This is a genomic window from Neorhizobium tomejilense, from assembly GCF_964254135.1.
GTDB classification, from domain to species: Bacteria; Pseudomonadota; Alphaproteobacteria; order Rhizobiales; family Rhizobiaceae; genus Neorhizobium; species Neorhizobium tomejilense.
This window is the reverse complement of sequence record NZ_CAXUSO020000001.1, coordinates 559,640-612,899: the sequence shown is the minus strand read 5'-3', so window position 1 is coordinate 612,899 and position 53,260 is coordinate 559,640. Positions and strand designations below refer to the sequence as shown.

The following is a 53,260-nucleotide window of genomic DNA, read 5'->3' as shown; positions in this document are numbered from 1 at the left end:
TTGCTCGACCTCAAGGATTTCGCCTCGCTGCTGAACTACATGGCCGAGAACGCCAGCGAGCTGTCGAGCCAGTTCGGACTGATCTCGAAAAGCTCCGTCGCCTCGATCCAGCGCGGGCTGCTGGTGCTCGAACAGCAGGGCGCGGAGCATTTCTTCGGAGAGCCGGCGCTGAAGATTTCAGACATCATGCGGACCAACCCGAACACCGGCTACGGGCAGATTTCGGTGCTCGCGGCCGACAAGCTGATGATGAACCCGAGGCTTTACGCGACCTTCCTTCTGTGGCTGCTTTCCGAATTGTTCGAGGAACTGCCGGAAGTGGGCGATCCGGAACAGCCGAAGCTGGTGTTCTTCTTCGACGAAGCGCATCTGCTCTTCAACGACGCGCCAAAGGTGCTGACCGAGCGCGTCGAACAGGTGGTGCGCCTGATCCGCTCCAAGGGCGTCGGCGTCTATTTCGTCACCCAGAACCCGCTCGACGTGCCGGAAACCGTGCTTGCCCAGCTCGGCAACCGGGTGCAGCACGCATTGCGGGCCTATACGCCGCGCGAGCAGAAGGCGGTGAAGACGGCGGCCGACACGTTCCGCCCCAACCCCGATTTCGACTGCGCCACGGCGATCACCAATCTCGGCACCGGCGAGGCGCTGGTCTCGACGCTTGAGGGCAAGGGTGCGCCTTCGATCGTGGAACGCACGCTGGTGCGCCCGCCGTCGGGACGCATCGGGCCGCTTTCCGACCAGGAGCGGCAGATGATCCTCGACAAGAGCCCGGTGCTCGGCCTCTATGACGAGGACATGGACCGCGAATCCGCCTTCGAAATCCTCGCCGCACGCGCCAAGCAGGCTGCCGACGCGGCCGCCGCCAGAAAGGCGCAGGACGAGCTGCAATCTGCCCCGCCCGCCGGTTCCGGCGAGACGACCGGCTGGACCCTGCCGGGCTTCGGCGGCGGCAAGGACGACGACAACGACCAGGGCCGCGCCCAGCCCCGCCGCTCCGGCTACCAGCGCGAAACGATCATCGAAGCGGCGATGAAAAGCGTGACCCGGACGGTTGCGACCCAGGTCGGCCGGGCGATCGTGCGGGGGATCTTGGGGAGCTTGAAGCGGTAGGCAGCGTTTGGGACCTAGTGGCTTGCTGCCTCTTCTCCCCGGCGGGGAGAAGGTGGCCCGAAGGGTCGGATGAGGGGGCCTGCACCGCGGGCTCTGCCTTTCGCTTCTCGCTCAAGGCGTCGCTTTGCTCCTCCCCCTCATCTGCCCTGTCGGGCATCTTCTCCCCGAGGGGAGAAGAGAGAGGGATAGGTTCTCACCGCTTGCGCACGAACTCCGTCCGCAGCACCAGGCCTTTGATCGCCTCATGGCGGCAGTCGATTTCTTCGGGGTTGTCGGTCAGCTTGATCGACTTGATGACCGTGCCCTGCTTCAGGGTCTGGCCGGCGCCCTTGACCTTCAGGTCCTTGATCAGGGTGACGGAATCGCCGTCCTTGAGGACGGTTCCGGAGGTGTCGCGAACCTCGGCGGCACCGGCACCTGCGGCCGCAGCCAGTTCGGAGGCCGGGCGCCAGTCGCCGGTCGCTTCGTCATAGACGTATTCGTCATCATCGCCAGCCATCGGCGTCTCTCCTGAAAATCAACAATTCGCCAGTCGGCGATGGCCGCTTATAACAGCCGAACCGTCCCGGGCAAGCTCTGCTGCAACAAGCCGGCCTGGTATGGTCCGGTTGCATTCGCCGGAGTGCGATGGTATTTCGCCCATGTGCTTTTCAAGAGAAAGGAGGATCACGTGCACAATTTCTATTTCCGGTACTACCGGACACGTGGTCCCGTCGACGCCCTGCAAATGCGTTTGCAGGGCTGACCAGAGGCCGTTTCTCTTAAAATACCCTCTTCCTGGTCTGCCCTTCGTGGCCCGCAGCGCCGAGCGCCCGCTCGTGCATAGCTGCGATTTCCGAACACGTTGCAAACTGTGCATGACATCGATGATGGCCGCGAGTGCCCGCGATGTCCTGTGTCTGCAAGCCAAGACCAGAGAATGACAATGAGCCTCATCAACCTCCGCAATCTCGGAATCACCCTCTCCAGCCCGCTGTTTTCCGGGCTCAACCTCAGCGTCAATGCCGGCGACCGGATCGGCATCGTCGCGGCCAACGGGCGCGGCAAGTCCACGCTCTTGAAATGCATCGCCGGCACGCTCGATGCGAGCGAGGGCGAGATCACCAGAAGCCGGGGACTGACGATCGGCATGGTGGAGCAGAACGTGCCGCCCGCCCTGATGCAGGCGAGTTTTCGCGAAGCCGTGCTCCAGGCGCTCCCGGCCGACCAGATCGACAGCGAAAGCTGGCGCGCCGATGTCGCGCTCGAAGGAATGGACGTGCCGGAGGCGTTGCGTGAGCGGCCGCTTGCCGCGCTGAGCGGCGGCTGGCAAAGACTGGCGCTGATCGCGCGGGCCTGGGTGACGGAACCAGATGCGCTGCTGCTCGACGAGCCGACCAACCATCTCGATCTTGCCAAGATCGCACTTCTGGAAGACTGGCTGAACGCGCTGCCCCGCGACATGCCGGTGATCCTGTCGAGCCACGACCGCGCCTTCCTCGACACCGTGACCAACCGCACGCTTTTCCTGCGGCCGGAGAACTCCCAAGCCTTCTCCCTGCCCTATTCTCGAGCACGGGCAGCGCTCGACGAGGCGGATGCGGCGGATGCGAAGCGCTACGAACGCGACATCAAGACGGCCGACCAGCTGCGTCGGCAGGCGGCGAAGCTGAAGAATATCGGCATCAATTCGGGCAGCGACCTGCTGGTCGTCAAGACCAAGCAGCTGAAGGAACGCGCCGAAAAGCTGGAGGACGCGGCAAGGCCGGCGCATCTGGAACGCTCGGCCGGCGCCATTCGCCTCGCCAATCGCGGTACCCATGCCAAGGTGCTGGTAACGCTGGAGGATGCGGCGGTGACGACGCCGGACGGCACGCTTCTGTTCAAGACCGGCAAGCAGTTCATCTGCCAGGGCGACCGGATCGTGCTGCTCGGCCGCAACGGCACCGGCAAGACGCGGCTGGTGACGATGCTGCGTCACGCGATCGCCGAACCCTTGGCGACGATCGGCGGCATCAAGGCGACGCCGACGCTGATCCTCGGCTACGGCGACCAGTCGCTCGCCGATCTCGACGACCGGCAGACGCCGCACGAAACGATCATCCACCGGTTCGACATCGGCGACCAGAAGGCTCGCTCGCTGCTCGCCGGCATCGGCATCACGGTGGAGATGCAGGCGCGGCCGGTCGGCGAGCTTTCGGGCGGGCAGAAAGCGCGCCTCGGCCTGCTGGCGCTGCGGCTGCGCGAGCCGAATTTCTATCTGCTCGACGAACCGACCAACCATCTCGACATCGACGGACAGGAGGCGCTGGAAAGCGAGCTGATGACGCACCAGGCAAGCTGCCTGCTGGTCTCCCACGACCGCAGTTTCGTGCGCGCCGTGGGGACCCGTTTCTGGCAGGTGGAAGGCCGGCGGCTGGTCGAGGTGGAGGGGCCGGAGAGCTTCTTTACGGCGAGCCGTGGCTGACTCGATGGAATTGCTCCTTACCCTTTTCCCTGCTCGCGGTAGGGCGATAGCATGTGAGGGGACGACGGTGCGTGGAGCCCCTCCCCCTTGTGGGGAGGGGTTGGGGAAAGGCCTTCAACCAGTATAAAAACCCCGCCCGCCTGCCGGCCACCCTCCCCACAAGGGGGAGGGTTAGGGACGCCGCACCGTCTCACGTCCCATATGCGATCGTCCGGCCGTCAAAACGGGGAAGCGGTGGTGGCAGCCGGATAAGGACATACCTTCCCTCCCCTCCATAAGGAGAAAACTCAAGCGCCCGCGCTGCGCTCTTCGAAGGCTTTTCGCGCCGCCTCGATATCGGCGTGGTGGACCGCTGCCCATTCCCAGACCGCGCAGAAGGCGGCGCTGAGGCTTCGGCCGAGTTCCATGAGGTTGTATTCGACTTTCGGCGGGATGACCGGATAGACGGTGCGCGACACGAAACCGTCGCGTTCCATCTGCCGCAGCGTCTGGGTCAGCATCTTCTGGCTGATGCCTCCGGTCAGCTTGCCGATCTGGGTGAAGCGCAGCGTGCCGTGTTCTTCCAGTACCTCGAGGATCAGCATGGTCCACTTGTCGGCCACCTGGCCGATGATGCCGCGCACCAGTTCTTCCAATACCGGGTCGATCTCCTCGGGGATTTCATGGCCCGAGGGTGACCGCATCGGGCGAATTCCTTGATCCACAGTCACTCTCCTTTTGGTATGTATAAATCTTTTGGGTGCCTTCTTACGAGAAGAGATTGATAGCCATATTTTCCGGCCACGCAAATGGAAAGGCGACCAACATGAAAATGAACGGCAATACGATCCTCATCACCGGCGGCAATTCGGGCATCGGCCGGGCTCTCGCTGAGGCGTTCCATGCACTCGGCAACCAGGTGATCATCACCGGCCGGCGCCGGTCGACGCTCGATGCGGTGACCGCCGCCAATCCCGGCATGAAGGGGATGGTGCTCGACCTCGCAGATGCCGAAGGCATCAAAACGTTCTCGGCCGAACTGATGGCGGCCTATCCGTCGCTCAATGCCGTCATCAACAATGCCGGCATCATGGTGCCGGAACAGATCGGCGCGGGCTCGGACTATCTCTCGACCGCCGAGGACACGATCGCCGCCAACCTGCTCGGTCCGATCCGGCTGATCGCCGCGCTGCTGCCGCAGCTTAGCACCCGGAAGGATGCCGCGATCCTCACCGTATCCTCCGGCCTCGCCTTCGTGCCGATGGCGCTGACGCCGACCTATTCGGCGACCAAGGCCGCCATCCACTCCTATTCGATGGCAATCCGCCAGCAGCTCAAGGACAGCGGGCCGCAGGTGATCGAGATCGTGCCGCCCTATGTGCAGACATCGCTGATGGGCGAACGCCAGGCCAGCGATCCCAACGCCATGCCGCTGGCCGATTTCATCTCGGAGGTCATGGATATCCTGACGCGGCAGCCGGACGTCAAGGAAGTGATCGTCGAACGCTGCAAGCCGCTGCGTCATGCGGTCGAGAACGGCAATTTCGACGCGATGTTCAACGGCATCAATTCGATGAGCCACTGATTACCGACGCATCGACGTTCGGTCTGGCGAGGAAGGGATTTAAGCAGGCACGTATGTCAGCCTGATCACGTCCTCGCCAACACGGTCGGTGGAAACAAGGCGGAGCGGCGGCCGCGGGCCGGCGAAGAATGGCTTGCCGCGGCCGAGCACGACGGGGTGGAGGTAGAGCCGGTATTCGTCGATAAGACCAAGGTCGGTCAGGCTTCCGGCGAGGTCCGGCCCGGAGACCGAAATCTCCCCAGCGAGCCGAGCCTTCAGGTCACGGATCGCGGCCTCGACGTCAGCTTCGACGAGCGTGGCGTTAGGGCCGACAGACTTCAGCGAGCGTGACACGACCCACTTCGGCAGGCGCCGCCAGGCCGCGGCGAACTCGTGGCGCTCGGCATCCCACTCGGGGCGGTCTTCGTCCCAATAACGCATGGTCTCGTACATGCGGCGACCGTACACACTGCCCGTCAGATCACGGACGTGCTCTATCCAGTGACGAAAGAGCGCCGGACCTGGCGCAAATTCCTGGTGGTCGACGTAGCCGTCGAGGGACAGGTTCATTCCAAAGATGAGCTTCGCCATGCTTGCAAGATCTCCACTGCAGGGTATTCAGGCCGCCTCGATCAGCATTGCTGTCAGTTCGTCCGGCATGTCGATCGGGATGTCGTGGCCGCAGGCAAGCTCCCGCACAGTCCAGCCGGGGGCGCCGCGATATTTTTCCGACATCTGGCCGAACGGCCCGTCCCAGCCGGTCGCGACGATGAAGGTCTTTTTGGGCACGCGCTCGTAGGCGCCGGTGACTTTCAGTTTCTGCCGTAGCGTGCCGGAAGGCTGGGGCGTCGCCTTGGGTGCGGCCCACAGCTCATCCTCTTCGCGCAGATAACCGCCTGGTCCTTCCGGTACAGGGATCATCGGCGCGGAATAGTCTCCCTCCGGGTCGTAGTCCGTGAAGCTCATGCCGTCCTCGGGAATGAAGGCCTCGACATAAACGATCGAGCGGATGCGCTCGGGTATGCGCTCGACAACGCCGGTGGCAACGATGCCGCCATAGGAATGGCCGACCAGCACGAGATCCGTCAGGTCCTTGTAGACCGCCTCGTTGACGATGTCGTCGATATGGGTATCGAGGTCGACGGACGGGCCTGCCAGGTGCTTGCGTTCGCAAAGCCCGGTCAGCGTCGGCGCATAAGCGCGGTGGCCTCCGGCATGCAGGCGGTTCAGCACCCTCTCCCAGGACCAGCCGCCGGTCCAGGCTCCGTGAACGATCAGGAATGTCAGTTTTCGATCCGCCATGGGTCTTCCTCTCAAACCAGTTGCGATTTGCAATTGGTTGAAGCTTACCAATCCAATTTCATTTTGCAACTGGTTTTTATCGAGACATAAAAAGGGAAGGCCCTCACCCTTTGGCGACATGCGGGCATCTCTTTCAACGCCTCGCATGCCCTTCAGGATGAGGGCCAACACCTGCCAAAACAGACTGTGCCGGTTACTTCTTCGCGGAAGTCAGCGCGAAGAATGCGCCCTGTGGATCGAGCGCCTGGACGATCCAGGAGCCGCCGGGGACTTCCATCGGGCCGTGGACGACCTTGCCGCCGCCTGCCGTCAACCGGGTGATGGCGGCATCGATCGAGTCGACGATGAAATAGTAGCACCAGCAGGCCATCGGCACTTCCGCCGGCTTGGTCATCATGCCGCCGATCTGACGGCCGTTATGGGAGAAGATGTGGTAGACGCCCATCGGCCCCATGTCGAAGTCCTGGTCGAGCGTCCAGCCGAACATCTTGCCGTAGAAGTCCATGGCTTCCTTGCCGTTGCCGGCATAAAGTTCCCGCCAGCCGACATTGCCGACGGCGTCCGCGGCGAGTTCCTGCGGCGGATTTTCCATCGGCAGCGGCGTCATGATGCAGAGGACTGCACCATGCGGATCGGCGACGACGGCAAAACGGCCGATGCCCGGAATATCCTCCGGCTCGCGCTGGACGCGACCGCCATTGGCGACATAGTCCTTGGCCATCTGGTCGACGTCGTCGACCGAGACGTAACCGGTCCAGTTCGGCGGGATCTTGCCTTCGAGTTCCGGCGGGAAGTTCATCATGCCGCCGATACCCGGGCAATTGTCGCCCTCACCCATCTCGAACAGGAAATAGGCGGGCATGTCGGGCATCGACATTTCCTTGACATTCCAGCCGACCACCGACGAATAGAATTTTCCGCCGGCATCGGTATCCGGCGTCATCAGCTCGACCCAGATGAATTTGCCATGGGTCTCCGATCTGGTCCCGGTAACGGTCTGCAACATGGTCGTCTCCTCTCCGAATGACTGCGCCGTTCGACGCGTTGGCCGTTCGGCGCGTTGATTGACCACCCGCAAGGCTCAGCGCTTGCGGGCGTAGTTCGCTTCCATGAACTGCTGCCAGGTGCCGTCCGGCTGTTTGGCGCTGGAATTGAAGGTGCGGTGATCGTCGTCGGTGAAGATGATCTGCTCGCGGTAGTCGCCGGTCTTGCCGGGATTGGCGAAATCCGGGCCGGTCGTGTAGAGATTGAGCGTCGATCCGTCGTCCGACACCTCCCCCTCGTAGACCCAAAGATGGTTCATCATCGTGCCGAGCCAGGTGCCGACATATTTGCCCTTGGCCGGATCGTAGCCGAGGGTGAGCATGGTGGTGGCAGGGCCACCGCCCCCCGGCATTTCGCCGCTGCCTTCGGCAACGAACCAGATGCCGTTCAGCGACCGGCAGACCTCGACCCATTTTTCGTCATGGCCCATGCTGGTGGACGTCACCTCCCAAAGGCCGACCATCCTTTCCAGAAAGCCGTGTTCGGCCTGGGGTTTGGGCATTTCCATCGCGCTCATCTTTTCCTCCTCCTCTTTTCGAAGCTCCAGAATGAACCCGTTCAATGGCAGCAGGATGAAGCCGTCTCTTGTGGTTTCTGTTCGTATTCGTCGTGACGCTTGACGAAGTTCATCGTCGAGTCCTCGTTGCGACCAAGCGGCGCCCGGTCGAGGATCATCAGCGTGCCGATCAGCTCTTCGCCGCCTCGGGCGTAGCTGGAATAGGTATGAAAGACCTCGCCCGCCTCGTTCCTGTAGAAGGCTGAAAGGCCCGGCAGTTCATCATGCGCCTCGGACGGCGGCACTTCACGGTAGTTATAATACACCTTCTCCTTGGCAAGGTCTTCCTTGGAAAAGGAGACGTGATAGTCGAAATTGAAATCGCTGCCGAAGGACGAGACCCAGGGAAACTTCCAGCCCATGCGCTTCTTGTAGGCCTCGATCTTGTCGAGCGGCGCGCGGGCGACTGCGATGAAGGTGACGTCGTGGTTGTTGAGATGCGGCAGCGTGCCGTCGATATGGTCCGACAGGAACGAGCAGCCGAGGCAGCCGGCATCCCAGTCCGGACCGAGCATGAAGTGATAGACGATCAACTGGCTGCGGCCATCGAAAAGATCGGCGAGCGACTTTCTGCCGTTCGGGGTGTCGAACACATAATCCTTGTCGACCTTGACCCAAGGCATGGCCAGGCGCTCGGCGCGCACCTTGTCGCGCAGCTTCGTCTCTTCCTTCTCCAGCGCCAGAAGTCTGCGGCTGGCTTCCAGCCATTCCTCACGGCTGACGACAGGGTTTTTCGGGGACATGGTGACATCCATGACAGGCCTCCTCTTATGCTTGACAGAATAAGTTGATATCAACATACTCTTCCGATGCTGTCAAACACCCCGACCATAGAAGTGATTCCCTTTTCGACGACGCTGCTGGTACGCGACACGTGCCTCTGCCTGCATGTACAGCGGGCGGCGCGGGCGCTGGCCCGGCGTTTCGACAATGCGATGAAGCCGATCGGGCTCACCAACGGGCAGTTTTCGCTGATGATGTCGCTGAACCGGCCGCAGCCGGCGCCGATGGGCCAGGTCGCCAGCCTGCTCGCGATGGACCGCACGACGCTGACGGCGGCACTGAAAATACTGGAACGGCGCGGCCTGGTCGAAACCAGCGTCGACCCGAAGGACCGGCGCGGCCGGCTTCTGCGCCTGACGGACGACGGAATGACCATGCTTTCCGCCGCACTGCCGATCTGGATACGGGTGCATGCGGAGGTCGACGCGGAGCTTGGCGAGGGCGGCCCGGAAGAGCTGCGGGCGACGTTGGGCGTGATCAGGTAAGGCGGCGGCTTGACCGGAGGCGGGTGCCGGAGAGATAACCAGAAACCGCCGACCTCGAATTCCGAGAACCCATGTCCCTTTCGACCTCACGCCAGATGGCTTTAGACATTGCGGATCGGCTGACGTCGGTCGAGCCTGCCACGGTGACCCGCTATTTTGCCGGCGCCGCGATACGCGTCGGCGGTGCACAAATCGGCTTCGTGATGAAGAACTCGCTGTATTTTCGCGTAGACGATGAAAGTCGGCCGCAGTTCGAAGCGCTGGACTCGCGCCCCTTTTCCTACAAGACATCCGCCCGGAATGTCCTTGTCGCGAGCTACTACGAGGTGCCGGCCGATGTGCTCGACGATGACGACCGGCTCAACGATTGGGCAACGGCCGCCTATCGCGCGGCACGGTCGTCGCCGGACAGCAAACAAAAGAAAGCGGCCGGAGCCGCTTCCTGAAAGACCTGCCTCAGGCGACCGTGACCGGCACTTCGGTCGAGGTGCGCATCGCGTGGCTATAGGGGCAGACGATGTGGGCCTTGGCGGCGAGGTCTTCGGCAACCGACCGTTCGACGCCCGGGATGCTGACCAGAAGCGATACTTCGATGCCGAAACCGCCGCCGTCTTCGCGAGGGCCGATGCCGACAGTCGCCGTCACCTTGGCGTCATCCGGGATCTTTACCTTTTCCTTGCCGGCGACAAATTTCAGCGCACCGAGGAAGCAGGCGGAATAACCGGTGGCAAAAAGCTGTTCCGGGTTGGTGCCGCGGGCACCGTCGCCGCCGAGTTCCTTCGGAACCGTCAGCGTGACGTCGAGGACGCCGTCTTCGGAGGCGCCATGGCCGGCGCGGCCGCCGGTGGCGGAAGCCTTGGTGGTGTAGAGAATAGGCATGGGTCTAACTCCCTTGGTTCTAGTCCTGGGTGATAAATATTGTCCGCAATTCAATTGCGCACAATCTAATTACGCGCATTGCATTTTCCCGTCAAGCCTGCGAAAATGCGTTTGCTCGAAAAAGATAGAGCACAGGCACGTGAAGACAGGACCGGCCATGCAGAAAAAAGCGAGCAACGCGGATAATTTCGAGATCGAACTCGATGCGCAGCTGTGCTTTGCGATCTACGGCGCGGCGCATGCCTTCACACGCACCTACAAGCCGCTGCTCGAGCCGCTCGGGCTCACTTATCCGCAATACCTGGTGATGATCACGCTGTGGGAGGAGGACGACCAGCCGGTAAAGGCGATCGGCGACCGGCTGGGGCTGGATTCCGGCACGCTCTCCCCTCTCCTCAAGCGGCTCGAGCAATCCGGCCTCGTCGCCCGCAAGCGCGACCGCGACGACGAGCGGCTGGTGAGGATTTCGCTGACGAAAAAGGGAACGGAGCTGAAAACCCAGGCGGCGGGCGTCGCCGGTGCGATCGGCAAGGCTGTCGGCTGCAGTTTCGAAGAGGCGGTGGCGCTGCGCGACGAACTGATCGCGCTGAAGCAGAGGCTGACCAAGGCGGGAAGCGAAAAAGACCCATTGCCCTCTGCTTGACAGACCTCCATGACCGGCCGAGGCCGGTCGTCACCAGATTGCAATGAAGCCGTCGGGCTCACGGCTTGTGGGCTTCAGGTTCGTCGGTATGGCGGCCCGAATATTGCTCGTCCAGGTCCCGGATCACACCTTCGCCATCGACGGGATCCACCTTGCGGAGGATAACGTCGATCTTCGCCTCCAGCCGGTCGGACCCTTCCTTCGATTGCGGCGAGCCCAGGAACAGGAAGAAGGCCAGGCCCCCGACCTGCCAGAGCAGCTGCAAAAATTCCGACTGCCAGTTTTCAAAAGTGTCGCGCAACATTTCCGTCAGATAGGGGGAAAATTCGACCGGCTGTCCGTGCTCGGCCTGTTCCTGCACGAAGGCAAACCAGCCGAACAGCCAATGCCCGACAAGACTGAAAGCGAAAAATGCCAAGGTTATCCAGGCGTAACTATACGCACGCCATAGTGAATGCTGCTGCATGGCTTCCTCCAGAACGCCCCGCGCAAAGTAACGACAAAGTTCCGAGGTGGTTCCCGCAGAGATCAGGTTCGGCTTAGGCGATCCGCGACGATCCGGTCGATCCAGCGGCGATGCTGTTCTCTGACCAGCGGGTTCGTTCCGGGTTCGCCGGCAACCGTGATCAGCGCCTTCCACAGGCACCAGCCACCCGCCCTTTCCCAGGTCTCGGCGTCGAACCCCACACGATTGCGGAAAGCGCGGGCCGCCGGTTCGTCGAACAGGGTCCAGGCGATGACGAGGTCGCAGGCCGGGTCGCCGGTCCCGGAACTGCCGAAATCGATCACCGCGGCAAGCCGTCCGTCGCGCACCAGGAGATTGCCCTCGGCGACGTCGCCATGCAGCCAGACCGGCCTGTCCTTCCAGGTCGAGGCGAGCGCCCGTTCCCATATTTCGGTGATCAGCGGCACATCGATTTCGCCGGAGAGGATGTCGATCGAGCGGCGCGTCTCCGCGTCATAGACTTCCAACGATCCGCCGCGGAAAAAGTTATGGGTGCCGGCCGGCGGGCCGTCGGATGCGTCGATTTTCCAGAGCGCCAGGAGGAAATCCGCGAGGTCCTCCGCAAAAACGGTGAGGTCGGCAATCGTCCGGAGGCTGGACCGGTCACCCGCGATCCAGGCATAGACCGACCAGGGCCAGGGATAACCCTTGCCCGGCTTTCCGAGCCCGAGGGGCACGGGAATGGGAAGCGGCAATCGGGGGCCAAGCGCCGGCAGGAAGCGGTGCTCCTTCTCCACCTGCGCGACGTAGCGTTCGGCGCTCGGCAGGCGGACCGACATGGTGTCGCCGAGGTGGAAGGTGCGGTTGTCCCAGCCGCCGTTCGCGACCGGCCGCACGTCCAGGCCCGCCCATTCGGGGAATTGTTCGGCGACCAGCCCTCTGACGAGAGGGACATCGATTTCAACCATGTAAACCTCCCGGCACGGCGGATCAGGCCGGGTTGATAGCAGCCCTCTGTGACAGAAAAGCCTACTGCCACACCACGATGCGCGCTTTTTCCGGCACGCGGTCGTAGAGGTCGATGATATCCTGGTTCATCAGCCGCACGCAGCCGGACGACGCGGCGGTGCCGATCGAATTCCATTCCGGCGAGCCATGCAGGCGGTAGAGCGTGTCCTTGCCGTTCTGGAAGATGTAGAGCGCGCGGGCGCCGAGGGGGTTCAGAAGGCCGGGCGGCATGCCGCCGTTCTTTGCCGAATATTTGGTGAGTTCCGGCTGGCGCGCGACCATCTCGTCCGGCGGCGTCCATTTCGGCCATCTCTGCCGCCACTGGATGACGCCCTCGCCCTGCCAGGCAAAGCCCTCGCGGCCGATGCCGACGCCGTAGCGCATGGCAGTGCCGCCCGGCTCGACGAGGTAGAGGAAGCGGGAGGCCGTGTCGACCACCACCGTGCCGGGGCGTTCGCCGGTCGGATCGACGACCTGCTGGCGATAATAGCGCGGGTTGACCTGGCGATAGGGGATTGCCGGGATGACGAAACCGCCGTCGACCACGGTGCCGTACATGACATCCAGTTCCGACGAGGGGCCTTCAATAGGCTCCGGACGAAAGGCAACCGTCGTCGCCAGCGGGCGCGGCACGGACGAGGCACAGCCGGCAAGCGTGGAGGCGGCGCCCGCGCCGAGGAGAGACAAAAAACTCCGGCGGGAAAAGGAAGGGTTCAGGATCATCTGAGGCAGGACCGCTCAATAGTAAAACGCAGGGAACAGCAAAATCGCTCTTTAACGGCAGGGCGGTCGAAAGGTTCCGACTCGCTCCCTGAGCTGGAGGATAGGTCTGCGGTCCTTAATCAACTATTCACGAGATTTACACGGCGGTTCAAACCCTTGAGATGACGAATAAAAAAGAGCGGCAACGCCGCTCTTTCCGCTCATCGAAGAGAATGTTTCCGTGGTCAGATGACCACGATCGCCGTGCCCGAAGGCACGCGGTCGAAGAGGTCGATGACATCCTGGTTGAGCATGCGCACGCAGCCCGACGAGGTCTGCTTGCCGACGGACTGCCAGTCCGGCGTGCCGTGCACGCGGTAGAGCGTGTCCTCGCCATCCTTGAAGATATAGAGCGCGCGGGCGCCAAGCGGATTGTTGAGGCCCGGATTGGCACCGCCCTCGGCGGCCGAAAATTTACGCAGGTCCGGTTGGCGGGCGACCATCTCGTCCGGCGGCGTCCAGCGCGGCCATTCCGCCTTGCGCTGGATCACACCGCGGCCCTGCCACGAGAAACCGGCCTTGCCGAGGCCGACGCCGTAGCGGATCGCCTTGCCGCCCGGCTGCACGAGATAGAGGTAACGTTCCCTGGTATCGACGACGATCGTGCCCGGCGCTTCGCTGGTGCGGTAATCGACGTCCTGGCGCAGATACCGGGCATCGATTCGCGAATAGGGGATGGCCGGAAGCGTGTGGCCGTCGTCGCGGATGACGCCGTACATGGCCCGGTGGACCGGATTGGAAACCGGCAGTCCATAGGTCTGGTGGAAAGTCGACGGATAGAGCTGGCGCTTGTGCGGAATGGCGCCCGGCATCGGAGGCGGCTGGTTTGACGGCGGATCGGCATAGGGCGCGACGTTGAAGACCGGCGCCGTCTGCTGCACGAAGACGTCCGGGTTCATGCGGCTGGTATCGGTGACCAAGGGAATCTGGCAGCCACTGAGCGCCACGGACGCGGTGAGCATGACGGAAAGGCCAAGGGGTCGGCGGAAAGGTCGAAAGGAGAATGGCATGGGAACCCGCTTCCAGCAGATGAAGTCCCGCCGACAATGGCAGATGCGGCTGGCGCGAAGCTGGTGGAACCGCTCATGCGTGCCAGCCGGCACCGGCATGGGCCGCCAATGCCGGATGGCGTGCCATGCGAGCATCGAAGTCGCGGGCGATATCTGCCAGTGTCACCTGGCCGAAGCGGCCGAGAAGCAGCTTTTCGGCCTCCTCGAAAGCTTCGGAAAGGGCTGCATTGACCGCCTGCTCCACCAGGCATGCCGGCTGGTCGCAGGCAGGGCCGACCGCAAAGACTGCAGGCTCGCCGACCGCTTCGTAGATATCGAGCAACGTCATTTCCGACAGGGGGCGACCCAGTCTCCAGCCGCCGCCATGGCCCTTTTCCGAGCTCACATAGCCCTTCTCCCGGAGCCCCGCCATGGTGCGGCGGACCACGACCGGATTGGTGTTGAGCATCGCGGCAATGGTTTCCGACGTGGCCGCGCCTTCGTGGCGATCCATATGGATCAGCACATGCAGCATGCGGGACAGGCGGCTGTCGTGTCTCATCGCGGCGCTCCCTAGGCGTTATCGGCCGTGCATTCCTAACACGCGCACTCATTCGCAACAACATAAGTTACGAACCTATTGACCGCACGCCATCATGTAACTTATGTTGTTTCAAGACTCATGAGGAGGATTTCGCATGGATTACGAAGCGATCGTCATCGGCGGCAGCTATGCCGGCCTCTCCGCCGCCCTGCAGCTCGCCCGCGCCCGGCGGCGCGTCCTCGTCATAGACGACGGCCACCGCAGAAACCGTTTTGCCGAGACTTCTCATGGGTTCCTCACCCGCGACGGGGAACGGCCGGAGATCATAGCCGGCGAGGCCCGCTCCCAGCTGATGGCCTATCCGACCGTCGAATGGCTCGACGCACGGGCCGACAACGCCCGGAAAAGCGACGCCGGTTTCTCGGTGACATCAGGGGGCAGAGAGCTTGCGGCGAAACGGCTCGTGCTCGCCATGGGTGTCAGGGACCACCTGCCCGAGACCCCCGGCCTGCTCGACCGGTGGGGCAAAAGCGTCTTTCATTGCCCCTATTGCCACGGTTACGAATTGAACCGCGGACAGGTCGGCGTGATCGGCGTCTCCGCCATGTCGATGCATCACGCGCTGATGCTGCCCGACTGGGGACCGACCACCCTGTTGCTCAACGATGTGTTCCGGCCCGACGAGGAACAGGCCGGCCAGTTGGCGGCGCGCGGCGTCACCATCGAGGAAACCCCGATCTCGTCGATCGGCGGCCATGCCGAAATCCTGCTGCAGGATGGCCGGGCCTTGAGTTTTGTCGGACTTTTCGTGCTGTCCCGAACGGAATTGGCAAGTCCCATTGCCGAACAGCTCGGCTGCGCCCTGGAGGACGGCCCGGTCGGCAAATTCATCCGCACCGACATGACCCAGCAGACCAGCATTCCCGGCGTTTTCGCCTGCGGCGATGCAGCCCGCGCGGCGGGCTCGGTGGCGATCTCCGTCGGCGACGGCGCCATGGCGGGCGCGGGGACGCACCGGTCGCTGATGTTCGGGTAATTCTTACGACACCCTCTTCACAGGATGCGGCGGGCCTGTTCCGGTGACGGAAGCCAGCAGGCCTCTCGCCGTCCAAAGATGCGATAGCGATTTCTGGCGATCAGGCGGTAAAGCGGATCGCGAATGAACCGCGGCACCAGCCTGACGATCGACAGCGCCTTCCAGGGCCATCCGAGCCCTTCATAGATTGCCAGAACCGCATCGCTGTCGCGCAGGACGCTCTGCCCATCCACCACGATCATGGTTTCGGGGTTTTCGGGGTCGATCCCGCACCGACGGTAAAGCGCCGTGCCGACCTCGCCCTGCATCGACGCCAGGCGGAACCTTGCGGCGCGATCGTGCCGAAGCACGAACTGGGCGTTGGCCGAACACAGGACGCACATCGCATCGAAGACGATGATCGGCCCGCCCAAATCCATTCTGTCACTGCCGCTCATACATGCGCTCCGGCGAAGGCTCGGCCTTAACCCGTGACCTGGTTGAAGAAGCGGATGCTTTCGGCGACCGCGCCCGGCACAACGCCGTTGTGGTTGCCGGGCAGGAGCTTGGCCTCGATCTCAACGCCGGCCGATTTCGCCCGATCCATCAGCAGCCGGTGATCGGCGTCGAAGGGCCGCTCCTCGGTGCCGCGCAGCAGGAGCGTCGGGCATTTGAGACTGTGTCCGAAGCAGACCGAAGAGCGCATGATGAATTCCTTCTGGTCGCTCTCGTCGAAACGCACTTCCCGCTCGAACCGGCCGAAATAACGCCAGGAATTGACGCCCGCCGAGATCGGCGCGGAGGCGCGGAACTTTCGCGTCATCGAGGCGAGCAGCGCCAGCGTGCCGCCATTCGAATGGCCGGCGAGGAAGAAGCGGTTCTTGTCGATCCCCGGCAGTTGCTCCAGATAGGCCGCTGCCGCCAGCGCGTCCGAAGTCTCGTCGTAGAAGCCCGAATAATTGCCGGCCTGGCCATTTTCGCCGCGGAACGAGGGCAGCATGACGACGTAACCCGCTTCCCAATAGGCCTTCATCAGTTCCCAATGGCCGTCGCCGGTGGCGTTGCCGCCATGCAGGAAAAGGACCGCGGGCTTCAGTTTCGCGGAAGGCTCATAGGGCGAAATCCAGGCGATCAGTTCGATCGACCCGTCCGGTCCGCCGCGATACATCACCTTCTTCGAACCGGTGGGCGTGCCGAGCGGGGGCGACTGTTCCGGGGACGGGCCCTTGCGAATGAGGTTGGTGTGGAAATGCCGGCGGGCATCGCCGTAATCCTGCTTTTCGAGCGGCGGAACCTCCGGAACGGGAAACTCAGCGCGGGCCGCGGTCGGCAGCATGGCTGCAACCGAGAGGCCGGCGGCGCCAGCCAGCAGGGCACGGCGGGTCAGACCGCCGTCTTCCATGAGATTTCGGGAAGGAAGAATGCGATGATCTGTCATATGTGATGAGCCTGAAGAGCGTTTCGCCGGGCCGATATCAGCATTTGCAGGAAACGCTGTCCATTCACTCATTCGCGAACTTCATAGGAAAACCCGAGGCTTGGATTGCCTACAGCTTCTTCGCGCGCATCGCATCCTTCTCCTTGCGCCACTGAACGAGCGCCTGAAGAAACGGTCCGGCAGTCACGCCAAGAACAGCGCCGCCGACCACCCATCCGAGAGCGGCGCCGCCCAAAAGTTCCTGGCCGACATAAGCCGCTGCGACGCAGCCGATGAGCGCGACAATGCACTTGATGACAAAGCTCGATTTCGTCATGTGGTTATCCCCCAGGAACCAAGATCTGCAATATCGCGGTTTAGATAGGCGAATTTGGCTACATTCAACCCTCGCGTGCCTCCACCATTGCCGTGAGCGTCGCCAGCCGGTCGGCGTCGCGCGGCAGCTTGTCCTGGCGCAGGCGGGCGATCCGCGGAAAGCGCATGGCGACGCCCGACTTGTGGCGGGTCGAGCGGTTGATGCCCTCGAAGGCGACTTCCAGCACGAAACCGAAATCCGGTTCCGCACGCACCGCCCGGACCGGCCCGAAACGGTCGACCGTGTTGTCGCGCACGAACTTGTCGAGCACTTCGAGCTCCGCATCGGTAAAGCCGAAATAGGCTTTTCCGACCGGCACCAGTTCCTCGCCATCAGGCGTTTCGGCCCAGACGCCGAAGGTGAAGTCGGAATAATAGCTCGACCGCTTGCCGTGGCCGCGCTGGGCATAAAGCATCACCGCGTCGATATTGTAGGGGTCCCGCTTCCACTTGAACCACGGCCCCTTGAGGCGGCCGGCCTGGTATGGGCTGTCCTTTCGCTTGATCATCACCCCTTCGATGACCGGATCGGGCGGGGCGATGCGGATGCGGTCGAGCTCGTCCCAGGTGGTGAAGGGCACGAGATCGGAAAGATCGAAACGGTCATGCGGCGCCCGCTGGATGATGTCGCCGAGGCGTCTGCGGCGTTCGAGAAAACTCTCGGCCCGGATATCCAGGTCGCTTTCGAACAGCAGGTCGTAGGCGCGCACGAAGGCGGGATAGTCGTCGAGCATCTTGGCCGTCACCGTCTTGCGGTTCAGCCGCTGCTGCAGGTCGGAGAAGGTGCGCGTCGGATTGTTGGAGCGGGCGGTGCCGCCGACCAGGAGTTCGCCGTCGATGACGCCCTCGAAATTGATCGACTGAACGACATCCGGGAAGGCGCCGGTTATGTCGTCGCCGGAGCGGGAATAGAGTTTTTTGGTGCCGCCGTAGCTCGACATCTGGACGCGGATGCCGTCCCATTTCCATTCGGCGGCGTAATCGGCGGGATCAAGCTTTTCGAGATCGCCGGGCTCGACCGGATTGGCGAGCATGACCGAATGGAAGATCGCCGGCGTCGCCAGAACCGGCTTTTCCGCCCGACCCTCCAGCCAGGCGAAGAGCGGTTCGTAGGGCGGCGTCAGCCCGTGCCAGAGCGTCTCGATCTCGGTGACGTCCCTTTTGTTTTCCCCGGTGCCGCTCATATCCGACAGCGCCTGTTTGGCGAGGCGGGCGGAGACACCGATGCGGAGCGCGCCGGTGACGAGTTTCAGGAAGGCGAAACGGCTTGATGGATCGAGCTTGTCGAGCAGGTCGCGGACGGCGGAGCGCACCTCGGTGCGGCCGAGAGAGTTCATTCTGGTGACGACTTCGCTCAGGCGCGGCTGGTGGTCGTCATCGATTTCGTCCTTGCGGGTACCGTCCCAGACGAGCGAAATGGTCTCGGCGAGATCGCCGACATAATCGTAGGAATACTGGAAGAGGACGGGGTCCATGCGTTCCAGCACGAGGTCGCGCAGCATGGCCGGCTTGACGCTTTTCAGATCGAGCCCGCCGGCGAGAGCGGCAAGGCCATAACCGCGGTCGGGATCGGGCGTATCGCGAAAATAGTCGGCGAGAAGGGTGAGCTTGCCGTTTCGGGACGGAGTGAGGACGAGGCGGTCCAGGAGAGTGGCGAAGGGTTTCATGGGGTGGCCGCCTTCTCAAGAAAGACCCCTTCTGGCCTGCCGGCCATCTCCCCCACAAGGGGGGAGAAGACTCGTGGCAATGCCTTGCCTCGATCTCGACGGAAACGCGTGGCACCGAAGCCCCTCCCCCTTGTGGGGAGGGGTTGGGGAGGGGTTTTATCTTTGAAGAATGGCGATGGCCATACCACTTGCCGATCTCCCCCCTTGAGGGGGAGATGCCCGGCAGGGCAGAGAGGGGTACTGGTGGCACAACGAATATTGTCCATCTCCCTCAATCCCCCTCATCCTCGTAACCCACCAGATGCAGCGGCCGGGCGGGAATGTTCTTCAGTTCGCACCAGCGCACCAGCGCCTCTTCGCGGCCGTGCGTCACCCAGACTTCGGATGGGCCGATCTCCTCGATGGTCGACAGCAGTTCCGGCCAATCGCAGTGATCGGAGATGACCAGCGGCAGTTCGACGCCCCCTTGCTTGGCGCGCTGGCGCACCATCATCCAGCCGGAGGCAAAGGCGATCAGCGGTTCGTTGAAACGGCGTGCCCAGCGATCCTGGAAGGCCGAGGGCGGGCCGACGATGACGGCGCCCTTGAAGGCGTCGGGGCTGCTTTTCTCGATGGTCGCGGGTCTTATGTCGCCGAGATCGATGCCCTGGCCGACATAATAATCGCAGAGTTTTGCCAAGGCGCCATGGATGAAGATCGGCTCGGAATACCCGCAATCGCGGATCAGCCGGATCACCCGCTGCGCCTTGCCGAGCGCATAGGCGCCGACGAGATGGCTGCGCTCGGGGAACTGCTTCAGCGAGGTCAGCAGCTTGTCGATCTCGTCTTTCGGGTCCGGGTGGTGGAAAACCGGCAGACCGAAGGTCGCTTCGGTGATGAAGACGTCGCAAGCGACCGGCACGAAGGAGGCGCAGGTGGGGTCGACGCCGCGCTTGTAATCGCCCGAAACCACGATCCGCAGACCGTCCTTCTCGATGGCGATCTGGGCCGAGCCGAGCACGTGGCCGGCGGGGTGGAAGCTCACCCGCACACCGTCGACATCGATCTCCTCGCCGAAAGCGGCTGCCTGCTCCTCGCCACAAAAATCCTCGCCGTAGCGCAGCCGCATGATGTCGAGCGTCTGGCGGGTCGCCAGGACCTTCGCATGGCCGGCGCGGGCGTGGTCGGAATGGCCGTGGGTGATCAACGCCCGCTCGACGGGACGGACCGGATCGACATGGAAACGGCCGATGGGACAGAACAGCCCGGCCGGGGTGGGATGAAGCAGCGCCTCTGGTTTCATGCCCTTGAAGATAGGGCAAAAACGCCGCCGCGCCAGATCACTCCGAGGCGGCGGCCGGCTTGTTTTCGGCCATCACCGCCTGCGGCAAACGGACCGGTTTCAGCATCAGGGCGGCGATGAGGCCGATGAAGGCCATGGCGCTGCCGGCCAGGAACACGGGCGTGAAGGCCTCGGTGTAGAGCGTGTGGACCGCGATCCGCGACGGCTCGGGCAATGCGAGCATCATCAGCGGCGTCAGCGAGCCGATATCCTCGACGCCCGGAATGCTGGTGCCGACGCCTCGGATGCCGGCGGCGACGATCGCGCCATAGACCGAGATGGCGATCGAGGCGCCGGCCATGCGCATCAGCGTCACAGCACCGGTTGCCGCGCCGACGTCCTCGCGGGGGGCCGAATTCTGTACGCCGATGATCGGCGCCTGCTGGCCGAAGCCGATCGCCAACCCCTGCATCAGCATGAAGCCGAGGATGACATAGATCGGGGTTCCGACCGGAAGCTGCGAGAAGATGAAGAGGGCAACGATATTCAGCGACAGGCCGATCAGCGTGAACGGCTTGTAGCGGCCGGTGATCGAGATCAGCCGGCCGGTCGAGATCGAGCCGATGACGATGCCGAGGGTCGTGGCGACAAAGCAGAAGCTCGCGGTCGTCGGCGACAGGCCGGTGGTCGTCTGCAGGAAGAGCGCAAAATAGTTCGCCATGCCGATCGCGACCGCACCGGTGCAGAAGGAGACGATCAGGAACAACGAAAAGGTCGAATCGCGGAAGAGTTTCAGCGGCACGATCGGCTCGGGCACCTTCCCCTCGACGATGACCCAGAGGATGGCGCAGAGGGTGCCGACCGCCACGACGACCATCGACTGCCAGGCGACCAGTGAACCGAACAACGTGACGCTGTCAGCCCAGACGACGATGCTCGCAACGGTTCCCGCCAGCAGGACGGCACCGAGATAATCGATCTTCGGCTTGCGGATCGGGCGGCGATAGGGAAGCAGAAGCGAAATGCCGGTGACCGCGACGATGCCGACCGGCAGGTTGATCAGGAAGATGGACCGCCAGCCGAACAGTTCGCTCATCGTGCCGCCGAGCAGCGGGCCGAGGCTGCCGGAGGCCATGATCACCAGGCTCGAATAGCTCTGGTATTTCGCCCGCTCGCGCGGCTCGAACAGGTCGGCATTGATGGAGAAGATCGATACCATGATGCCGCCGCCGCCAAAGCCCTGCAGCACGCGCGAGGCGATCAGCGAATCCATCGACCAGGCAAGCCCGCAGGTCAGCGAACCGACGGTGAAGATGACGATCGCCGCCAGCATCACGTATTTGCGGCCGAACAGATCGCCGAGCTTGCCGTAGATCGGCATCGAGGTGCTGCTGGCGAGAAGATAGGCCGAACCGACCCAGCCGAAACGCTCCAGTTCGCCGAACTCGCCGATAATCGTCGGCAGCGCGGTCGAGACGATCTGGTTGTCCAGCGTCGCCATGAACAGCGCCGTCAGCAAAAAGCAGAAGATCACCAACCGCTGGCGGTGGTTGGCGACAAGCGGCACATGGGCCGGACGGGTCATATCCATAGGTCAATCCAAAGTGTCCCAAATTTATGTGCCTTCAGCATATAATTGTCAACCGCACTCCGATGCGCAGTGCAAAGAACGGTTGGAAAGCCTCATGGGCTTTGATATGTTTCATGCCATGACGACGAAGAGCCTTTTGAAAAAGAAACCCGCTGCCGCCTCGCCTTCCCCCGAGGACGTGGCCCGCGTGAGCGAAACGCTGGGACGGATGCGGATCCTGATCGGCCGGCGGATCATCGGCCGCACGGCGATCGCCAATATCGCTCCGGGGCTGGAAATCTCGCATCTCGATGTGCTGGACGTGATGCGCCGGATCGAGGGCGAGGTGACGGTCGGTGCTATCGCCGAGGCGATGCGCATCGACCCCTCGCGCGGCAGCCGGCTGGTCGCCGATCTCGTCGCCCGCGGCATCCTGCGCCGCGACGCTTCGCAGGCGGACGGCCGCCGCTCGCTGGTGGTGCGCACCGAATTCGGCGACAGCCTGCTGGCCGAGATCCGCGCCGTCAAACGCACGCTGCTGGCACGCGTCCTGGAGGACTGGCCGGAAGACGAACTCAACGCCTTTTCGGTGCTGTTCGAAAAGTTCGTGTCGGGTTTTGAGGAGGCTTTCGTGACGCCGGAAAAACTGCCGGAAGGCGAGCTTCCCGAGGCGCCTCAGGCGACGCCATAAGCTTCCGACAGCGCTCGAAGCGGCAACCGAAGAACTGCACAAACAGGGCTATTGGTTAGTCCGGCAATCTCTCGGTAACGCCATCCTGATACGGAAGCCTAAATGCCGAGACCATCGCCCGGGACTTGCGACACACGCAGGCGGTCTCGGCCCAGATCCTTGGCTTCGTACATGGCGCGGTCGGCGCGGGCGAGCAGTTCTTCCGGCGTATCGCCGTCCTGCGGGAAGAAGGCGACGCCCATGCTGCAGGTGGCGGTGACGCTCTTGCCGTCGATGACGATCGGTTTCGAGATCGCGGTGCGCAATTCCTGAAGCCGGCGTACCAGGCCGAGTTCGTCCTGGCTGACATTGCTGAAGACGATCGCGAACTCGTCGCCGCCAAGGCGAACCAGAAGATCGGTGACGCGGACGCAGTTGACCATGCGCCACGACAGCGTTTTCAACACCTCGTCGCCGGCTGCGTGCCCCAGCGTATCGTTGATCTGCTTGAAATTGTCGAGGTCGAGATAAGCGACCGTTACCTTGCGTTTCTCGCGGCGGGCCTCATGCAGGGCACGGCTGAACTGCGCCCAGAACAGGGTGCGGTTCGGAAGGCTGGTCAGCGGATCGTGATGCGCCATGTGCTGGATGCGCTCCTCCGCGCGGGCGCGTTCGATGGCGATGCCAGCGATGTCGGTCGCCATCGCCGTCAACTCGAGCTCGAGCTCGGTCGGTTCGCGCGGCGCATCCGAATACAGAGCGAACGTGCCCAGCACCAGCCCGTCGGCGCTCATGATCGGCGTCGACCAACAGGAGCGGAAGCCGAACCTCAGAGCCAGTTCGCGATAATTGTCCCAGAGCGGATCGGCCAGCACGTCCTTGACGAAGACCGGTTCGCGCCGCCAGGCGGCCGTGCCGCAGGAGCCGACCTTCGGGCCGATCTCGATGCCATCGATCAGCTTCACATAATCGGGCGGAAGGCGGGTCGCCGCGCCGTGGCGCAGCCGGTCCGTACCCTCTTCGAGAAGCAGGACCGAGGCGATGACGTCGTCCAGTTCCTCTTCGACCGTTTTGACGATCGCATCCAGAACCGCCGACAAAGGCTGGCCCCGGGCGACCATTTCGAGAAGGCGCGCATGGCCGTGCCGGCGGTCGTCCTGGCGTTTGCGCTCGGTAATGTCGCGTGAAATCCCGACCAGGCCGACGATCTGGCCGTGAACGTCGCGCAGCGGCATTTTCGAGGTGGTGAGCCAGAGCATGCGGCCGTCGCCAAGCTTGACGCGTTCCTCGCGGCCGTCGATCGCCACGCCGGTCGACATGATCTCCTGTTCGACGAGAAACAGTTCGCGTGCGGTTTCATGATCGAGAATATCGAAATCGGTCTTGCCGATCAGATCGTTGCCTTTATGCAGCTTGCTGCTGCGCCCGGCTGCGGCATTGGCAAAAACGAAGCGGCCGCGACGATCCTTTACGTAAATGAAGTCCGGGAGCTGATCGAGAAGGGTGCGGGTTTCAAGTTCGCGGGTGGCCAGTGCGATGTCGAGGTCTATCTCGCTGTCGGCGGAAACGCGCAGGAGGCGGCTGCAGAGTTCGTCCAGCGGATCGACAAAAGTCAAGGGCATGCTATGCGACATGGGTCCCGCCATCCGAGTGCCTCCTTTTCATTTTCCAAAGAAAATACGCGGGAACTCGCGCCAAGTGCCGTATAGCATGGCGGAGAATTCCTTATCGTTGCTTAAGATCATTGTGAAATTGCCATGATTGAAGCTTCAAAAGAAGCCTTTTTACTCAATCGATCGGAACCTTTGAACATAGTAACAATATAAAGGACCGGCATGGAAAATGCTTTATTGACGCAGGGGAGACGCGCTGGATGATTTCGAGACGCACGGCATTGACGATGATCGCGGGTGCGGCGGCGGCCGGAGCCGTGCCTCGGCCCGTCCTCGCCGCCGCCCAGGGCTTTTCGACGATCGATCTGCGCGGCTCGATCGATGCCGGCGCACACGGCGTCACCCCGGACGGAGGCGACAAGCAGAACCGCAAACTCGCGGAGATCATCGCCAAGGCGGCGCGCCAGAACATGCCGGTCTTCCTGCCACCCGGAAACTACCCGGTGTCCAATCTCGATCTGCCCGAGGGCACCCGCATGACCGGCGTGGCCGGGGCTTCCCGGCTCGTCTATTCCGGTGGCGGGCGGATGCTGACGGCCGACGGGGCGCGCCGCATCGAGCTTTCCAACATCGTCATCGACGGGGCGAACCGCGGGCTCGACGACCAGAGCCCGGCGCTCGTCACCATGCGCGGCATCAGCGAGATCGTCATCGACAATTGCGAGATCATCGGCGCGCGCAGGACCGCAGTGCAACTCGAACGCTGCGGCGGGCGGATCGAGCGGAGCCGTATTTCCGGAGCTGCCGAATACGGCCTCTATGCGGTCGAGAGCACCGGGCTTTCGGTCACCGGCAATACGGTCTCCGACTGCGGCAATGGCGGCATCCTCATCCATCGCTGGACCAAGGGCGCCGACGGCACGATCGTTTCCGGCAACCGCATCTTTCGGATCGGCGCCACAAACGGCGGCACCGGCCAGTACGGAAACGCCATCAACCTGTTCCGGGCCGGCAACGTGATGGTCATCGGCAACCAGATTTCGCATTCGGCCTTTTCGGCGATCCGCGCCAACAGCGCCTCGAACGCGCAGATCGCCAACAATACGTGCCTGGCCTCCGGCGAAACGGCGATCTATGCGGAATTCGCCTTCGAGGGCGCGTTGGTCTCGGGCAATATCATTGATGGCGCGGCCAACGGTATTTCGGTCGTCAATTTCAACGAAGGCGGCCGGCTTGCGACCGTCGCCGGCAATATCGTCCGCAACCTTATCCCCACCGGTCCCTATGTGCTCGACGGAGCGATCTTCGGCGTCGGCATCAGCGTCGAGGCGGATACCGCGGTGACCGGCAATGTCATCGAGAATGTGCCGCTCTGGGGCATGGCGCTCGGTTTCGGGCCATACCTGCGCAACGTGCTCGCCAGCAACAACATCGTCCGGCAGGCAAAGGTCGGCTGTGCGGTGACGGTGGTCGAAGGCGCCGGCGGAGCGCTGATTTCCGGCAACCTGTTCGAGGCGGTGAAGGACGGCGCGGTGATCGGCCACCGGTGGAAGACGCCTTCCACGACCGAACTGGCTCGCGGAGACGGTCAGGCTCAGGGATTCAAGCATCTGACGATCGCGAACAACCGGATCGTTTGACCGCACCATTCATCGAAAACTTTCATGATCGTCCAACGCGGATTGGTCTTCCGTTTTGGGCGGCCTGCCCGTAGCTTGCGCTCGCATTTCCTGGAGGGACTTTAATGCTGAAAATATATGGTGTTTACCGTTCGCGCGCCACGCGGCCGCTGTGGCTCATCGAGGAACTGGGTATTCCTTTCGAACTTATTCCGATCATCCAGGGCTACCGCCTGCCCGAGCCGATGGCATCGGGCGCCCCGGTCAACACGCTGTCGCCGGAATTCCTGAGCATCAACCCGATGGGCTCGATCCCGTCGATGGACGATGACGGTTTCGTGCTGCACGAGTCGCTGGCGATCACGCTCTATCTCGCCCGCAAATACGGCGGCGACCTCGGCCCGAAGGATATTGCCGAGGAGGGCCAGATGGTCCAGTGGTCGCTGTTCGGCGCGACCAGCGTCGAGACGCCGGCCCTGAAGATCTCCGCCACGATCGCCGGCGGAAGGGCGGAAACGGAAGAAGGCAAGGCCGACATCGAGGTTGCGGCCCGCACCCTAAAGCGGCCCTTCGACGTGCTCGAAAAGCACCTTTCCAGGAACAGCCACATGGTCGGCGGCCGTTTCACCGTGGCGGATATCAATGTCGGAGAAGTCGTGCGTTATGCGCAAGGATATGCGCCGCTGCTCGACAGCCGCCCGGCCTTGAAGGCCTGGATCGAGGCCGCCCAGGCCCGCCCCGGCTTCAAGGCAATGTGGGACAAGCGGACCGCCGAACCGGCGTAACGCTTTACTTCCGGCTTTCCGTGAGCGGCGGCAGTTCCGTCTTCAGCCAATCCCGGAAAGCCCTCACCTTCGCCGGCACCCGAGCGCCGGCGCGGGTGACGAGGTAATGCCCCATGCCGGTGCGTGCCCGGATCGAAAACGGCTCGACCAGCCGCCCCTGTTCCAGCGCGTAGGTCGCCAGCGTATGCCATGCGAGCATCACGCCCTGCCCCGCAATCGTCGCATCGAGGCAGAGCGAGGCATCGTTGAACACATGCCGCGTCGCCATGCCGGCGCCGGACAGTCCCGCTTCGTTCAGCCAGATCTCCCAGGAAAACATCGATGGGCCGTCGATGATCGCCGGCAATTTCAGGATATCCTTCGGCTCCTTCAGCTTTTCGGCAAGCGCCGGCGAGCAGACCGGAAAGACCGTCTGCTCGATCAGCAGCTCCGCATCGACGCCCGGCCAGGTGCCCGGCCCGACGCGGATGCCGAGATCGATATCGTCGACACCAAGATCGGCGAGCCTGGTCGTCGCGTCGATGCGCAGGCGGATTTCCGGGTGCAGGCTCGAGAACCGATCGAGCCGGTGGACGAGGAACCGTGCTGCAAACACGGGTGCGACGGAGATGGTCAGCAGCGCATCGTCCTGCCGCCTGCCGATCGCCACCGCTTCGGACAGCGCATGGAATCCTTCGCTCAATCGGGCCAGCATGGGCCGCGCCGAATCGACCGGCATCATGCCCTTCGGCAGGCGTTGAAAGACCGGCTGGCCGAGTTGGGCTTCGGCCTTGATAACCTGCTGGCTGGCGGCACCCACCGAGACGCCGAGCTCGTCGGCAGCCGCCTGCAGCGAGCCCAGGCGTCCGACCGCCTCAAGAGCCCGCAAGCCGTTGAGATGCACGAGGTTGAGATTGCTCATATAGCTTTTCTATAGTCTAGCGCTCAAGAACTCAATTGAAAAGCCGGGCGGCAAGGCCGATGTTACGTCTGCAAATGGTCACATATTTGCGAGGTAACGGTCATGGCACCGCTGAAGATTTTCTTGAACTTGAAAGCCTGGTTGGAAACGACCGAAACATTGACGGACCTGCAGTCGAACGACCCGTTCCGTCATCCCGATGTCCGCGCGATGGACCTGCGGCAACTCGCCGACCTGCCCTTCCCGCGCCCGTTTCAAGCCGATACGAACTGCAATAAGGCGCCTCTGGCGAAATGCGCCTGACGCTCCGATGATTCGCTTCCCGCCCCAAGGGCGGATCATGTGGCCGGCGTGAACCCGTATTTAGGCGGAAGAACTTGCCGCCGTCTTCCGGCATTAGACCGCGGTCGTGGCAGCCTGTTCGGCCAGGGCGCGCTGAACGGCGGGACGCTGTTTCATCCGCTCGTAGTGCGCATTGACCTTCGGAAAATCCGCACGGTCGAGCTTCATGTTGGCGAGCCAGTCGGTCATCAGGTAGAGATAGGCGTCGGCGACCGAATAGGTTTCGCCGAGCACATAGGGACCTTCGAGCAACGAGTCCTCGATCACCTGAAAACAATCGTGGAAGACCTTTGGTGCCTTGGCGGTCATGTCGTCGAAGGAGGACTGGTTGTCCGCCCAGCGATAACCGCGGCGCCAATGGGCGTAAGCGACATGCACTGTCGAGGCGATATAGGCGTTGAACGCCTGCATCTTGCTGAACAGGAACGGGTCGTCGAGCGGTGCGAGCTTTGCCTCGGGTGCGACCTGGGCGATGAAGGCGAGGATCGCGACGGACTCGGTGATGATCCCCCGGTCCGTTGCGAGTGCCGGGACGCGGCCCTTCGGATTGATCTTCAGGTAGGCTTCCGACTGCTGTTCCTTGTCGGCGAATTTCACCCATTTGATCTCGTAGGGAAGACCGGATTCGGCAAGCGCGATATGGCTGGCCAGTGAACAGGCGTTGGGCGAAAAGAACAGCGTATACATGAAAATCCTCCTTTGGACCGCGTGTGTTCTAGCACGGTTTTTTCAGGCCAGAAGTCTCAAACCGCCGGTCAACTGACACCGGGCACGTCTTCCAGCCGATGCCAGACCGGAATGCCGCGTTCGTTGGCGATCCGGACGTCGTTGTCGGCGCCCTTGGAGGCACCCGGCAGGCGCAGGACGCCTTCGCAGAGCTGCAGCAGACGTCCCGCGACCGGGTGAAAGATTTCCTCGTACAGGTCGTCGCCCACATGTTTTCCGCCGGCTGCATGCCAGACCGGCAGCGCCACCCATTCGCCGATCATCGGTACATGGCCGGTCTTGAACAGCGCATGCGACGGCGCTTCGAGCCGTTTCAGGTTCTCGGCCATCTTCTCAGGGTCGTCTCCGGTGCCGGAGCGATAGGGGCCAGCGATCAAAATCAACATCTTCGTTTCTCCAAACTTGTCCGCATTCATCGCGGAATTGCACGAATATGCAGGAAATGCTTTACATCGTTCACATTTTCAGGCATATTTGCGCTTATTCATGCAATTTCGTGCAGAGTCAAGAGCCATGCTGACAACCCAACGCAAGAGCCTCATCCTCGACATGCTGCGCCGGGAGGGGCAGGTCGTCGCCAAACGGGCCGCGGAAGAGTTTTCGCTTTCGGAGGATACGATCCGGCGGGACCTTCGGGAGATGGCAGCGGAAGGCCTGCTGCGGCGGGTGCATGGCGGGGCTATGCCCATCTCTCCCGACCTGCCGGATTTGTCCGCCCGGCGGGCGGTGTCGTCAGATGTGAAGCAGCGGCTCGGCAGGGCGGCGGCCGATATGGTGAAGCCGGGCCAGACAATCTTTCTGGACGGCGGCACCTCGACTGCGGAGATCGCCCGCGCCCTGCCCCGCGACTTCGCCGTGACGGTCGTCACGCACAGCCCGACGATCGCGGCGGAACTCGAACACCATCCGATGGCGGAGGTGATACTGATCGGCGGGCGGCTCTACAAACATTCAATGGTCGCGACGGGTGCAGCGGCAATGGCGCAGATCGCGCTGATGCGGCCGGACATCTTCTTCCTCGGCGTCACCGCCGTGCATCCGGCCCGCGGACTTTCGACCGGCGATTTCGAGGAGGCGGCGATCAAGCGCCACATCGCCGCCTGTTCCTCAGAGACGATCACGCTCGTGACAGTGGAAAAGCTGGATGCGGCCTCGCCGCATGTGATCATGCCGGTTTCGGCATTGTCGGGCATGATCGTGCAGGAGGGCATCGACAAGGAGCGGCTGGCGTCCTACAGGGCTTTGGGGATGCGTGTGATCGAGGTTTAGTTCGGAGCGCGAAATCGGACGTAGCCGGGCACAAGCAACGTCTTTTCACCGCCGTATGCGCAGGGGGCCACCATCCCCGCCGTTATCCTCTTCCTCACAAGCGACGCTGGGCGATCGAACTGTTCTTCCGCTGGGTCAAGCAGACCCTGAAAATCCGCCATTTCCTCGGCACCTCCGAGAACGCCGTACGCATCCAGATCGCCGTCGTCCTCATCGCCTTCCTGCTCCTGCGCATGGCCAAGGACGACCAACACCGTCCAAGGCCCGCTCGCCTTCGCACGCCTCGTGCGCGCAAACATCATGCACCGCAAAAGAACAGACCAACTCCTCAAGCCGCCTCCCGACACGCCGACAGACCAAAACCAAATGGTCTTTACATGGTCAGCAATTTAAACCGGACAGGAGCGGACTTGACCCGAGGATGATTGAGCGTGGGTAAGCCCCTACGCTTTTCTATTCTCTTTCAACAACGAGTTTCCGCAGGACACCGCGACTGTCAGGAACCTGGACTTCGATAGCTTTGCTCTTATTTCCGGGTCTCGCCTTGTCACAAATTGCGATCGCAGCCCTCATGAGGCCTCTGTCAGTCACGCGTTCTCTGTCAGTGGGTATAATTGGCTTGAAAGTATCTGTGGCTTCTCTCGCCGATTTCCATGTCATCTGGAAATTACATCCCCTCATCACAAGATCCCGAAAGAAGTGTTGAATAAGCGGTCGACCGTCAGCGGTAATGCCAGTTGGAGTGCAGCTTGCAACGGCGAAAGAAAGCGCGGCAGCGCCAATAAAGCGAAATTTCATTGTCCCCATCCAATTGATCAATCCCCGCGAGCACTAGAGGCGGAATATTGGTAAAGTCAATCGGAGGTTGGTGGAAACGCGGTTCCAATCTTTGTCATCCCGGGCCTTGAGCCACTGCTGTCCGGTCCTCGGCACCTCCGAGAACGCCGTACGCATCCAGATTGCCGTCGTCCTCATCGCCTTCCTGCTCCTGCGCATGGCCAAGGACGACCAACACCGTCCAAAGCCCACTCGCCTTCGCACGCCTCGTGCGCGCAAACATCATGCACCGCAAAAGAACAGACCAACTCCTTAAGCCGCCTCCCGACACGCCAACAGACCAAAACCAAATGGTCTTTACATGGGCCGCAATTTAAACCGGACGGCAGTGGGCTTGACCCGAGGATGACGGAGTGCGGGCAAGCTGGCCACTCCAATTGCCTTCCGCCGAAAACAGTCTAGCCGATCTCACGCAAACAGCGCGTCGGTCACCCTCACGTCACCCACATGGATGCCGTTCCAGTTCTTCATCGGCTTGTTGGCCATCGCCATCAGCTTGGCGTGCACCTCGCCGCCCTTTTCGAAATAACGGGCGATGAGGGCGAAGATCATGGCTTCGGCGGCGCGGGTGGTGCCGTCCTCGCATTTCACCGCCATGGCGATGCCCTGGTCCGGCAGCGCGGCGACGAAGACGCCTTCGGCGCCGGTCTTGGCAAAAATCTTACCGGGGGCGACTTCCATCAGCTTGGTGCAGGCGCGGTTGGTGCCGGCGACGTAAAAGGGCTCGGCCATGCAGGCATCCATCAGCCGGCGCGAGGCTTTGGCACGTTCGGCCGACAGGGTGCTGCCCGTCGCCATCTTTGCAAAACCGTGGGCGAGGCCCTTCAACGGCACCGCATAGGTGGGGATCGAGCAGCCGTCGGTGCCGCAATTCTGGTGGCCGATGATGGCGCCGGTCAGGGTTTCCATCGTGCCGCGGATTTCGGCCTGCAGCGGATGGTCGTAATCGACATAGCCTTTCAGATTCATCCCCGTGTGGACGCAGGTGCAGACGAAGCCGGAATGTTTGCCGGAGCAGTTGTTGTGAAGTGCCGTCGGCGCCTCGATAGTGCGGGCCTGATGGATCAGCACCGCCTGTTCCGAGGACCAATGGGCGCCGCATTCGAGCGCGCTGTCGTCGCGGCCGGCCTTGCCCAGCATCGAGGCGGCCATCGCCACATGCGCGTCCTCGCCGGAATGGGAGGCGCAGGCAAAGGCCAGTTCCCGGTTTCCGAAGCCGTAAGCATCCGCCGCACCGCTTTCGATGAGCGGCAGCGCCTGCATCGCCTTGCTGGCGGAACGGGGGAAAACATGCGCGTCCGCCTCGCCGAACGAGAACAGCACCTTGCCGTCGCCGTCCACCACGGCGCCGAGGCCGCAGTGACGGCTTTCGACCAGATTGCCTCTAGTAACTTCGACTGTAACGGGGTTTTGCATGGTCTGTCCTGAAAATGCCGGTTTCAATGTGCCTATCGTCTGGCGATATCACAGGCTCTTAAACGAGTCCGGCGGGATTTTCATGGGGGACGGTATGAAATCGATTAAGCGGTTGTTTCTGGTCATCTTCATCGTTTACCTGGTTCCGACCTTCGCGTCGGCAGGGTTGTGGGCGATGAAGGAGCGACCGTCGGGCTGGCGCGATGCGCGATGGTCCTCGGCGGGCATCCTGCCGAAGCCCGAGACAAGCAACGAAGCGGCAATCTACGTCTTCTCGGCGATGACGGGAGGCATGAAGGGCGCGGTTGCAAGCCACGCCTGGATCGTCTTCAAGGAAAAAGGCGCGAAAACCTATACGCGTTACGACAAGGTGGGCTGGGGCAGTCCGATCCGCCGCAACGGCTATTCGCCTGACGCCTACTGGTATTCCAACACGCCGCAGCTCGTCACCTCGGCAACCGGCTCGAAGGCGGAACTGCTGATCCCCAAGATCGAGGGCGCGATCGCCGCCTACCCCTATGCCGAGCCGGGCGGCTACACGATCTGGCCGGGGCCCAACTCTAACACCTTCGTCGCCCATGTGCTGCGCAGCGTGCCGGAGCTCGATGCCGTGCTGCCGCCGCACGCAGTCGGGCGCGACTATCTGCCGGACGGCGAATTCATTCATGTGGACGACGACTGGCGCGACATACACCTGACCGTGCGCGGCCTCATCGGCCTGTCTGCCGGTTTGCGCAGCGGGTTCGAGATACACTTCCTCGGCCTGGTCGCAGGCCTCGATATCGCCAATCCCGGCATCAAGGTGCCGGCGCTCGGACGGATCGGGATTTAAGATGGCAGCTATGCATGAAATGCAAAACGCCCGCGGATGCGGGCGTTCGACATAAATAGATGTCAGATGGCGATCAGAAGCCGACGGCCTGACGCGCAACCCGGCGGATATCGCCCTGGGCGATGCCGAGATCATTGAGTTCGCGCGGTGTCATACGGCCCAGTTCGGCAACCGTCTGACGATACTTGCGCCAATTGTTGAGAGTGCGTGCGACGTTCATGATGGTTCCCCTTTCCTGGGATTTTCGAAGCCCAGCTGCCAGTCCCTGGCGCTCTCGTTTGCTTCGATGACGCTTATATAAGCTCATCAAACGTGCACTGAAAGCGCCCACTTGGCAGGCCACCTATGCGATGGGCGCATAGGTATTCGCAAATTAGAAATAATGAAAAATGAAGAACCGCCGGCCGTCATTAAAGCGGCTTTGAATGAAGGGCCCTAAAATGGAAAAGGGCCGCTCGAGGCGACCCTTCCATGAGTTTGGTCCGGTTCAACGAACCCGGGGCGCTTCGTGAGCTCCCCGAAGGAAGATGATGTTCAGGCCGAGGGTTGCCCCGTCAAGACCGCCACCTTTCCATTGCCCGTTACACAGACCGAAATCTCACTAGACATTGGACCACCTTCCTTTCACTACGTTGATGATGATTAAAAGGTAGGGGCCAAAGCCTGAGTCTGCAAGCCACGTTATATAAACGATCGCGAATTTAATTGAGTTGCGGAAGCGGCCTTCCGTCCCTAAAATTCGCCAGCTTCGATCGAGGCAGATTCTCCCCTTCAGCTCAACGTCACCACGATCTTGCCGATTTCCGTCAGCTTGCGGGATCGGAAATCAGGCTGCGTCCGCGATATCCAGCCGCACGGAAAGCCCAACTTTCCCAGCCAATTCAACCAGTGCGTCCAGACTGAAATTTGCGATCCTGCCCCGCAGCAAGTCGTTCAGGCGCGGCTGGCTGATGCCGAGGCGAGCCGCGGCATCCTTCTGAGTCACATTCCAGTTCCGGACCTTCTGCTCGATCGCAATCAGCAGGGCCGAACGCATAGACATATTGGACGCTTCCGCCGGGGTGTCTTCCAGCGCGTCCCAGACATTTGAAAAGCTCTGACGTTCCATAGGTCCAATCCAATCAGATCTGCCGAAGACGCGCGGTGGCGATATCCAGATCCCGCTTTGCCGTCTGCTGCGTCTTCTTTTGAAACGCATGCAGGACGTAGACGGCATCTTCTATTCTGGTCACGTAGATGATGCGAAAAGCGCCCGCTTCGTCGCGGATGCGGATTTCCCGCACACCCGCTCCGATCGTCGTCATGGGCTTCCAGTCGCTCGGCTCAAGGCCGAGTTGAATTTTATGCAACTGGACGCCCGCCTCCTTACGGGCGACCTCCGGAAAGTCCCGCAGGCGATCCAACGCATCTCCAAGAAATTCCAGTCGCTTCACATCGGTCCACGATTTATATCAAAACAAGTATATCTCTGCAAGGCGACTATGCAAGCCTCACCACGATCTTGCCGATATGGCTGCTGGTTTCCATCAGCTTGTGGGCCTCGACGACGTCTGCGAACGGCAGGACGGAGTGGATGACCGGAGCGACCGTTCCGTCCTCCAGGAGCGGCCAGACCTGGGCCAAAAGATCGTCGCGGATGGCGCGTTTTTCGTCCGCGGTGCGCGGGCGCATGGTCGAGCCGGTGACCGTCAGGCGCTTGACCATGATCGGTGACAAGTTGACCTTTTCGGCGATGTTGCCGCCGAGGAAGGCGATGATCGACAGGCAGCCGTCCTTGGCGAGAACCGAGAGGTTCTTTTCGAGATAGGCAGCACCGATCATGTCGAGCACGACATCGACGCCCCGGCCGCCGGTTTCCGCCTTGATGACTTCGGCAAAATCCTCGGTCCTGTAGTCGATGCCTCTTATGGCGCCGAGCTTTTCGCAGGCCTCGCATTTTTCCCTGGAGCCGGCCGTCGCATAGACCGTCGCGCCGAACGCCTTGGCGAGCTGGATGGCAGTCGTGCCGATGCCGCTGGTGCCGCCGTGGATCAGCACGCTCTCACCTTCGGTCAAGCCCGCCATCTGGAACAGATTGGCCCAGACGGTGAAGAAGGTTTCCGGCAGCGCCGCGGCTTTCACTGCGTCAAAACCCTTCGGCCATGGCAGAGCCTGCCCCGCCGGCACGGCACAATATTCCGCGTAACCGCCGCCGTTTGCGAGCCCGCAGACCTTGTCGCCGGGCTTGAATTCGCTGACGCCCTCCCCGATTGCCACCACTTCGCCGGCTATTTCCAGGCCAAGGATCGGGCTTGCGTCCTTCGGCGGCGGATAGACGCCCTTGCGTTGCTGCACGTCCGGGCGGTTGATGCCGGCCGCCTCCACCCTGACCAGGATTTCGCCCGGCCGCACCGCCGGCAGCGGCCCCCTGGCAATGGTCATCACCCCCGGCTCTCCGAAGGACGGCAGATCGACGAAACGCATTTCGGTGGGAAGCGGCATGGCGGGACTCCTCTCAGTGCGGCCACCGACGGGATCGGTGATAGGCCTCCTGACTTAGGATAGTCGCCCTGCGATAGGAAGGCGGCGTTCCGCCGCCTAGGTCATTTTGTCTCGCCGAAACTTGCGAAAACCAGACCGCCATCGCTTTCCTTGGCTTCCGCCTTGACGGCGGCGATCTCCGAACCGATGCGGCCGACATCGTCGAGCAGCAGGCCCTGGGGCAGTTCGAGCACGCCGATCGAGCAGCGCAGCAGCGGGAAATCCCGCTCCGTGCCGGAGCGGTCGTGGCCGCGGATCTTGCCGGCGGCGCGTTCTTCCGGGGAATAGAGTTCGACGACATCGTCATGGAAATCGGAGAGCAGGCGCTCAAGGATTTCATTGAGCTCGTCGCGGGTCCAGCCGCGTACGCCGATGAAGAAATCGTCGCCGCCGACATGGCCGAGGAAATCGCCGTCGGAGAAGAAATAACGCTTCACCAGGGCTGCGAACAGCGAGATCGCATGGTCGCCCATCTGGAAGCCGTAATGATCGTTGAACGGCTTGAAGTTGTCGAAGTCGCAATAGCAGAAGAAGCGGGTCTCGTCGTCGTCGCGGCCGGTTTCCTGCATGAAGTCGCGGATGGCGCGGTTGCCCGGCAGGCCGGTCAGCGGGTTCTGGTCCTGGGCGATCTTCAGCTGCTTTTCGTTGATGACCTTGATCAGCGAGGCGGCGGAGACGACGCCCGCATACCGCATGTTTTCGGTGAGGATGACGCAGGCGCTGTTTTCCATGTTGGCAAACAGGGTCATCAGCTCTTCGGCTTCCGCATCCAGCCCGACGATCGGGGCGCGGTCGACGAAATGCGAGATCGAGCGCTCATAGACCTTGTTCTTCAGGAGATCGCGGCCGAAGGGCTGATAGATATATTCCTTGAGATGGTATTCGTTGATGACGCCGCGCGGCTCGCCGTTTGCATTCAGCACCGGGAAGAAAGCCTGGCGCGGATTGCGGCGGAACAGGTCGAAGACGCTGTCGATACTCTGGTTCTCATAGACGGTCGGCAGATGTTCGATCTGCTTGCGGATGAGGATTTCGTCAAGCGACTGGCTGGAGCGACGGGAACGGCCGATATCGGCGAGATAGGGGAAGGACGGCTGCAGCTCGGACACGAATGTCGTCGGCCGGGCAATGAACCAGCCCTGGACGAGATCGACGCCGTATTCGCGGCAGACGAGGAATTCCGCCTCCGTCTCGATGCCCTCGGCGATGACGCGGATGCCGAGCACATGGGCGATGCTGACGATGTTCTTGACGAGGTGGCGCTTGCGCGGGTTCTTGTCGATGCCGGCGACGAAATGGCGGTCGATCTTCAGGTAATCGACCGGATAGTCGCAGAGCAGTTTCATTTCGCCATGGCCGACACCGAAATCGTCGATCGCCAGCTTGAAGCCTTCCTTCCGCATCTGGGTGACCAGATCGGCGAACTCCGGCACGCTGGTATTGTCGAAACGCTCGGAGAATTCGAAGCAGACGGAAGACGGAGCGATATTCGCCTTGCGCAGGTGCTGCACGACCTTTTCGAGGAAATGTTTGCCGTGGCGGATCAGCCGGACGTCGAGATTGAGAAACAGGGTCTGGGACGAAAAATCCGGCAGGCTGGCGAATTTCGCCAATGCCCGCGTTGCCATCATCTGTTCGAGTGCCAGAAGCTGGTTGGTCTCCTGGGCCTCATCGAGCAGTTCGAGCGGTGACGAGAACCCGATCCGTTCCTGGCCGCGCAGCAGCGATTCATAACCGAAGACGGACCCGGTGCCGACCTCGACAATCGGCTGAAAGGCATTTTCCAAAACCAATTTGGCCAGAGTGACGAGCTGATCGCTCGCATACCGACGGAAAACGCCCGGTTCCAAGATGGCCGCAGACGACATTACTCATTACTCCACTGCGCAATGGCCTAAAACATGCCTCAACACGAACGTCAGGTTCCCAGCAATTGGTCAAAAATACCTTTCCCGAACATGAAGGCTGGATGAAAGTTTTGTGACGATGAAAAGCATTTTTATACAAGATTTTAGAGACTTAGCGGCAACCTTTGCGTGCCTCATGGCTTGGCCGCAAGCGCGACCGCGATCAGGGCCCAGCCCTGCATCGTGAGGTCGATCGCGAGGCCAGAACACGACGTGGTCCCAGCCCTTCAGCTGGAAGGCGTGGACGAGATAGGCGATGCCTCCGACCGAACGTCATGACCGATCCCTTTTGCCAGAACCTCACCCTAACCTACGGAATAGGATGTGGAGCAGGCGTGATCCGGGTGAACGGCGCGCTTTTGCGACAGGAAGGTTCGCAATCGCTTCTTGATTGCCAAGACGATCGAAAATAACTCACTCTGGAGACTATGCCGCCCGCGAGGAAAATGCCTGCCATGACCAAACCCAATATCCTCATCGTCATGGTCGACCAGTTGAACGGGACGCTGTTTCCCGATGGGCCGGCTTCGTTCCTGCATGCGCCGAACCTCAAGGCGCTCGCCGCGCGGGGTGCCCGGTTTGTCAACAACTACACGTCGTCGCCGCTCTGCGCGCCGGCGCGTGCCTCGTTCATGGCGGGCCAGCTGCCGAGCCGAACGCAGGTCTATGACAATGCCGCCGAATATGTTTCGTCGATCCCGACCTTCGCCCATCATCTGCGCCGCGCCGGGTATTACACGGCACTTTCGGGAAAGATGCATTTCGTCGGGCCGGACCAGCTGCACGGGTTCGAAGACCGGCTGACGACCGATATCTATCCGGCCGATTTCGGCTGGACGCCGGATTATCGCAAGCCGGGGACAAGGATCGACTGGTGGTATCATAATCTCGGTTCGGTGACCGGCGCGGGTGTCGCCGAAATCACCAACCAGATGGAATATGACGACGAGGTCGCCTTTCTCGCCAACCAGAAGCTCTATCACCTCGCCCGCGAGCGGGACGATGCGGAGCGGCGCCCCTGGGCGCTGACCGTCTCCTTCACCCATCCGCACGACCCCTATGTGGCGCGGAAGAAGTTCTGGGATCTTTACGAGGATTGCGAGCACCTGCTGCCGGAAGTCGGGCCGATCCCGCTCGAAGACCAGGACCCGCATTCGAAGCGGATCATCTTTTCCTGCGACTACAAGAATTTCGACGTAACGGAAGAAAATGTCGGCCGTTCGCGAAGAGCCTATTTCGCCAACATCTCCTATATCGACGAGAAGGTCGGCGAGCTGGTCGACACGCTGACGCGGACGCGGATGCTGGACGACACGCTGATCCTGTTCTGCTCCGACCATGGCGACATGCTCGGCGAGCGCGGGCTGTGGTTCAAGATGAACTTCTTCGAGGGTTCGGCCCGCGTGCCGTTGATGATCGCCGGTCCCGGCGTGCCCACGGCCCTGCATCTGGCGCCGGTCTCCAACCTCGACGTGACGCCGACGCTCTGCGACCTCGCCGGCATTTCAATGGACGAGATCAAGCCCTGGACGGACGGCGAAAGCCTCAAGCCGATGATGGAGGGTGTTCCGCGCACGAGCCCGGTGCTGATGGAATATGCCGCGGAAGGCTCCTATGCGCCGCTCGTCGCCATCCGCGAGGGCAAATGGAAATATGTCCATTGCCTGCTCGATCCGGACCAGCTGTTCGACCTCGAAAGCGACCCCAAGGAGCTCAACAACCTTGCCGACGATCCGGAACTTGCCGAAGTGGTTGCTCAGTTCCGGCGCCAGCGCGAAGAGCGGTGGGACATGGGTGCCTTCGACGCGGCGGTGCGTGAAAGCCAGGCGCGGCGATGGGTGGTCTACGAAGCACTGCGCAACGGCGCCTATTACCCCTGGGACCACCAGCCCTTGCAGAAAGCGTCGGAGCGCTACATGCGCAACCACATGAACCTCGACAATCTCGAAGAGTCCAAACGCTACCCGCGCGGAGAATGAGATGAAAGCCCAGCCGATCGCCAGCCATTTCATCGATGGCGAATATGTCGAGGATACCGACGGCACCGTCATCGAAAGCCTCTATCCGGCGACCGGAGAGGTGATCGCGCGGCTGCATGCGGCGACGCCCGCGATCGTCGAGAGGGCGATTGCGGCCGCCAAGCGCGCCCAGCCGGAATGGGCGGCGATGAGCCCGACCGCCCGCGGCCGCATCCTCAAGCGCGCCGCCGACATCATGCGGGAGCGCAACCGCGAGCTTTCCGAACTGGAGACGCTCGATACGGGCAAGCCGATCCAGGAAACCATCGTCGCCGACCCGACATCGGGCGCCGACAGCTTCGAATTCTTCGGGGGTATCGCAGCGGCAGGACTCAACGGCAGTTATATCCCGCTGGGGCAGGACTTTGCCTATACGAAACGGGTGCCCTTGGGCGTCTGCGTCGGCATCGGCGCCTGGAACTATCCGCAACAGATCGCCTGCTGGAAAGGTGCGCCGGCGCTGATCTGCGGCAATGCCATGGTGTTCAAGCCCTCGGAAAACACGCCGCTGGGGGCACTGAAGATTGCTGAGATCCTGATCGAGGCCGGGTTGCCGAAGGGGCTCTACAACGTCATCCAGGGCGACCGGACGACCGGGCCTCTGCTGGTCAACCATCCGGATGTCGCCAAGGTGTCGCTGACCGGCTCGGTGCCGACCGGTCGCAAGGTGGCGGCGGCAGCAGCCGGGAGCCTCAAGCATGTGACGATGGAGCTCGGCGGCAAGTCGCCGCTGATCGTCTTCGACGACGCGGATATCGACAGTGCGATCGGCGGAGCGATGCTCGGCAACTTCTATTCGACCGGCCAGGTCTGCTCCAACGGCACCCGCGTCTTCGTGCAACGGAGCATCAAGGAGACATTCCTCTCCCGCCTCAAGGCCCGCACGGAAAACATGGTGATCGGCGATCCGATGGACGAGGCGACCCAGATCGGACCGATGGTCTCCTTCGACCAGCGCCAGAAGGTGATGAGCTATATCGAAAAGGGCAAGGTCGAGGGTGCCACGCTCGTCACCGGCGGCGGCATTCCGAACCACGTCACCGGCGAAGGTTATTACGTGCAGCCGACCGTTTTCGCCGACGTCACCGACGAGATGGCGATCGCCCGCGAGGAGATTTTCGGCCCCGTCATGTGCGTGCTCGATTTCGACGACGAGGCCGAGGTGATCGCCCGCGCCAACGGCACGGAATTCGGCCTTTCGGGCGGGGTGTTCACGTCCGATCTCACGCGCGGCCATCGGGTGGCGGATCAGTTGGAGGCCGGGACGCTGTGGATCAATACCTACAATCTCTGCCCGGTGGAAATCCCCTTCGGCGGCTCCAAGCAATCCGGCTTCGGACGCGAAAATTCGCTGGCGGCGCTGGAGCACTATTCCGAGCTGAAGACTGTCTATGTGGGCATGGGCAAGGTCGAGGCGCCGTATTGATGTTCACCACGGCTGTCGTCGCGCAAGTCCGCCCCCCTCTGGCCTGCCGGCCATCTCCCCCACGAGTGGGGAGATTGGCTGGGGGCGCAGGCTTCCCCAAACAACAGGCGCAGCGACTCGGCCCGTGGTCAATTTGGCGGGAAGGTCGGGCCAGTTGTGATCTCCCCACCCGTGGGGGAGATGGCCGGCAGGCCAGAGGGGGGCTGGCACGGCACGACCTCAAAAAGATGTCTGGAGAACGCTGACATGCTTCAGGCAGATTTCGTCATCATCGGTTCCGGGTCCGCAGGCTCCGCCATGGCCTATCGCCTGTCGGAGGACGGCAAAAATTCGGTGATCGTCATCGAGGCCGGGGGCACGGATTTCGGGCCTTTCATCCAGATGCCGGGCGCTCTTGCCTGGCCGATGAGCATGAAACGCTACAACTGGGGTTATCTTTCCGAGCCCGAACCGAACCTCAACAACCGCCGCATCACCGCGCCGCGCGGGAAGGTGATCGGCGGGTCGTCGTCGATCAACGGGCTTGTCTATGTCCGGGGCCACGCCGAGGACTATAACCGCTGGGAGGAACTGGGAGCGACCGGATGGGCCTATGCGGACGTGCTGCCCTATTTCAAGCGCATGGAGCATTCCCATGGCGGCGAAGAAGGCTGGCGCGGCACGGACGGGCCACTGCATGTAAAGCGTGGGCCGATGACCAATCCGCTCTTCCATGCCTTCATCCAGGCGGGCTCCCAGGCCGGTTTCGAGATGACCGAGGACTATAACGGCTCGAAACAGGAAGGTTTCGGGCTGATGGAGCAGACGATCCATAACGGCCGGCGCTGGTCGGCCGCCAACGCCTATCTGCGGCCGGCGCTGAAGCGCAAGAATGTCGAACTGATCTATGGGCTGGCGCAGAAGATCGTCATCGAGAACGGCCGCGCCGTCGGCGTTGAAATTTTTCGCCGCGGCGTCAACGAGACGATCAGGGCCAACCGCGAGGTGATCGTCTCGGCCTCCTCCTTCAACTCCCCGAAACTGCTGATGCTGTCGGGCATCGGGCCGGCGGACCATCTCAAGGAGATGGGCATCGAGGTGAAGGCCGACCGGCCGGGCGTCGGCGCCAACCTGCAGGACCATATGGAATTTTATTTCCAGCAGGTCTCGACCAAGCCGGTCTCGCTCTATTCCTGGTTGCCCTGGTTCTGGCAGGGCGTGGTCGGCGCGCAGTGGCTGCTGTCGAAGGGCGGCCTCGGCGCCTCCAACCAGTTCGAGGCCTGCGCCTTCCTGCGCTCGAGCGCCGGTCTCACGCAGCCCGATATTCAATACCATTTCCTGCCGGTGGCGATTTCCTACGACGGCCGTGCGGCAGCGAAAAGCCACGGGTTCCAGGTGCATGTCGGCTACAACCTGTCGAAATCGCGCGGAAGCGTGACGTTGCGATCGCCCGATCCGAAGGTGGATCCGGTGATCCGCTTCAACTACATGAGCCATCCCGAAGACTGGGAGAAGTTCCGCCACTGCGTGCGGCTGACCCGCGAGATCTTTTCCCAGAAGGCATTCGACCAGTATCGCGGGCCGGAAATCCAGCCGGGCGAACAGGTCGAGACCGATGATCAGATCGACGCATTCCTGCGCGAGCACCTGGAAAGCGCCTATCACCCTTGCGGCACCTGCCGCATGGGACGCGCCGACGATCCGCTTGCGGTGGTCGATCCGGAATGCCGGGTGATCGGCGTCGAGGGCCTGAGGGTCGCGGACTCGTCGATCTTCCCGCATGTGACCTACGGCAACCTCAACGGCCCCTCGATCATGACCGGAGAGAAGGCAGCCGATCATATCCTCGGCAGGACGCCCCTGCCCCGCAGCAATCAGGAACCCTGGGTCAATCCGCGGGCGATGGTGAGCGATCGGTGATCAGTGGCGCAGAACGTAAGGTACGCGAATTCCCGGCAGATTTGCAGGAAAGTCCTTCGTGTTCCTTGTGACGAGCAGCATTGAATGAATATCCGCGCTCGCCCAGATGATCGCATCGGGAAGCTTCATCTTGTGCTTCTGGCGAAGGGACACAGCCCTTTCGGCAACTGCATCGTCAAGCGCGATGATATTCAGGGCATTGAGGAATTCTCGTGTTGCCGCAGCCAGATGTGGAGGCACCCCGACGAGCACTTCCATCCATGTCACAATGCTGATGCTTGGATTTTCGTACCGTTCAAATTCCTCACGCCCTTCGGATACGGAATTCAAATAATCGACGACAATATTCGTATCGAGAACGGCGCTATCGCTCACCATTCATCGCGAACTTTTTGCTGAAAGTCCAAGCCATCGACGATGCGATTACCCCACAGGCCGAAAGCTTCGGCTCTTTTTTGCTTGTCACTTTTCTGCAGAAAATCGTGCACGGCACGCTCGATCAGGACAGATCGAGATATGTTCTCCTTCTGCGCCAAACGGTCCAATGCCTCGACTTCAGCATCCGGCAACTCAACAAGGGTCTGCAAGTAAACCTCCACGGTCACAGTCAACCGATAATACTCAAAATGACGCGACGAAACCAGTCTACAAAAAACCGATCCATCTGCCGGCGATCACCGCGCTTATCCAGATCACGATCGAGAGGATGGCGGAAAACCGAAGTGCCGTCGTCGGCGCGTTGCCGGCCAGCACCGTCCGCCATCCGGAATTGAAATGAACAACGGCAACGTTCAGGAGCCCCAGGGCTACCAAGCCGAGTTTGGCGAGGAAAGCCGGGTTGCGGACATATTCCAGCGGCCGTACCGAGAACAGGCAGAGGCCGGTAACGATGGCAATCAGGACGCCGGCGCCGGCGAGGCGTGACAGGTAAGGCGCGATTGCGGCAAGCGGGACGACCGGGGCCAGGCCCAGCAGCCGGAGATCCAGCGCCAGAATGGCGCCGAACAGCATGCCGATGCCGAGGATATGCGCGGCGTTGACCAGCAGATAGAGCGTCGACGAGGTGATCAGCGCCCGCGCGAGCGGCGTTTCGACAAGCGACGCGAGAAATTCCATGCCCGCCTCAGTTGGTCTTGATGCGTTCCGGATAGATGTCGAACGTCTTGCCGGAGACGACGATCCGGACTGCCTTCATGCGTTTTTCGCTGCGGTCTTCGGAGCGGTTGCCGGTGGCGGTGATCTGGTCGCCGACCTTGGCCTGTCCTTCGACGAAGCCGGAGCGCTGGGTCTGATTGGGATTGCCGAGTTCGACGCGCCAGACGCCGTCTTCGGCTCTGATCTCGAGCGTCGGATGCGGCGGCGCGAACGAAATCGACTGGATCGTACCCTTGAGGTCTATCTGGTCGGCTTCCGCCCAGGACCAGCCGTGATGGGCAACGGCAGTGCCGGCGAGCGATGCGGCGATCGTGGTGCCGGCTAGAATGCGGGCGATCGAAAGGCGGGGCATGACGGCTCTCCTCTGTTCCGGATCATATGCCGGAGATGTAGGATGCCTGACCGAATAACCAGAGGTTTCACCGTTTCTTGAACGTCAGCCCGCCATCGACTGTCAGTTGGTCGCCATCAGCGCCACGGCCCTGTCGACGATCAGGCGGTTGAGGGCGCGGTAGTCGCCGTCGAAATGGTGGCCGCCTTCGCGGGCGAGAACCTGGGTGCCGCGGATCTCCCGGACTGCCGGGCAGGCGCTGTCATCTTCTTTGAGGCCGTAGATGCACTGGATCTTGGACGGCTCGACCTCGCGAAGATCGTCGACCGGATCGCCGTATTTGCCATGGCCTGCAAACCCCAACCAGCCGGTCACGTTGATCTCGAAATCCGCCTGATGTGACAGCGCCAGAAGCGAGATGAGCGAGATCGCCTGCTTGTCGGCATCCGGCAGCAGCCGGTAGGTGGCCGGCAGGATATCGGCACCGAAGGAATATCCGATCAGCAGGACGTTATCGACGTTCCAGCGTTTGCGGTAGGAACTGATGATACGGGAAAGGTCGGCTGCGGTCTGTTCCGGGGTTCGCTCGCTCCAGAAATAGCGCAACGCATCGACGCCAACGACCGGGATGCCCTCTTCCTTCAGATAGGCGCCGAGCTGCTGGTCGATATCGCGCCAGCCGCCATCGCCGGAATAGATGATCGCCATGGTGTTGTGCTTCGGCGTCGCATGGATCGGCACGATCGGCAGATTGAGCGGCGACGCGGACTGGGCGAGCCGCCGGACGGTGGCCGATGTATTCTCCAGCAGTGCCACATCCGCGCCGCCAGCCGCTTCCCGGTACTCGATCGCGGGATGAGTGTTTTTCAGATTTTCCGCGTGGCGGCGGCCCGCCGCGTCGGCCTCGGAGGTGAAGACGATCCGGACGGGATTGGGAAGATCGCCTTCGGTCAGGCCGTAGACCGTGCCGCCGGTGACTGGCGTCTTCGGCGCCGGAGTGCAGAGGATGGTCGACAGCGGGATGGCTGTCTGCGGGTCGATGGCAAGCGTCTCGGCGATCGTCGAGTCCGGCGTCTGGGCGGCGATGGCGAGCGCCAGCGTAGCGCCGTCGCCAATGCCTGCCACGACCGGCGGATGATAGGTGGCGATATCGGCCGAGCGGTGCAGCTGGCGCGTTAGGTCTTCGATGTCGGAAACCAGATAAAGGCAGTCGCTCCGCTCTTCCTCGAGCGCCGCATAATAATCGCGAATATCCACGCCGACCACCAGGGCACCGTCCCTGACCAGCGCCTCGGACGTCCGCTCCTCGCGGTCCGACCACCCCTCGCCGCCCGAAAGCAGCACCACGACGCCAGTCGCCTTGGCTTCGGGAAAAGAAATCCGGTCGATCGGCAGGCTTTTGGCCTTCAGGGCCGGGTCGGAGACGATATTGACGATGGCAGCGACGAAGGTGATGCCTGCAACAATGATCGGCAGAACCTTCATCTGCGAAGGATGCCCTTCAGCCCGCCGCCGATCAGCATGGTAACGTCGACCAGTGAAACGATTGGCAGGCCACGGCCGGAGACGGCGATGTAACGCGGCTGCCATTCCGGATCGAACTTGTCCTTGAACAACCTCACGCCGCGGAAATTGTAGAAACGCTCGCCATTCTGGAAGATGCGCTCGCCCACGTGGTTCCAGAGCGGCGCCTTGCTATGGGTCGAAAGGCCGGCAAGCGGCGCCATGCCGAGGTTGAGGGTGCGAAAGCCTGCAGCCCTCAAATGCTCCATGATCCGCACGAACAGCAAGACCATCATGCCCTGATGAGCATTTGGCAGGTGGCGCATCAGGTCGATGCAGGCGTCCCCGGCGGAGCCGGTCGAAAGGACGTTGGCGAATGCAACAATCTTGCCCTCAATGCGGATGACGCCAACCGGGCCGGTCGCCACGTATTGAGGCTGGAAGGTTCCGAGCGAAAAGCCTTTTTCCGTGGCATTCTGGGCCGTCAGCCAGGCACGGGAGACGGACCGGAGTTCATCGAGAGCGGCGGGCACGTCATCTGCCTCGATCATCGAAAACTCAAGACCATCGCGAACCGCGCGGTTGACGGCGCGCCGAAGCCTGATCCGAGTGCCACCCTTGAGGTCGAAGTTCGTCAGGTCAACCACCGCCTGTTCGCCGAGCTTGTAAGGCTTCAACCCGGATTCGACGGTGAGCGGCAGGAAATCCGGGGAGACCTGATAGAAAACAGCGCGGCAGCCCGACTTGCGGGCATGTTCCATGAATTTCAGCGTCAGGCCGGACCAGGCGCTGCCGGGGCCGATGGGATCGAACAGCGCCACCCAGGAACGACCCTGCTGGGCGTACATGATGAACGCGTTGCCGCAATCGGAAAAAAGCAGCTTCTTGTCGCCGAGGCGGACGAGACCGGCGCTCGCATTCGGCTGGGTGGCGAGAATTTCGACGGCACGGTTCATTTCGTCGTTCGCCGGCGGCTTGCGGCAGCGCCGCGGGCGCCGCAGCCGGTTGGTGGCAAGCGTGCCGATCAGAAGCGTCAGCGCCAGGCCGGTCGGCGCTTGGATATTGGTGTTCGACAGAAGCAGGCTCCAGCCGAGCCTCACCAGATTTTCCTCGAGGAAAACACTCACGCCAAGTGCGATCACGAACAGAACGAAACCGAAAGACAGGAGAATGCTCGTATCGGGAGTCAAGCGATCAATCAGCACCCTCCCCATAGAGATGGCCGATTGTGCCGACTGTTTTGCGGGCGAGCCGGCGACCGGCTCGGAGGGTTCTTCGAGGTGGGCAATGTCTGCCATAGGTTATCCGTCACGGAAATAAGCGTTAGGCCTGCATTTCGTCAGAGCTTGCGCCCAAAAGGTTCTTACCTGTTCTGTGCCAATCAACAATTGACACATATCAATTTTGAAAAACTTTCCGTGATTAAGGTAAAAACGCCACGCAACAACGGCGCGTGCACTGCGATTTCAGCGGCACCATATATGCCGCAGCGTGTAACGGGCGGCTAACGTCATCTTGAGGCTGCGGAAACGCTATTTGCGGAAAACCTTCCAGCGTGTCGGACGGAAGCGAGTTTCGCTGCCGAGCTCGATCGGCGCATGCAGCGGCACCTCCACCTCGACGTGATACGGGGCGTGGCCGTCATTGGCGATGTCGATCTCGGCGATGCGGGTGCCGGCGAGACGGCGGCAGGCGGTGACCTTGCCGAACAGCGCATCCGGCGCGTCGACAAGCGTCACGTCTTCCGGCCGGAAGAACAATTCCCCTGCCCCGTCGCCCGCCTCTGCAATGCCGATCGGCTGGCCCTGGAAGAGCATGGTGCCGTCTCTTACCTCGACCGGGAGCTGCGAGGACTCGCCGATGAAGGAGAAGACGAAGGGTGAGCCCGGCCGGTCGTAGACGTCGTCGGCCGAGCCGACCTGCTCGATTTTGCCCTGGCTCATGACCACGACACGGTCGGCGAGTTCCAGCGCCTCTTCCTGGTCATGGGTGACGAAGACGGTGGTGTGGCCAGTGCGGTCGTGGAATTCCCGCAGCCAGCGGCGCAATTCCTTGCGCACCTTGGCGTCGAGCGCGCCAAACGGTTCGTCGAGCAGCAGGATGCGCGGCTCGATCGCCATGGCGCGGGCAAGTGCGACGCGCTGGCGCTGGCCGCCGGAAAGCTGGTTCGGATAACGCTTCTCAAGCCCGCCGAGCTGGACCATCTCCAGGAGTTCGGAGACGCGCCGGCGGATTTCCGTCTTCGGCGGGCGGCTGGCGGTCGGCCGGACCTTGAGGCCGAAGCCGATATTCTCGGCGACCGTCATATGCCGGAACAGCGCATAATGCTGGAATACGAACCCGACATTGCGCTCCTGCACCGAATGATGCGAGGCGTCCTGATCGCCGAAGAAGATCTTGCCCGATGTCGGGAAATCGAGGCCGGCGATCAGGCGCAGGAGCGTCGTCTTGCCGGAGCCCGAGGGACCGAGCAGCGCGATCAGCTCGCCGGACGCGATCTTCAGCGACACGTCGTTCAGCGCCGGAAAACGTTCGAATTCCTTGCGGATATTGTTGATGGTGACTTCCATCTAGCCTCAGACCTTTCAATGCCTGCCGCCGGCAGCGCCGGCACCGAACCGAAGTTCGAGAAGGGTTTTCAATGCAAGGGTGACGAGCGCCAGCAATGCCAGCAGCGACGCCACCGCGAAGGCCGCGACGAAGTTATACTCATTATAGAGTATCTCCACATGCAGCGGCATGGTGTTGGTAAGGCCACGGATATGGCCCGAGACGACCGAAACGGCGCCGAACTCGCCCATGGCACGGGCGTTGCAGAGGAGCACGCCGTAGAGCAGGCCCCACTTGATGTTCGGCAGCGTCACATACCAGAAGGTCTGCCAGCCGGATGCCCCGAGCGACAGTGCCGCTTCCTCGTCGCCGGTGCCCTGGTCCTCCATCAGCGGGATCAGCTCGCGCGCGACGAAGGGAAAGGTGACGAAGACCGTGGCGAGCACGATGCCCGGCACCGCAAACAGGATGGTGATGCCTTGGCTTTTGAGGATCGGGCCAAGCAGGCTGTTGGAGCCGAAGAGCAGCACGTAGACCAGGCCGGAAATGACTGGCGAGATCGAGAACGGCAGGTCGATCAGGGTGATCAGGAAGGACTTGCCCTTGAACTCGAACTTGGCGATCGCCCAGGAGGCGCAGAGCCCGAAGACGAGGTTGAGCGGAACGGAAATCGCCGCCACCAGAAGCGTCAGGCGGATCGCTGCCGCCGCGTCGGGCTCGATCAGCGCCTCGTAATATTCCGCCCAGCCCTTGCGGAAAGCTTCCACAAAGACGGAAACCAGCGGCAGGAGCAGGAAGAAGGCGAGGAAAACCAGCGCCAGCCCGATCAGCAGGATCTTTGCGAGCGGCTGCTCGTCGGCGGGGTTGCGGAATGGCGGCGGTTTGCCGAGCGCGGAGCGGGCGTCTTCAGACATTGCCGTATCTCCTTCGGTTCCAGGCCTGGATGAGGTTGATGATGAAGAGCATCACGAAGGAGATGATCAGCATGATGGTGGCGATCGCCGTCGCGCCCGCATAGTTGAACTCCTCCAGCCGGATGACGATGAGGAGCGGCGCGATCTCCGAGACGTAAGGGATGTTGCCGGCAATGAAGATGACAGAGCCGTATTCTCCGACGCCTCTGGCGAAGGCGAGCGCAAAACCGGTCAGGATCGCCGGCGTCAGCCCCGGCAGGATCACCCTCGAAATCGTCTGGAAGCGATTGGCACCGAGCGTGGCCGCGGCTTCCTCCACCTCGCGGTCCAGTTCCTCCATGACCGGCTGCACCGTGCGTACTACGAAGGGAAGGCCGATGAAGACCAGCGCCACGACGATGCCGAGCGGCGTGAACGCGATCCGGAACGGCATGAACAGCGAACCGACCCAGCCGTTCGGCGCATAGAGCGCTGCAAGCGCAATACCGGCGACCGCCGTCGGCAGCGCGAACGGCAGGTCGACGATCGCATCGATCAGCCGGCGACCGGGGAAATTGTAACGGGTCAGCACCCAGGCGACGACGGTGCCGAAGACGACATTGACCAGCGCGGCCACGAAGGCCGTGCCGAAGGATATATAAAGTGCGTCCTGCGTGCGCTGGTCGGTCAGAACGGCGAAAAACCCGCTCCAGCCAAGCCCGGCGGTACGCCAAAGCAGGCCGGCAACGGGGATCAGGATAATTATCGACAGGTAGGCGAGCGAAAAGCCGAGCGTCAACCCGAAACCCGGGATGATGCTCGGCCGTTTCAGTCGCCACTTTGCCGGTGAGGCAGTGGCGTTATGGATCATTGAATATTCCGACTTACTTACCGGGCTTGTAGATCTGGTCGAAAATGCCACCGTCACCGAAATGTTCGGGCTGCGCCTTCTTCCAACCGCCGAAGATAGGATCATCGACGGTGACGAGCTTGATGTTCGGCAGCGCCTTCAACAATTCCGGCTTTACCACGTCGGGCTTCGAAGGACGATAGAAGTGCTTCGCCGCGATATTCTGGCCTTCATCGGAGTAGAGATACTGCAGATAGGCCTCCGCCTGCTTGCGGGTACCCTTGGAATCGACGGTGGCGTCGACGACGGCGACCGGCGGCTCGGCGAGGATCGAAATCGGCGGAACGACGATCTCGAAGGCATCCTTGCCGAACTCGGCGCCGGCGAGATATGCCTCGTTTTCCCAGGCGAGCAGCACGTCGCCGATCTGGCGCTGCGCGAAGGTGACCGTCGAGCCGCGGGCGCCGGTATCGAGGACCGGAGCGCGCTTATAGAGCTCGCCGACGTAAGCCTTGATCTTGGCCTGATCGCCCTTGTATTCCTCGTTCGCCCAGGCCCAGGCAGCCAGGTAGTTCCAGCGGGCACCGCCCGAGGTCTTCGGGTTCGGCGTGACGATCGACACATCGCCCTTCACCAGGTCGCCCCAGTTCCTGATCCCCTTCGGATTGCCCTTGCGGACGAGGAAGACGATCGTCGACGTGTAGGGCGATGCATGGTTCGGCAGGCGGTCGCGCCAGCCGGGCTTGATCTTGCCGGACTTCTCGATCGCGTTGATGTCGCTTTCGAGCGCCAGCGTCACGACATCGGCCTCCAGACCGTCGATGACGGAGCGGGCCTGCGCGCCTGAACCGCCATGCGACTGGCGGATCGTCACGTCGTCACCGCCCTGCGCCTTCCAGTATTTTGCGAAGGCGACGTTGAAATCCTTGTAGAGCTCGCGGGTCGGATCGTAGGAGACGTTGAGAAGCTGGCTTTGGGCAAAAGCCGGCGCGACGATCCCGACCGAAATGCCGGTCGTCAGGGACAGACCGAGTGCGACGGCGCCCAAACGGGCACCTAGTCGCCGGCCCAATCCCGGGGCAAAATTGAACATGAGGTTCCCTCCTGTGGTTCTGCCAAAACTCTATCGGTTAGGTCGTCTTAGTCAATCGAGGCCGGCAAGAAGGCAAAACTGTTTCTCTTTGGCGGCCCGCGACGACAAAGAAACCATTAACCCCGACGACATGGACAGAACGCCCGCGTTGGCAAACGGGCGGTTTGCAAAATCACAATCCGGCCATAATCGGGGCTTTGGGGGTGCGGGAGGAGAATTTTGCGGGCGATTTGCGCGATACTAGAGATGTCGGCTGACGTCCATCTTCTGATGGAGGATGCGGATAATATCGATCGCGCTTTCGGAAAACCGATAGAAAACACAATGCGCACCGACGGAATATTTGAAATACCCTTGCCGAATATCAACCGGTCGACCGAGTTTCCGCCCTGCCGCCAATCCTTCCAGAGTTGAGATCAGTTCATCGTGGTAGCGCTCGGCCTGTTCCCAAGACCACGTTTCGACCGTGTAACCCCAAATATCCTCAAGATCCTCTTCCGCGAGCGGTGAAAGCTTATAGTCCCGGCCTTTAGCGGCCATGACGCTCTCGCATCCGTTTCAGAAATGCCTGATTATCAAAGGGTTGTGGCGGGCCAGACTCCTCACCAGCAATCAGAGCGTCCTGTAAAGCCTTGACCCGGGCCTCATGTTCTTCAAGCAGGCGCAGGCCTGCCCTGACGACATCGCTTGCCGAACCATAGCGGCCGCTTTCGACCTGCATGTCGATGAAACTGGCGAAATGATCGCCGAGTGAGATGGATGTATTTCGAGCCATGCTGCCTCCTGCCTCGCCATTATACCAAATTTTGGTACATCGCCAAGCCGGAAGCAATTCTCAGGCCGTCAGCAGTTCCCTGACCGGCGGCTTGGCGTCGCCGGCGCCTTCGACGGCATCGGCGATCGTGGTGTTGAAGAGCACGTCGCGGGTCGCGTCGGCGACGCGGGCGAAGACATGGCGAATTTCGCAGAGATGTTCGCCGTCGCAATCCTCGCATTTGCGGTAGGCGGTCTGCGAGAGGCAAGGCAGCGGCGCGATCGGGCCGTCGACCAGGCGCAGGACTTCGCCGAAGGTGATGGCGTCCGCGGGTTTCAGGAGAAGATAGCCGCCCTGCTTGCCGCGGCGGGAAACGACGATGCCGGAGCGTTTGAGGTCGAGCAGGATCTGTTCCAGAAATTTCTTCGGAATGCTCTGCTGGAGGGCAATTTCGGAAATCAGCATCGGCTCTGCGGGATCGGCCTGGGCCAGGGCGGCCAGGGCCCGAAGGGCATATTTCGCTTTCTGGGATATCATCACGCAACCATCGACAATAGCGCCGCCGCAAGGAAATAGTCCTCACGGCGCCGCTCACTTCAGCTTCGTTCGGGGCATCCACGGGGGCGCCGGAAGGGCGCTCAGGGGCTGCATATCCGCCAGGGGAAACAGCGCCCCGGAGACATGTTCCCGCAATATCTCAAATCACGAGAAAATACAAACCAATGCAGGGGTTTCGGGGATAAAATTGGTCACTTTTGGTTAAGGCGGCAGGTTTTCTGTGTGAGCGTCGCTTTGGAGAGATATTTGCTCCGCATCACCATGGGAAGAAACGGGTTTTCCTGTCCTTGCGCGCGTGGAATCCGGATAATCCAGCAATTGCTCACGGAAGAAGACCCATGACACTGCACGATGCCGCCGGCCAGGACCGTTCGGGACTGGCCGCTACCCTCGACGCAAAGCTCGGAAGCCTGGACCTTGCCGGGCGCCTGGCGCTTGCCGCCGAACTCGGTCACGCCGTGTTCACCACATCGCTCGGCATCGAGGACCAGGTGATCACCGCCGCAATCGGCACGCACCGCCTGCCGGTCGAGGTCTCGACGCTCGAAACCGGGCGGCTGTTCAAGGAAACCGTCGACCTGATCGGCGAAACCGAGGAGCGCTACGGCATCGAGATCCGCCGGTTTCGGCCGGAACAGGACGACGTGGACGCATACGCGGCGAAATACGGGCTCAACGGCTTCTACGACAGCGTCGAAGCCCGCCATGCCTGCTGTCATGTGCGCAAGCTGAAGCCTCTCGCCAAGGCTTTAGCTGGCGCCGACGTCTGGGTCACCGGCCTTCGCCGCGGCCAGTCCGGCAATCGCGCCACGACGCCGTTCGCCGAATATGACGCCGAGCGCAACCTGATCAAGATCAACCCGCTGGCAGACTGGGACATCGAGACGATCAATGCCCATGTGGCTTCCGAAGCCATCCCGGTCAACCCGCTGCACAAGCGCGGTTATCC

The 53,260-nt window shown here is 62.0% G+C and carries 59 protein-coding genes and 2 pseudogenes (2 of these 61 cut by a window edge); 19 read left to right on the top strand and 42 right to left on the bottom strand.

What is annotated here, in order from left to right; translation table 11 throughout:
* Positions 1-1,110 carry the 3' portion of a helicase HerA-like C-terminal domain-containing protein gene (locus ACSQ3G_RS03090; RefSeq protein ID WP_436109005.1) on the top strand. 465 nt of this gene lie to the left of the window's left edge, so 1,110 of the gene's 1,575 nt are visible here — the last part of the coding sequence; its start codon lies beyond the left edge, outside the window; it ends in the stop codon at positions 1,108-1,110.
* 193 nt (positions 1,111-1,303) lie between these two features.
* On the opposite strand, the gene ACSQ3G_RS03085 is transcribed toward ACSQ3G_RS03090, so the two are convergent.
* Entirely contained in the window at positions 1,304-1,609 is a 306-nt protein-coding gene (locus ACSQ3G_RS03085) for an alkylphosphonate utilization protein (RefSeq protein WP_436109004.1), read from the bottom strand.
* A 426-nt stretch (positions 1,610-2,035) separates the two neighbouring features.
* Here ACSQ3G_RS03085 and ACSQ3G_RS03080 point away from each other — a divergent pair, with 426 nt between their 5' ends.
* Positions 2,036-3,556, top strand: coding sequence for an ABC-F family ATP-binding cassette domain-containing protein (locus tag ACSQ3G_RS03080; protein WP_436109003.1), 1,521 nt, complete (start codon positions 2,036-2,038; stop codon positions 3,554-3,556).
* 287 nt (positions 3,557-3,843) lie between these two features.
* Here the strand turns inward: ACSQ3G_RS03080 and ACSQ3G_RS03075 are convergent, their stop codons facing one another.
* The gene (locus tag ACSQ3G_RS03075) at positions 3,844-4,239 is read right to left on the bottom strand and encodes a winged helix-turn-helix transcriptional regulator (RefSeq protein ID WP_436109002.1); all 396 of its coding nucleotides are present in this window, start codon (positions 4,237-4,239) and stop codon (positions 3,844-3,846) included.
* A 122-nt stretch (positions 4,240-4,361) separates the two neighbouring features.
* Between ACSQ3G_RS03075 and ACSQ3G_RS03070 the strand changes: the two genes are divergently transcribed.
* Positions 4,362-5,120, top strand: a complete 759-nt coding sequence (locus ACSQ3G_RS03070; RefSeq protein WP_436109001.1) for an SDR family oxidoreductase — start codon at positions 4,362-4,364, stop codon at positions 5,118-5,120.
* 39 nt (positions 5,121-5,159) lie between these two features.
* Here ACSQ3G_RS03070 and ACSQ3G_RS03065 read toward each other — a convergent pair whose 3' ends face one another.
* The 5 genes from ACSQ3G_RS03065 to ACSQ3G_RS03045 all read right to left on the bottom strand — a co-directional run bounded on the left by ACSQ3G_RS03065 (position 5,160) and on the right by ACSQ3G_RS03045 (position 8,756).
* The gene (locus ACSQ3G_RS03065; RefSeq protein ID WP_436109000.1) at positions 5,160-5,690 is read right to left on the bottom strand and encodes a dihydrofolate reductase family protein; all 531 of its coding nucleotides are present in this window, start codon (positions 5,688-5,690) and stop codon (positions 5,160-5,162) included.
* A gap of 27 nt (positions 5,691-5,717) precedes the next feature.
* Complete coding sequence (locus tag ACSQ3G_RS03060; protein WP_436108999.1) at positions 5,718-6,401, bottom strand: alpha/beta fold hydrolase; 684 nt, start codon at positions 6,399-6,401, stop codon at positions 5,718-5,720.
* Between the two features lie 193 nt (positions 6,402-6,594).
* Positions 6,595-7,407 carry a VOC family protein gene (locus ACSQ3G_RS03055; RefSeq protein WP_436108998.1) on the bottom strand — a complete coding sequence of 271 codons (813 nt, stop codon included), beginning with the start codon at positions 7,405-7,407 and terminating at the stop codon, positions 6,595-6,597.
* A gap of 75 nt (positions 7,408-7,482) precedes the next feature.
* Positions 7,483-7,962 (bottom strand): DUF1579 domain-containing protein, encoded by a 480-nt coding sequence (locus tag ACSQ3G_RS03050; RefSeq protein WP_436108997.1) that lies wholly within the window; start codon positions 7,960-7,962, stop codon positions 7,483-7,485.
* A gap of 41 nt (positions 7,963-8,003) precedes the next feature.
* The gene (locus ACSQ3G_RS03045) at positions 8,004-8,756 is read right to left on the bottom strand and encodes a DUF899 domain-containing protein (protein ID WP_436108996.1); all 753 of its coding nucleotides are present in this window, start codon (positions 8,754-8,756) and stop codon (positions 8,004-8,006) included.
* Positions 8,757-8,813: 57 nt separating this feature from the next.
* Between ACSQ3G_RS03045 and ACSQ3G_RS03040 the strand changes: the two genes are divergently transcribed.
* Both ACSQ3G_RS03040 and ACSQ3G_RS03035 read left to right on the top strand, forming a co-directional pair.
* Positions 8,814-9,269: a MarR family winged helix-turn-helix transcriptional regulator gene (locus tag ACSQ3G_RS03040; protein WP_436111658.1), complete on the top strand. Its 456-nt coding sequence runs from the start codon at positions 8,814-8,816 to the stop codon at positions 9,267-9,269.
* A 71-nt stretch (positions 9,270-9,340) separates the two neighbouring features.
* On the top strand, positions 9,341-9,715 hold the full coding sequence (locus tag ACSQ3G_RS03035; RefSeq protein WP_046664447.1) for a TfoX/Sxy family protein: 375 nt from the start codon (positions 9,341-9,343) through the stop codon (positions 9,713-9,715).
* 10 nt (positions 9,716-9,725) lie between these two features.
* On the opposite strand, the gene ACSQ3G_RS03030 is transcribed toward ACSQ3G_RS03035, so the two are convergent.
* Complete coding sequence (locus ACSQ3G_RS03030; protein WP_046631314.1) at positions 9,726-10,148, bottom strand: organic hydroperoxide resistance protein; 423 nt, start codon at positions 10,146-10,148, stop codon at positions 9,726-9,728.
* Positions 10,149-10,305: 157 nt separating this feature from the next.
* Here ACSQ3G_RS03030 and ACSQ3G_RS03025 point away from each other — a divergent pair, with 157 nt between their 5' ends.
* On the top strand, positions 10,306-10,791 hold the full coding sequence (locus ACSQ3G_RS03025; protein ID WP_436108995.1) for a MarR family winged helix-turn-helix transcriptional regulator: 486 nt from the start codon (positions 10,306-10,308) through the stop codon (positions 10,789-10,791).
* Positions 10,792-10,849: 58 nt separating this feature from the next.
* Here ACSQ3G_RS03025 and ACSQ3G_RS03020 read toward each other — a convergent pair whose 3' ends face one another.
* The 5 genes from ACSQ3G_RS03020 to ACSQ3G_RS03000 form a co-directional block, all read right to left on the bottom strand.
* Positions 10,850-11,257 carry a DUF6766 family protein gene (locus ACSQ3G_RS03020; RefSeq protein ID WP_436108994.1) on the bottom strand — a complete coding sequence of 136 codons (408 nt, stop codon included), beginning with the start codon at positions 11,255-11,257 and terminating at the stop codon, positions 10,850-10,852.
* A 62-nt stretch (positions 11,258-11,319) separates the two neighbouring features.
* Positions 11,320-12,204, bottom strand: coding sequence for an aminoglycoside phosphotransferase family protein (locus ACSQ3G_RS03015; RefSeq protein ID WP_436108993.1), 885 nt, complete (start codon positions 12,202-12,204; stop codon positions 11,320-11,322).
* A 61-nt stretch (positions 12,205-12,265) separates the two neighbouring features.
* Positions 12,266-12,967 (bottom strand): L,D-transpeptidase, encoded by a 702-nt coding sequence (locus ACSQ3G_RS03010; RefSeq protein WP_105439181.1) that lies wholly within the window; start codon positions 12,965-12,967, stop codon positions 12,266-12,268.
* 224 nt (positions 12,968-13,191) lie between these two features.
* Positions 13,192-13,968 carry a L,D-transpeptidase gene (locus ACSQ3G_RS03005; protein ID WP_436108992.1) on the bottom strand — a complete coding sequence of 259 codons (777 nt, stop codon included), beginning with the start codon at positions 13,966-13,968 and terminating at the stop codon, positions 13,192-13,194.
* 121 nt (positions 13,969-14,089) lie between these two features.
* Positions 14,090-14,557, bottom strand: coding sequence for an Rrf2 family transcriptional regulator (locus tag ACSQ3G_RS03000; protein WP_436108991.1), 468 nt, complete (start codon positions 14,555-14,557; stop codon positions 14,090-14,092).
* A gap of 136 nt (positions 14,558-14,693) precedes the next feature.
* On the opposite strand from ACSQ3G_RS03000, the gene ACSQ3G_RS02995 reads away from it, so the two are divergent.
* Entirely contained in the window at positions 14,694-15,575 is an 882-nt protein-coding gene (locus ACSQ3G_RS02995; RefSeq protein WP_436108990.1) for an NAD(P)/FAD-dependent oxidoreductase, read from the top strand.
* A 17-nt stretch (positions 15,576-15,592) separates the two neighbouring features.
* On the opposite strand, the gene ACSQ3G_RS02990 is transcribed toward ACSQ3G_RS02995, so the two are convergent.
* The 6 genes from ACSQ3G_RS02990 to ACSQ3G_RS02965 all read right to left on the bottom strand — a co-directional run bounded on the left by ACSQ3G_RS02990 (position 15,593) and on the right by ACSQ3G_RS02965 (position 21,865).
* Positions 15,593-16,012 (bottom strand): thiol-disulfide oxidoreductase DCC family protein, encoded by a 420-nt coding sequence (locus tag ACSQ3G_RS02990; RefSeq protein ID WP_105418918.1) that lies wholly within the window; start codon positions 16,010-16,012, stop codon positions 15,593-15,595.
* A 26-nt stretch (positions 16,013-16,038) separates the two neighbouring features.
* The gene (locus ACSQ3G_RS02985) at positions 16,039-16,992 is read right to left on the bottom strand and encodes an alpha/beta hydrolase family protein (protein ID WP_436108989.1); all 954 of its coding nucleotides are present in this window, start codon (positions 16,990-16,992) and stop codon (positions 16,039-16,041) included.
* Between the two features lie 109 nt (positions 16,993-17,101).
* Positions 17,102-17,308 carry a hypothetical protein gene (locus tag ACSQ3G_RS02980; protein ID WP_436108988.1) on the bottom strand — a complete coding sequence of 69 codons (207 nt, stop codon included), beginning with the start codon at positions 17,306-17,308 and terminating at the stop codon, positions 17,102-17,104.
* A 64-nt stretch (positions 17,309-17,372) separates the two neighbouring features.
* Positions 17,373-19,013 carry a cisplatin damage response ATP-dependent DNA ligase gene (locus ACSQ3G_RS02975; RefSeq protein WP_436108987.1) on the bottom strand — a complete coding sequence of 547 codons (1,641 nt, stop codon included), beginning with the start codon at positions 19,011-19,013 and terminating at the stop codon, positions 17,373-17,375.
* Between the two features lie 271 nt (positions 19,014-19,284).
* On the bottom strand, positions 19,285-20,295 hold the full coding sequence (locus ACSQ3G_RS02970) for a ligase-associated DNA damage response exonuclease (RefSeq protein ID WP_436108986.1): 1,011 nt from the start codon (positions 20,293-20,295) through the stop codon (positions 19,285-19,287).
* 37 nt (positions 20,296-20,332) lie between these two features.
* The gene (locus ACSQ3G_RS02965; protein WP_436108985.1) at positions 20,333-21,865 is read right to left on the bottom strand and encodes an MDR family MFS transporter; all 1,533 of its coding nucleotides are present in this window, start codon (positions 21,863-21,865) and stop codon (positions 20,333-20,335) included.
* Between the two features lie 118 nt (positions 21,866-21,983).
* Here ACSQ3G_RS02965 and ACSQ3G_RS02960 point away from each other — a divergent pair, with 118 nt between their 5' ends.
* Entirely contained in the window at positions 21,984-22,535 is a 552-nt protein-coding gene (locus ACSQ3G_RS02960) for a MarR family winged helix-turn-helix transcriptional regulator (protein WP_436111657.1), read from the top strand.
* A 98-nt stretch (positions 22,536-22,633) separates the two neighbouring features.
* Here the strand turns inward: ACSQ3G_RS02960 and ACSQ3G_RS02955 are convergent, their stop codons facing one another.
* Positions 22,634-24,160, bottom strand: coding sequence for a sensor domain-containing protein (locus tag ACSQ3G_RS02955; protein ID WP_436108984.1), 1,527 nt, complete (start codon positions 24,158-24,160; stop codon positions 22,634-22,636).
* A 227-nt stretch (positions 24,161-24,387) separates the two neighbouring features.
* On the opposite strand from ACSQ3G_RS02955, the gene ACSQ3G_RS02950 reads away from it, so the two are divergent.
* Together ACSQ3G_RS02950 and ACSQ3G_RS02945 are read left to right on the top strand one after the other, a co-directional pair.
* The gene (locus tag ACSQ3G_RS02950; RefSeq protein ID WP_436108983.1) at positions 24,388-25,767 is read left to right on the top strand and encodes a TIGR03808 family TAT-translocated repetitive protein; all 1,380 of its coding nucleotides are present in this window, start codon (positions 24,388-24,390) and stop codon (positions 25,765-25,767) included.
* A 104-nt stretch (positions 25,768-25,871) separates the two neighbouring features.
* Positions 25,872-26,531 carry a glutathione S-transferase family protein gene (locus ACSQ3G_RS02945; protein WP_436108982.1) on the top strand — a complete coding sequence of 220 codons (660 nt, stop codon included), beginning with the start codon at positions 25,872-25,874 and terminating at the stop codon, positions 26,529-26,531.
* Positions 26,532-26,535: 4 nt separating this feature from the next.
* Here the strand turns inward: ACSQ3G_RS02945 and ACSQ3G_RS02940 are convergent, their stop codons facing one another.
* Complete coding sequence (locus tag ACSQ3G_RS02940; protein ID WP_436108981.1) at positions 26,536-27,432, bottom strand: LysR substrate-binding domain-containing protein; 897 nt, start codon at positions 27,430-27,432, stop codon at positions 26,536-26,538.
* 102 nt (positions 27,433-27,534) lie between these two features.
* Here ACSQ3G_RS02940 and ACSQ3G_RS02935 point away from each other — a divergent pair, with 102 nt between their 5' ends.
* Positions 27,535-27,735, top strand: a complete 201-nt coding sequence (locus ACSQ3G_RS02935; protein WP_436108980.1) for a hypothetical protein — start codon at positions 27,535-27,537, stop codon at positions 27,733-27,735.
* A 93-nt stretch (positions 27,736-27,828) separates the two neighbouring features.
* On the opposite strand, the gene ACSQ3G_RS02930 is transcribed toward ACSQ3G_RS02935, so the two are convergent.
* Together ACSQ3G_RS02930 and ACSQ3G_RS02925 are read right to left on the bottom strand one after the other, a co-directional pair.
* Positions 27,829-28,461, bottom strand: coding sequence for a glutathione S-transferase family protein (locus ACSQ3G_RS02930; RefSeq protein WP_436108979.1), 633 nt, complete (start codon positions 28,459-28,461; stop codon positions 27,829-27,831).
* A gap of 68 nt (positions 28,462-28,529) precedes the next feature.
* Positions 28,530-28,886, bottom strand: a complete 357-nt coding sequence (locus tag ACSQ3G_RS02925) for a DUF4406 domain-containing protein (RefSeq protein WP_436108978.1) — start codon at positions 28,884-28,886, stop codon at positions 28,530-28,532.
* A gap of 127 nt (positions 28,887-29,013) precedes the next feature.
* Between ACSQ3G_RS02925 and ACSQ3G_RS02920 the strand changes: the two genes are divergently transcribed.
* The 3 genes and pseudogenes from ACSQ3G_RS02920 to ACSQ3G_RS02910 all read left to right on the top strand — a co-directional run.
* Positions 29,014-29,769 (top strand): DeoR/GlpR family DNA-binding transcription regulator, encoded by a 756-nt coding sequence (locus ACSQ3G_RS02920; RefSeq protein ID WP_436108977.1) that lies wholly within the window; start codon positions 29,014-29,016, stop codon positions 29,767-29,769.
* A 95-nt stretch (positions 29,770-29,864) separates the two neighbouring features.
* A pseudogene (locus tag ACSQ3G_RS02915) lies at positions 29,865-30,162 on the top strand (transposase); the annotation flags it as partial.
* 532 nt (positions 30,163-30,694) lie between these two features.
* Positions 30,695-30,923: pseudogene (locus ACSQ3G_RS02910) on the top strand (IS4 family transposase); the annotation flags it as partial.
* A 91-nt stretch (positions 30,924-31,014) separates the two neighbouring features.
* Here ACSQ3G_RS02910 and ACSQ3G_RS02905 read toward each other — a convergent pair.
* Positions 31,015-32,022 (bottom strand): asparaginase, encoded by a 1,008-nt coding sequence (locus ACSQ3G_RS02905; protein ID WP_436108976.1) that lies wholly within the window; start codon positions 32,020-32,022, stop codon positions 31,015-31,017.
* A gap of 94 nt (positions 32,023-32,116) precedes the next feature.
* Between ACSQ3G_RS02905 and ACSQ3G_RS02900 the strand changes: the two genes are divergently transcribed.
* Positions 32,117-32,854, top strand: a complete 738-nt coding sequence (locus ACSQ3G_RS02900; protein ID WP_436108975.1) for a DUF3750 domain-containing protein — start codon at positions 32,117-32,119, stop codon at positions 32,852-32,854.
* A gap of 73 nt (positions 32,855-32,927) precedes the next feature.
* Here the strand turns inward: ACSQ3G_RS02900 and ACSQ3G_RS02895 are convergent, their stop codons facing one another.
* The 5 genes from ACSQ3G_RS02895 to ACSQ3G_RS02875 all read right to left on the bottom strand — a co-directional run bounded on the left by ACSQ3G_RS02895 (position 32,928) and on the right by ACSQ3G_RS02875 (position 37,242).
* Positions 32,928-33,074 (bottom strand): DUF1127 domain-containing protein, encoded by a 147-nt coding sequence (locus ACSQ3G_RS02895; RefSeq protein ID WP_007751079.1) that lies wholly within the window; start codon positions 33,072-33,074, stop codon positions 32,928-32,930.
* 606 nt (positions 33,075-33,680) lie between these two features.
* Positions 33,681-33,962, bottom strand: a complete 282-nt coding sequence (locus ACSQ3G_RS02890) for a helix-turn-helix domain-containing protein (protein ID WP_436108974.1) — start codon at positions 33,960-33,962, stop codon at positions 33,681-33,683.
* 13 nt (positions 33,963-33,975) lie between these two features.
* Positions 33,976-34,287 (bottom strand): type II toxin-antitoxin system RelE/ParE family toxin, encoded by a 312-nt coding sequence (locus ACSQ3G_RS02885; protein ID WP_436108973.1) that lies wholly within the window; start codon positions 34,285-34,287, stop codon positions 33,976-33,978.
* 46 nt (positions 34,288-34,333) lie between these two features.
* Positions 34,334-35,335, bottom strand: coding sequence for an NAD(P)H-quinone oxidoreductase (locus ACSQ3G_RS02880; protein ID WP_436108972.1), 1,002 nt, complete (start codon positions 35,333-35,335; stop codon positions 34,334-34,336).
* A 101-nt stretch (positions 35,336-35,436) separates the two neighbouring features.
* Positions 35,437-37,242, bottom strand: coding sequence for a bifunctional diguanylate cyclase/phosphodiesterase (locus ACSQ3G_RS02875; RefSeq protein WP_105401921.1), 1,806 nt, complete (start codon positions 37,240-37,242; stop codon positions 35,437-35,439).
* A gap of 494 nt (positions 37,243-37,736) precedes the next feature.
* On the opposite strand from ACSQ3G_RS02875, the gene betC reads away from it, so the two are divergent.
* The 3 genes from betC (at position 37,737) to betA (ending at position 42,624) form a co-directional block, all read left to right on the top strand.
* The gene (betC, locus tag ACSQ3G_RS02870) at positions 37,737-39,260 is read left to right on the top strand and encodes a choline-sulfatase (RefSeq protein ID WP_436108971.1); all 1,524 of its coding nucleotides are present in this window, start codon (positions 37,737-37,739) and stop codon (positions 39,258-39,260) included.
* 1 nt (position 39,261) lies between these two features.
* On the top strand, positions 39,262-40,725 hold the full coding sequence (gene betB / locus ACSQ3G_RS02865) for a betaine-aldehyde dehydrogenase (protein WP_436108970.1): 1,464 nt from the start codon (positions 39,262-39,264) through the stop codon (positions 40,723-40,725).
* Positions 40,726-40,971: 246 nt separating this feature from the next.
* Positions 40,972-42,624 (top strand): choline dehydrogenase, encoded by a 1,653-nt coding sequence (betA, locus tag ACSQ3G_RS02860; protein WP_436108969.1) that lies wholly within the window; start codon positions 40,972-40,974, stop codon positions 42,622-42,624.
* Here the strand turns inward: betA and ACSQ3G_RS02855 are convergent, their stop codons facing one another.
* The 13 genes from ACSQ3G_RS02855 to ACSQ3G_RS02795 all read right to left on the bottom strand — a co-directional run bounded on the left by ACSQ3G_RS02855 (position 42,625) and on the right by ACSQ3G_RS02795 (position 52,290).
* Entirely contained in the window at positions 42,625-43,002 is a 378-nt protein-coding gene (locus tag ACSQ3G_RS02855) for a type II toxin-antitoxin system VapC family toxin (protein ID WP_436108968.1), read from the bottom strand.
* Positions 42,996-43,211: a ribbon-helix-helix domain-containing protein gene (locus ACSQ3G_RS02850; protein ID WP_436108967.1), complete on the bottom strand. Its 216-nt coding sequence runs from the start codon at positions 43,209-43,211 to the stop codon at positions 42,996-42,998. Before ACSQ3G_RS02850 ends, ACSQ3G_RS02855 begins: the two co-directional genes overlap by 7 nt.
* A 58-nt stretch (positions 43,212-43,269) precedes the next feature.
* Positions 43,270-43,740, bottom strand: a complete 471-nt coding sequence (locus ACSQ3G_RS02845; protein WP_436108966.1) for a DUF6644 family protein — start codon at positions 43,738-43,740, stop codon at positions 43,270-43,272.
* A gap of 7 nt (positions 43,741-43,747) precedes the next feature.
* Positions 43,748-44,131, bottom strand: a complete 384-nt coding sequence (locus ACSQ3G_RS02840; protein WP_436108965.1) for a DUF6152 family protein — start codon at positions 44,129-44,131, stop codon at positions 43,748-43,750.
* Between the two features lie 102 nt (positions 44,132-44,233).
* The gene (locus tag ACSQ3G_RS02835; protein ID WP_436108964.1) at positions 44,234-45,595 is read right to left on the bottom strand and encodes an AcvB/VirJ family lysyl-phosphatidylglycerol hydrolase; all 1,362 of its coding nucleotides are present in this window, start codon (positions 45,593-45,595) and stop codon (positions 44,234-44,236) included.
* Positions 45,592-46,911: a phosphatidylglycerol lysyltransferase domain-containing protein gene (locus ACSQ3G_RS02830; RefSeq protein WP_436108963.1), complete on the bottom strand. Its 1,320-nt coding sequence runs from the start codon at positions 46,909-46,911 to the stop codon at positions 45,592-45,594. The genes ACSQ3G_RS02835 and ACSQ3G_RS02830 overlap by 4 nt, the downstream gene beginning before the upstream one ends.
* A gap of 234 nt (positions 46,912-47,145) precedes the next feature.
* A complete protein-coding gene (locus ACSQ3G_RS02825; protein WP_105418864.1) occupies positions 47,146-48,183 on the bottom strand; it encodes a sulfate/molybdate ABC transporter ATP-binding protein in 1,038 nt (345 codons plus the stop codon).
* Between the two features lie 15 nt (positions 48,184-48,198).
* Positions 48,199-49,077: a sulfate ABC transporter permease subunit CysW gene (gene cysW, locus ACSQ3G_RS02820; protein WP_436108962.1), complete on the bottom strand. Its 879-nt coding sequence runs from the start codon at positions 49,075-49,077 to the stop codon at positions 48,199-48,201.
* Entirely contained in the window at positions 49,070-49,927 is an 858-nt protein-coding gene (gene cysT, locus ACSQ3G_RS02815; RefSeq protein ID WP_105418862.1) for a sulfate ABC transporter permease subunit CysT, read from the bottom strand. Before cysT ends, cysW begins: the two co-directional genes overlap by 8 nt.
* A gap of 13 nt (positions 49,928-49,940) precedes the next feature.
* Positions 49,941-50,999 carry a sulfate ABC transporter substrate-binding protein gene (locus tag ACSQ3G_RS02810; RefSeq protein WP_436108961.1) on the bottom strand — a complete coding sequence of 353 codons (1,059 nt, stop codon included), beginning with the start codon at positions 50,997-50,999 and terminating at the stop codon, positions 49,941-49,943.
* A 240-nt stretch (positions 51,000-51,239) separates the two neighbouring features.
* Positions 51,240-51,539: a type II toxin-antitoxin system RelE/ParE family toxin gene (locus ACSQ3G_RS02805; protein WP_038540785.1), complete on the bottom strand. Its 300-nt coding sequence runs from the start codon at positions 51,537-51,539 to the stop codon at positions 51,240-51,242.
* On the bottom strand, positions 51,529-51,774 hold the full coding sequence (locus tag ACSQ3G_RS02800) for a type II toxin-antitoxin system ParD family antitoxin (protein WP_436108960.1): 246 nt from the start codon (positions 51,772-51,774) through the stop codon (positions 51,529-51,531). Before ACSQ3G_RS02800 ends, ACSQ3G_RS02805 begins: the two co-directional genes overlap by 11 nt.
* Positions 51,775-51,834: 60 nt before the next feature.
* Positions 51,835-52,290, bottom strand: coding sequence for an RrF2 family transcriptional regulator (locus tag ACSQ3G_RS02795; RefSeq protein WP_105418860.1), 456 nt, complete (start codon positions 52,288-52,290; stop codon positions 51,835-51,837).
* Between the two features lie 359 nt (positions 52,291-52,649).
* Here ACSQ3G_RS02795 and ACSQ3G_RS02790 point away from each other — a divergent pair, with 359 nt between their 5' ends.
* Positions 52,650-53,260 carry the 5' portion of a phosphoadenylyl-sulfate reductase gene (locus ACSQ3G_RS02790; RefSeq protein ID WP_436108959.1) on the top strand. It continues 160 nt past the right edge of the window, so 611 of the gene's 771 nt are visible here — the first part of the coding sequence; the start codon lies at positions 52,650-52,652; the stop codon falls past the right edge of the window.

What these genes read in the sequence shown, in the direction of transcription:
- ACSQ3G_RS03085 (WP_436109004.1), bottom strand. Translation starts at nt 1,609, where the DNA reads ATGGCTGGCGATGATGACGAATACGTCTATGACGAAGCGACCGGCGAC.
- ACSQ3G_RS03080 (WP_436109003.1), top strand. Translation starts at nt 2,036, where the DNA reads ATGAGCCTCATCAACCTCCGCAATCTCGGAATCACCCTCTCCAGCCCG.
- ACSQ3G_RS03075 (WP_436109002.1), bottom strand. Translation starts at nt 4,239, where the DNA reads ATGCGGTCACCCTCGGGCCATGAAATCCCCGAGGAGATCGACCCGGTA.
- ACSQ3G_RS03070 (WP_436109001.1), top strand. Translation starts at nt 4,362, where the DNA reads ATGAAAATGAACGGCAATACGATCCTCATCACCGGCGGCAATTCGGGC.
- ACSQ3G_RS03065 (WP_436109000.1), bottom strand. Translation starts at nt 5,690, where the DNA reads ATGGCGAAGCTCATCTTTGGAATGAACCTGTCCCTCGACGGCTACGTC.
- ACSQ3G_RS03060 (WP_436108999.1), bottom strand. Translation starts at nt 6,401, where the DNA reads ATGGCGGATCGAAAACTGACATTCCTGATCGTTCACGGAGCCTGGACC.
- ACSQ3G_RS03055 (WP_436108998.1), bottom strand. Translation starts at nt 7,407, where the DNA reads ATGTTGCAGACCGTTACCGGGACCAGATCGGAGACCCATGGCAAATTC.
- ACSQ3G_RS03050 (WP_436108997.1), bottom strand. Translation starts at nt 7,962, where the DNA reads ATGAGCGCGATGGAAATGCCCAAACCCCAGGCCGAACACGGCTTTCTG.
- ACSQ3G_RS03045 (WP_436108996.1), bottom strand. Translation starts at nt 8,756, where the DNA reads ATGGATGTCACCATGTCCCCGAAAAACCCTGTCGTCAGCCGTGAGGAA.
- ACSQ3G_RS03035 (WP_046664447.1), top strand. Translation starts at nt 9,341, where the DNA reads ATGTCCCTTTCGACCTCACGCCAGATGGCTTTAGACATTGCGGATCGG.
- ACSQ3G_RS03030 (WP_046631314.1), bottom strand. Translation starts at nt 10,148, where the DNA reads ATGCCTATTCTCTACACCACCAAGGCTTCCGCCACCGGCGGCCGCGCC.
- ACSQ3G_RS03025 (WP_436108995.1), top strand. Translation starts at nt 10,306, where the DNA reads ATGCAGAAAAAAGCGAGCAACGCGGATAATTTCGAGATCGAACTCGAT.
- ACSQ3G_RS03020 (WP_436108994.1), bottom strand. Translation starts at nt 11,257, where the DNA reads ATGCAGCAGCATTCACTATGGCGTGCGTATAGTTACGCCTGGATAACC.
- ACSQ3G_RS03015 (WP_436108993.1), bottom strand. Translation starts at nt 12,204, where the DNA reads ATGGTTGAAATCGATGTCCCTCTCGTCAGAGGGCTGGTCGCCGAACAA.
- ACSQ3G_RS03010 (WP_105439181.1), bottom strand. Translation starts at nt 12,967, where the DNA reads ATGATCCTGAACCCTTCCTTTTCCCGCCGGAGTTTTTTGTCTCTCCTC.
- ACSQ3G_RS03005 (WP_436108992.1), bottom strand. Translation starts at nt 13,968, where the DNA reads ATGCTCACCGCGTCCGTGGCGCTCAGTGGCTGCCAGATTCCCTTGGTC.
- ACSQ3G_RS03000 (WP_436108991.1), bottom strand. Translation starts at nt 14,557, where the DNA reads ATGAGACACGACAGCCGCCTGTCCCGCATGCTGCATGTGCTGATCCAT.
- ACSQ3G_RS02995 (WP_436108990.1), top strand. Translation starts at nt 14,694, where the DNA reads ATGGATTACGAAGCGATCGTCATCGGCGGCAGCTATGCCGGCCTCTCC.
- ACSQ3G_RS02990 (WP_105418918.1), bottom strand. Translation starts at nt 16,012, where the DNA reads ATGAGCGGCAGTGACAGAATGGATTTGGGCGGGCCGATCATCGTCTTC.
- ACSQ3G_RS02985 (WP_436108989.1), bottom strand. Translation starts at nt 16,992, where the DNA reads ATGACAGATCATCGCATTCTTCCTTCCCGAAATCTCATGGAAGACGGC.
- ACSQ3G_RS02980 (WP_436108988.1), bottom strand. Translation starts at nt 17,308, where the DNA reads ATGACGAAATCGAGCTTTGTCATCAAGTGCATTGTCGCGCTCATCGGC.
- ACSQ3G_RS02975 (WP_436108987.1), bottom strand. Translation starts at nt 19,013, where the DNA reads ATGAAACCCTTCGCCACTCTCCTGGACCGCCTCGTCCTCACTCCGTCC.
- ACSQ3G_RS02970 (WP_436108986.1), bottom strand. Translation starts at nt 20,295, where the DNA reads ATGAAACCAGAGGCGCTGCTTCATCCCACCCCGGCCGGGCTGTTCTGT.
- ACSQ3G_RS02965 (WP_436108985.1), bottom strand. Translation starts at nt 21,865, where the DNA reads ATGGATATGACCCGTCCGGCCCATGTGCCGCTTGTCGCCAACCACCGC.
- ACSQ3G_RS02960 (WP_436111657.1), top strand. Translation starts at nt 21,984, where the DNA reads ATGACGACGAAGAGCCTTTTGAAAAAGAAACCCGCTGCCGCCTCGCCT.
- ACSQ3G_RS02955 (WP_436108984.1), bottom strand. Translation starts at nt 24,160, where the DNA reads ATGGCGGGACCCATGTCGCATAGCATGCCCTTGACTTTTGTCGATCCG.
- ACSQ3G_RS02950 (WP_436108983.1), top strand. Translation starts at nt 24,388, where the DNA reads ATGATTTCGAGACGCACGGCATTGACGATGATCGCGGGTGCGGCGGCG.
- ACSQ3G_RS02945 (WP_436108982.1), top strand. Translation starts at nt 25,872, where the DNA reads ATGCTGAAAATATATGGTGTTTACCGTTCGCGCGCCACGCGGCCGCTG.
- ACSQ3G_RS02940 (WP_436108981.1), bottom strand. Translation starts at nt 27,432, where the DNA reads ATGAGCAATCTCAACCTCGTGCATCTCAACGGCTTGCGGGCTCTTGAG.
- ACSQ3G_RS02935 (WP_436108980.1), top strand. Translation starts at nt 27,535, where the DNA reads ATGGCACCGCTGAAGATTTTCTTGAACTTGAAAGCCTGGTTGGAAACG.
- ACSQ3G_RS02930 (WP_436108979.1), bottom strand. Translation starts at nt 28,461, where the DNA reads ATGTATACGCTGTTCTTTTCGCCCAACGCCTGTTCACTGGCCAGCCAT.
- ACSQ3G_RS02925 (WP_436108978.1), bottom strand. Translation starts at nt 28,886, where the DNA reads ATGTTGATTTTGATCGCTGGCCCCTATCGCTCCGGCACCGGAGACGAC.
- ACSQ3G_RS02920 (WP_436108977.1), top strand. Translation starts at nt 29,014, where the DNA reads ATGCTGACAACCCAACGCAAGAGCCTCATCCTCGACATGCTGCGCCGG.
- ACSQ3G_RS02905 (WP_436108976.1), bottom strand. Translation starts at nt 32,022, where the DNA reads ATGCAAAACCCCGTTACAGTCGAAGTTACTAGAGGCAATCTGGTCGAA.
- ACSQ3G_RS02900 (WP_436108975.1), top strand. Translation starts at nt 32,117, where the DNA reads ATGAAATCGATTAAGCGGTTGTTTCTGGTCATCTTCATCGTTTACCTG.
- ACSQ3G_RS02895 (WP_007751079.1), bottom strand. Translation starts at nt 33,074, where the DNA reads ATGAACGTCGCACGCACTCTCAACAATTGGCGCAAGTATCGTCAGACG.
- ACSQ3G_RS02890 (WP_436108974.1), bottom strand. Translation starts at nt 33,962, where the DNA reads ATGGAACGTCAGAGCTTTTCAAATGTCTGGGACGCGCTGGAAGACACC.
- ACSQ3G_RS02880 (WP_436108972.1), bottom strand. Translation starts at nt 35,335, where the DNA reads ATGCCGCTTCCCACCGAAATGCGTTTCGTCGATCTGCCGTCCTTCGGA.
- ACSQ3G_RS02875 (WP_105401921.1), bottom strand. Translation starts at nt 37,242, where the DNA reads ATGTCGTCTGCGGCCATCTTGGAACCGGGCGTTTTCCGTCGGTATGCG.
- betC (WP_436108971.1), top strand. Translation starts at nt 37,737, where the DNA reads ATGACCAAACCCAATATCCTCATCGTCATGGTCGACCAGTTGAACGGG.
- betB (WP_436108970.1), top strand. Translation starts at nt 39,262, where the DNA reads ATGAAAGCCCAGCCGATCGCCAGCCATTTCATCGATGGCGAATATGTC.
- betA (WP_436108969.1), top strand. Translation starts at nt 40,972, where the DNA reads ATGCTTCAGGCAGATTTCGTCATCATCGGTTCCGGGTCCGCAGGCTCC.
- ACSQ3G_RS02855 (WP_436108968.1), bottom strand. Translation starts at nt 43,002, where the DNA reads ATGGTGAGCGATAGCGCCGTTCTCGATACGAATATTGTCGTCGATTAT.
- ACSQ3G_RS02845 (WP_436108966.1), bottom strand. Translation starts at nt 43,740, where the DNA reads ATGGAATTTCTCGCGTCGCTTGTCGAAACGCCGCTCGCGCGGGCGCTG.
- ACSQ3G_RS02840 (WP_436108965.1), bottom strand. Translation starts at nt 44,131, where the DNA reads ATGCCCCGCCTTTCGATCGCCCGCATTCTAGCCGGCACCACGATCGCC.
- ACSQ3G_RS02835 (WP_436108964.1), bottom strand. Translation starts at nt 45,595, where the DNA reads ATGAAGGTTCTGCCGATCATTGTTGCAGGCATCACCTTCGTCGCTGCC.
- ACSQ3G_RS02830 (WP_436108963.1), bottom strand. Translation starts at nt 46,911, where the DNA reads ATGGCAGACATTGCCCACCTCGAAGAACCCTCCGAGCCGGTCGCCGGC.
- ACSQ3G_RS02825 (WP_105418864.1), bottom strand. Translation starts at nt 48,183, where the DNA reads ATGGAAGTCACCATCAACAATATCCGCAAGGAATTCGAACGTTTTCCG.
- cysW (WP_436108962.1), bottom strand. Translation starts at nt 49,077, where the DNA reads ATGTCTGAAGACGCCCGCTCCGCGCTCGGCAAACCGCCGCCATTCCGC.
- cysT (WP_105418862.1), bottom strand. Translation starts at nt 49,927, where the DNA reads ATGATCCATAACGCCACTGCCTCACCGGCAAAGTGGCGACTGAAACGG.
- ACSQ3G_RS02810 (WP_436108961.1), bottom strand. Translation starts at nt 50,999, where the DNA reads ATGTTCAATTTTGCCCCGGGATTGGGCCGGCGACTAGGTGCCCGTTTG.
- ACSQ3G_RS02805 (WP_038540785.1), bottom strand. Translation starts at nt 51,539, where the DNA reads ATGGCCGCTAAAGGCCGGGACTATAAGCTTTCACCGCTCGCGGAAGAG.
- ACSQ3G_RS02800 (WP_436108960.1), bottom strand. Translation starts at nt 51,774, where the DNA reads ATGGCTCGAAATACATCCATCTCACTCGGCGATCATTTCGCCAGTTTC.
- ACSQ3G_RS02795 (WP_105418860.1), bottom strand. Translation starts at nt 52,290, where the DNA reads ATGATATCCCAGAAAGCGAAATATGCCCTTCGGGCCCTGGCCGCCCTG.